Origin of the sequence: Bacillus sp. RIT 809 (genome assembly GCF_016892495.1) — a bacterium.
Taxonomy (GTDB): Bacteria; Bacillota; Bacilli; order Bacillales; family Bacillaceae_G; genus Bacillus_A; species Bacillus_A cereus_U.
In genome coordinates this window covers 57,672-105,265 of the sequence record NZ_JAFEMR010000018.1, presented here as the reverse complement: position 1 = coordinate 105,265, position 47,594 = coordinate 57,672, and the positions used below count along the sequence as shown (strand labels likewise).

Here is a 47,594-nt window from a genome sequence, read left to right as displayed (position 1 = left end):
AAGTAAACTCGTAAGAGATACTAAGTGGTGGGTAGTTCACACCGTAATATGACTAATAAGGAGGAGATATACGTGGAGCAGAAGGAATTACGCTTACGGAAAGTACAATATCTTATTTGTGACATTATGGATGAAATGAATATGGAGAGTGAAAAGAAGAAATTAGAAACATTGCAAAAGGTAATTGATCACCTTTCAGGGGCGATTGGGGATTTAGTTGATCCATCAAGTTCGTATTCTATCGATTATTTAGAGAGAAAGGTTCATACGGCTCATTATTTACTTTTTAAAAATGAACGGAAAGCATACTTATGTAGGAAATAAAAAAGATTGGCTTTTATTTTTCTGTTAAATTGATAATCATTATCAATATGATAGTTATGATGGATAAATGAATATAAAAGGAAATGTCATATTGATAATGATTAAAAAAGATTTATTCATATATTTGTTGTTGATGGTGAAAGGGAATAGTTAGGGATATTTGTATAAGCCCCCGAAGCGATAAAGTGAAATTCCAAGTTGACACATATGAATTACGGAATTAAAATGAAAAGAAATCAAACAGAATACAATAGAAGCTCATCAGAGAAACTGAAGGCGCACAACGTTCACTTTTGTGAATAGATTGTGTGCCTTTTTCTATTGTACAAACTAAGGGGGCTTTATATATGAAACAGTGGGGTAAGACAGCGCTTATGAAAAGTACAGGTGTCTTATTGTCAGCATTTGTTCTTTTGTCAGGGTGTGGCTCGGCAACATCTACTAGTAATTCTGAAGGAGGCGGGGATAAGAAGACAGTTGAACTTTTAAATGTTTCATATGACCCGACGCGTGAGTTGTATCAAGATTTCAATAAAGACTTTGCGAAGTATTGGAAAGAGAAGCATGGTCAAACAGTAAATGTAAAGCAATCACACGGGGGATCTGGAAGTCAGGCGCGCTCCGTTATTGACGGTTTAGAAGCAGACGTTGTAACACTAGCGCTCGCTTATGATATTGACGCGATTAGTAAGAAGAAACAACTAGCAGAAGATTGGCAGAAGCGACTTGCGGATAATTCTACTCCGTATACATCAACGATTGTATTTCTTGTGAGAAAAGGAAACCCGAAAGGAATTAAAGACTGGGATGATTTAACGAAAAAAGGTGTGTCTGTCATTACACCGAATCCAAAAACATCTGGAGGAGCACGGTGGAACTATTTAGGGGCGTGGGGATACGCACTGAAGAAATATAACAATAGTGAAGATAAAGCGAAAGAGTTTGTCGGCCAAATTTATAAAAACGTAGAAGTGCTTGATTCTGGTGCACGCGGGGCAACGACGACTTTCGTTGAAAAAGGAATTGGTGACGTGTTAATTGCTTGGGAAAATGAAGCATTATTATCACAAAAAGAACTTGGAAAAGATAAATTTGAAATTGTAACGCCTTCGATTAGTATACTTGCAGAACCGCCAGTAGCTGTTGTAGATAAAGTAGTTGATAAAAAAGGAACGAAAAAAGTAGCAGAAGGATATCTTGAGTATTTGTATTCAGAAAAAGGGCAAGAAATTGCGGCGAAAAACTTTTATCGCCCTCGTAATGAAAAAGTAGCAGAAAAGTACGCGTCACAATTTCCGAAAGTTCAATTATTTACAGTAGATGAGTTATTTGGCGGCTGGAAAAAAGCGCAAGAAAAGCATTTTAATGATGGCGGCGTATTTGATCAAATGTATAAAAAATAAGGGGGGATGAGGTGACGTTATATGAGGAAGAAGCGTGTCTTACCAGGGTTTGGATTATCTCTTGGATTTACAATGCTGTATATGAGTTTATTCGTACTTATACCACTTTCTATCGTATTTATTCAAACTTCGCAGCTAGGCTGGAAGAAGTTCGCACAAGTTATAACGAGTGAGCGCGTGTTGCATTCCTATCAAGTAAGTTTCACAACTTCACTTGTAGCGGCAATCGTAAATGCCATTTTCGGTTTATTAATTGCCTGGGTACTCGTTCGCTACACATTTCCAGGAAAACGGTTATTAGACGGATTAATCGATTTACCATTCGCTCTTCCGACTGCAGTAGCTGGTATTACACTTACGACGCTTTATGCGGAAAATGGCTGGGTTGGAAAAATATTTAGTGTGTTTCATATAAAAGTAGCTTTTACCCAGCTAGGAATTATTATTGCACTGACGTTTATTGGCTTACCATTTGTCGTCCGAATGGTGCAACCAGTGCTGCAAAGTATTGATAAAGAAGTAGAAGAAGCAGCTTCTAGCTTAGGGGCGTCGCGCTTCCAAATATTTGTGAAAATCATTTTGCCCGAAATATTTCCGGCTCTACTTGCTGGTTTTTCACTCGCCTTTGCGCGGGCATTAGGGGAATATGGATCTGTCGTGTTCATTGCTGGTAATATGCCAATGAAAACAGAAATCGCACCGCTTATGATTATGACGAAACTAGAACAATATGATTACGCAGGCGCAACAGCGGTAGCGGCTGTGATGCTTATCATTTCTCTTCTTTTCCTACTTCTTATTAATATGATTCAAACTTGGAGCAGAAGGCATGAACTGAAAAGCGAATAGGAGGGGAGAAAATGGAACCAACATTACTAGAGAAAAAAATAGTAAAAAGCGTATCAGCTAAAAAAGAATCTAAATGGGTACCAATTCTATTCATTACGATAACAGTTTTATTTTTATCTCTCTTTCTATTACTGCCGCTCGTGACAATTTTTATGAAAGCATTTGAACGCGGGCTTGATGTATATATTGCCGCCGTAACAGATCAAGAAGCATTTTCAGCGATTCGATTAACGCTTCTCGTTGCATTCATCGTTGTACCGCTTAATACGATATTCGGAATAGCGGCAGCTTGGCTTATTACGAAGTTTCAGTTTAAAGGAAAGCAAATATTATTATCTCTTATTGAACTGCCGTTTGCTGTATCACCAGTCATTGCAGGATTAGTATTCGTTTTACTTTTCACACCTCGTGCGAATCTTGGCGGATGGTTATTGGAACACGGGATAAAGCTCATCTTCTCTGTCCCTGGCATTATCATTGCGACGATATTTGTTACGTTTCCGTTCGTTGCCCGTGAATTAATCCCGGTAATGCAGGCGCAAGGGAAAAGTGAAGAAGAAGCAGCTCTATCACTTGGCGCAAGCGGCTGGAAAATGTTTTGGCGCGTCACATTACCAAATATAAAATGGGGTCTATTATACGGCATGATTTTATGTAATGCCCGCGCCATTGGTGAGTTCGGCGCCGTTTCCGTTGTGTCTGGTCACGTGCGCGGCATGACAAATACAATGCCGCTTCATATTGAAATTTTGTACAATGAATATCAATTTTCAGCAGCGTTCGCTGTGGCGACTTTAATGTCACTCATCGCAGTTTTTACGCTCGTTATAAAAAATTGGATTGAATGGAGAATGGAAAAACGACAATAAGGGGTGAGTGCGGTGAGTATTCAAATTCAAAATGTATCAAAACAATATGGTACATTTCAAGCGCTGACAGACATTCATTTGGATATTCCAAAAGGTGAACTGGTCGCTTTATTAGGCCCATCAGGTTCTGGAAAAACGACGTTATTACGAATTATTGCAGGCCTAGAAGAAGCGGATGGAGGTTCGATTTCTTTTGATGGGGAAGATTTAACAAATATTCATGTGAAAAACCGGCAAGTCGGTTTCGTCTTCCAGCACTATGCACTTTTTAAACATATGAATGTATTTGAAAATGTCGCTTTCGGTTTAAAAGTAAGAAAGAAAAATGTAAGACCGTCAGCTGAAGTAATAGAAGAAAAAGTAATAGAACTATTGAAACTAGTAAAAATGGATGGTTTTGCAAAACGGTATCCAGCGCAATTATCTGGCGGACAACGACAGCGTATCGCACTAGCCCGGGCACTTGCAGTCGAGCCGAAAATTTTATTGCTAGACGAACCATTTGGTGCACTTGATGCGAAAGTGCGGAAAGAATTACGAAGATGGCTCCGGAAACTACATGACGAATTTCAAATTACGAGCGTATTCGTAACGCATGACCAAGAAGAAGCGTTAGATGTTGCGGACCGCATCGTTGTAATGAATGAAGGACGCATTGAACAAATGGGAACGCCGGAAGAAGTGTATGAAAAACCGGCAAGTCCGTTCGTATACGACTTTTTAGGAAATGTGAATTTATTTCACGGCCGCGTTCATAAAGGTAAGCTAAATGTAGGGTCGGTGGAACTAGAAGCACCAGAGCATAAGCACGTTTCAAACGTAGACGGAGTGGGATACGTAAGACCACATCATCTATCAATCGATCGTACGAAACAAAGTATAGATGCCATCCCGGCGAAAGTAACATACTCACATGCAGTTGGCCCTGTCGTATATGTAGAATTGAGACGCGAAGGAACAGATGAGTATTTAGAAGCGGAAATTAGTAAAGAACAGTTTAGACAGCTAGGCATTCAAACGGGTGAGTTTGTATACGTACATCCGAGAGAAGTGAAGGTGTTTATTCCGGAGGATTTTGTGATTTAATAGTGGAATGCCGTACCTATACGAGTATTTGTAGGTGCGGCTTTTCTTTGTTTGCGTGAATGTTATATTTTTATATATTCCACCTCATCAACTCCCCAACCTGCGTCGCAACATACGCAATATCACTATCAATTTCTTCTAACACGTAAGATTCCAAAATCCCCATTACAGCGGTCCCTAAAAATTTTAAAACGATGTGTTTATCAATGTTTTTATTGTGAATATTGGAATGCTTAATATTTACGTTAAACGTGCATAACAAGATATAATAGAAGAAATTAATAAGGAGGCTAGCAGTGAAAAATTTTCGTTATCTCAATATATTCACTATTTTAATTGTATACACACTACTTATGTTTTACATTGGCTGGAACGGCTGGGTTTGGCTTAGTACGGTATTTGGCTGGGAATCTTGGGGATATTACGCTTTCATAGTCGGATTTATTTCATATGCGTATATTCTCGTGCAAGTGTTTAAATTCCTTCCTTTCCTGCGAACTGTCGGTTCAATTTGGTTTGCGGTTATACAATATGCGCTCATGTTATTGCCATTAGCCGATATTGCAGTCTTCTTTTTACAGTTTTCTATAGAGAAAGACACGGCAATTATTTGGACAGGGGCAGTCACTTTACTCGTATTTTACTGTATCTTCGCATACGGGGTATTTAATGCGTATAGCCCGGTTGTAAGAAAGTATGATGTACATATACCGAAAAAAGTAGAAGGACGTAAAAGTTTACGTATTGCGATGGCTTCGGATATGCATTTCGGTAAATTGTCTGGTGTTGCTCATTTAAAGAGACTTGTCCATCATGTAAATGAAATGGAGCCCGATATTATTTTACTGCCTGGTGATATTATCGACGATCATCCAGGTGTGTTCATTCAGAAAAATATGGGACCAATCATGAAACAGATGAAAGCTCCATTAGGCGTATATGGTGTGTTAGGAAACCATGAATATTACGGCCGGGCTGTTCCAGAGTTTTTACAAGAGATGGATAAGATTGATATTCGTATTCTTTTAGATGAAGTCATTACAATTGAAGATGATTTTTATCTCGTTGGAAGAAGAGATAAAACAGAGCGTGATCGTCAAAGTTTTGAAAATCTAATGAGTACGGTAGATAAATCGCTTCCTGTTATCGCAATGGATCACCAACCATTTGAATTAAAACAAGCAGCGGATGCCGGCGTCGATTTACTATTATCCGGTCACACGCACCGCGGACAAATGGCGCCGAATCATATTGTGACGAGAAGAATGTACGAACTAGACTGGGGATACGTACAAAAAGGTGCATTCCACGCCATTGTTTCTTCTGGATTCGGATTTTGGGGACCACCGCTTAGACTTGGAAGTAGATCTGAGATTGTGCAGGTAGAAGTTACGTTTGAATAGGTATGTGAAATAGAGAGCTAAGTGCTCTCTATTTTTTAATTTAAAGGTACAAAATATTCGAGTGAAGTTCTTTATTTACTCTCTCTGTAAAAAGAGATACGATTAGAAGAATCTGCTTGAAAAGGGGGATTCTAAGTGGTTATATCAGATGTACTATACGGAGAATTTGAAGTAGATAAAGTGTTAGAAGAATTAATTTTAAGTAAACATGTGCAAAGGCTGAAAGGGGTTCATCAGGCCGGAGCAAGTTATTTAATGAATGAGAAATGGAATGTAACGCGCTTTGCTCATTCAGTTGGTGCTATGTTGTTAATTAAAAAACTTGGTGGTTCAGTAGAAGAACAGATTGCTGGTTTACTGCATGACGTATCGCATACTGCTTTTTCTCATGTGATTGATTACGTTTTTGATAACGAAAATGAAAGTTATCATGAAGAAATATTTAGCTCTGTTGTGAAAAACTCGGAAATCCCGGCGATTCTTTCAAAACATGGTTATAACTATGAAGATATTTTATTAGATGATTCGAAGTGGACGTTACTTGAAAGATCCGCACCAGAATTATGTGCAGACCGAGTGGATTACACATTGAGAGATATGTATACATATGGATATATTTCTTTAGAAGAAGCTCAAAATTTTTTAGATGATTTAATCGAAGTTAATGGGAGAATGGTTCTTCAAAATATTGAAATTGCAGAATGGTTTACGAAGACGTATTACAAAGAAGTAATCGACTTCTTTATGAAACCACTTAATATTTATGGAAATGATATGTTATCCAAAACGTTAAAGTTAGCTCTTCATAAAAAGATAATCCATCCAGATGATTTTCTTCTTGAAGATCATGAGCTTATATCGAAATTGCAGCTATGTAAAGATCAAGAAGTAGATGCTTTATTAAGAAAAGTTCACCCAAGTATAGAAGTAAAAGAAGATAGAAATGAGTATGATCTACATCAGAAAAATAAAGTGCGTCTCATTGACCCGCCATTACTTCGTGAAGGAAAAATCGTTCAGTCGTCTGTCGTATCAGAAAAAATAAGACAGATGAGTGATATCGCTTATGAAAAAGCGGTGAGAGGGATGTATGTGAAAGTGATTTCTAATTAGTTTATTTGTAATAGGAAAAGGTGTCATCAATTATGATGACACCTTTTCGCTTAAAGGGTTGTTCGTATGGAAATGTGTTACATTTTTACGAGACTGTTTTATTTTACTAGAAAAATACCTTTTATGGTAAAAAATATTTTTTTGTAAAGTTTTCCATTAAAAATAATTTGTGAAAAAAGTACTAATTTTTAATGTGACAAAAATAATATATTTTTCAATAATCTCTTTAGAATCGTTCGTTCTTTATATATGGTTTTTTCTATTATTTAAGGTAATTCAAAGGTTTTTGTCGTTTTTTTGTTGTGATTTTCATATTATGATAAACCAAATGTTCGGAATCAGCCATTATAACAGAAAAAAATTTAAAAAACAGAATTGAATCGCATTGCTTATTTTAATATAATTTATTTGTTAATTAATAACATATTTGGGGTATGATTCTTTATCGCGGCGAGAATTCTTTTTAACATAGGGGGATTTACAGAATGTTTAAAACGGCGGAACCTGAAATGATGAATGATTTAAAAGAAACAGTTTACAAATTCTTTCCAAAAAATATTGCGAAAGAAGAAGAATTGTACGAGGAATCTAAAGAGCATAAACGATTTATAGAGCTAAAAGAAACATTTATAGAAAACAAAAGCTTTCAAAAGGAAGTTTTGTCCTTAATCGAGTCAACATTTTGCGATTATCACGTGTCAGACTATACAGATTTAAACCTATACAATTGTTTAGAGTATAACGTGTTATTAAATGGAAAAGAACCGATGTTAAATGATGATATTGATTGGATACGGAAATCAAGAGGCGAGCGCCTTGATCTAGGGGTTTTTGTTAGCTTACTTAATAAATATTATTATTACTACGTATTAAAAACAACATATGATGAAGAGTTAAGAGAATGGACTTTTGAAACAACCGATGTAGAAATGGATACCATTTGTGAATTTGAAAAACTAATGAACACAAAAGGGTTTATAAGAGTAGAACGAGAGGTTGCTAGAACTGCAATTCCTGATATAGAAACGGAATGTTTACGTATGGGGGAAGTTAACGTATTTCATGCTTTATTCACGGATTCTGTTAGTGAAATATAAAATTATTATATTGCTTAGGGCATTATTAAAAGGGATGTACAGGAAATAGTAGTTAGTTTTTTCTAATCTTTTATCATTATTAAGATTTTGAAAATTACTGTTTTCAGTTAGTAGCACATTAAAAAAGAAGTAGCACCTCATTTTTTAATGTGCTACTTCTTTTTTAGTATCAATCAAACCAATTCCAAACCTCAATACCTCCAAGAGTAGCATAACGTATGTGAGGCGAGTTTTGTAATTTTAATAACTCTTTTGACGGGCCAGTAATGACAATGCCGTATACTTTTACGCCGTTATCTTTTACATATTTATAACGTTTATCTAAGTTTAGTTCGCTTTCAGGAAGCATAGCAACTGTACTTACAGTTTTTTTATGTGTAGAAAGAATACGCATCATTTCAATTACTTTGTCTTCTTGCGTTTGCTGTTTTTCTGTTTCATCATCAAGGAATCCTATATGTTCTGGAAATCCTATAAAGTCGCTTCCAGATAGTATGAAATCTTCTTCATTTATTCTTTCTTGTCCTGTGTCTAAAGCGTACCATACAGGAGTTGGAGGGAGTTCTTGTGCTTCAAATACGCTATATAAAAGTGGTTCTAATTCTTTTAAAGTGTAAGCTTTGTCAAAAGAAATTGCTACTTCTGCAACTGTTCCCTCATGTACCTTTGCAAGGGTATCCCAAACCTTTTTAGATGCTTCTTTCAAATAATCACCTTGTTTTATTTTTGGATGAACAAAGTGGATGTTCGGTTGATAGTGCATATTCACCCAAGATTGATTTGTGATATTTAAAGAAGATAAGAAGCTGCTCGTTTCTATTGTACCGAGTGGCATTTCTTTTTTACCAATCGTTTTTACTAAATCAAATTGGCTGTTTGTTCGAAAGAAAGCTTCTACACTTGTTCCGCCGCCCATAACGCGGCTATTTGGGATAGTTGCTTCAAGTGCAAGAGAGGGAACATCTCTTATTTCTTCTAGCCTTTTATCATTATTAGCTTGAAAATAAAAGGCAGACAATACTCCGCCGATCATATATATAACGATACAAATTGCTAGTATAAAACCAAGCGTTTGTAAACGATGTTTCCACTTAATCCTCCAAAAAGGAACTTTAAGATCTTTTGGTGGTAACTTTTTCTTAACGGGTTCTGTTTTTATTAATAATGCATCCAAATGCACTTCACACTCTTCACATGTCTCAATATGACTTTCTAATTTTTCTTGTTCGTCATGTGTGAGTGTTCCGTTTTCATATTTCTCCCACAGTTTTTTAAACTCTGCACAGCCCATCTGCATCACTCCTTTATGATTTTTGCTTCTTTTCGTCCTCGGTGTAATTCAATTTTTACTTTCGCTAACGAGAGACCGGTCATTTCTGCTATTTCCTTATAGGGGAATCCGTAGTAATCTCGTAGTAGCAACACATTTCGTCTTTCGAGCGGAAGTGAGGATATGCTTTGTAACCAACTAGTAATCTCATGTTTTACGAAATAAGAGTGCTCTGTACTTGGCACGTTTGGTAAATGGAATTCTTCAATTTGCGTTGTTTTATACTTCTTTTCTTTTCGGTACCAATCGATAAAGGCGTTGTAGGCAATTGTAAATAACCACGGCCTAATTTCTGCTCCTTTATAATAGTCAATATGGACGAGCATTCGGTAGAAAGTTTCTTGCATGAGATCTTCAGCACAGTGGGGATCTCCGGTCAGGGAGAGAAGATAGCGAAATAAATCATGCATATGCTCTGAGTAAATATCTTCTAATGATTGTTTGCGTTTCACTACATTTCCCTCCCTTCATACATAACAACGAAATACATGTAAAAAAGTTACATTTTTTTATGGAATTATAGTAAAAAACGTCAAGAATTGGATAGGATTCTCTTTTATCATAATACATATAAGGCGGGTGAACAGAGTTGGAAAGCTATGAAACTCAAATTCAAAGGGCAATTGATTATATTGAAGAAGATGTAATGGAAAAGCAAACGCTACGTAATTTAGCTCGCATTGCATGTTTTTCTGAATCGCATTTTCATCGTGTATTTCAGGCGTTAGTAGGCGATACAGTAATGGAGTATGTTCGGAAGAGGAGGTTAGCCCGGGCAGCTTATCAACTTTCTCATACGGATGAAAAAATTATTGATGTCGCATTTGAGCATGGCTTTCAATCTCACGAGACGTTCACGAGAGCCTTTAAAAAATTATTTCAAATGACACCAAGTGAATATCGAAAACAAGAAATTGAAACACCGATGTACTATAGAGTGAATGTAAAACAAAGAAAATTAAATCCATATTTAGGGGGCATACAAATGGAATATCGTATTGTAAATAAACCAGAATTTTTAATGGCGGGTTATGAGCTGAAGACGACAAGTAAAGAGGGGAAAAATCATCAAGATATCCCGGTCTTCTGGCAGGAGTATTTACAAAAGGATCTTGGAACGACAATTCCAAATCGTAAAGATACGAGCCAATGGGTAGAGCTTGGATTATGTACAGATTTTAATTTAGAAACAGGGGACTTCACTTATATTATCGGAATGGAAGTTACAGACTTTGACAATGTACCAAATGCAATTGCAAAGCGTACATTCCCATCCGCAACGTATGCAGTATTTACAACGCCAAAAGTTCCTCATGAAGAAATGGTATCGTCTATTCACCAAACGTGGAATGCGGTGTTCTCAGAATGGTTCCCGCATTCAGGATATGAACATTGCGGAGTTACAGAGTTTGAACTATACGATGAGCGTTGCCATGCAGATAAGAGTGAGTTCGCTCAAGTTGAGCTTTGGATACCGGTGAAGAAAAAGTAATAGATTAAGAGCGAGTCATTGAGAGATGGTTCGCTTTTTTTATAAAAGGGAAATGTATTTGTTAATAGTTTTATTTTTAATTTGTATAGTAGGGGAAGAAGACTGTTATTGTCAGTTTTTGTCGGTAAATCGATATATCTTGAAAATCGCTGATATATTTCGAGTTACGGTCGATATATTTGAAAAATCGCTGATATATTTCGAGTTGCGCCGATATATTTAGAAAATCGTCGATATAATTTCATTTACCAACAAATTAACCGAAAAAGAGAAAAAAAAGACACTCAATATAAGTTTATTCACCTAATAATTACCAAAAACAGAAAAGGCGCCATATAGCACCTTTTCTATGAACTAAACGGAAACACAAGTATAATCGTCGTTCCTTTTCCGAGTTCACTATCAATGGAAATCGTTCCGTTATGGGCATGAACGAGCTGTTTTGTAATGGCGAGGCCAAGGCCAGTTCCGATGTTGCTTTCTTCTGTATTCGTTCCTCTGTAATATCGCTCGAATAGAAGCTCTTTCGTTTTATCGTCCATACCTTTTCCATCATCTGAAATAGATAGTGTAAATGAATTTGTATTTTGCGAAAGTTTTACGATTACGTTTGTTGTTTCATTATTATGTTTTACAGCGTTTGCTAATAAGTTTTCGATAATACGTTGGAACCATTTTTCTTCAATAAAATATTGGATTTTGCTTGAACTTGGCACGAATTCAATGTTTTGATTTTGTAGTGTAGGGTTATTAATAAATTGTAATAATACTTTTTGGACGAACTGATTAATTTCAACATTTACGTGTTGTGCAGGAAGAGTATCATTTTTTAATTGATATGTTAAGCTTAAGTCGTCAATTAATGTAGTCATATATTGAGATTTTTCTTTCATTACATAGCCAAATTGTTGAATGTCTTGATCAGTCCAATTATATTGCTTCGATTCTAGTAATAATGCATAGCCGTATATAGAGCTAAGCGGTGTTTTTAGATCATGCGTCAGGCCGGTAATCCACTCTTCACGTGTTTGTTGCAAAACTTTTCTCATTGCATCGTTCTTTTTCAAAGTAATAGAAAGGTGCTCTAGTGAGTTTGTAACATCTTTAAATATGCGGAACGACCATTTTTCTTTACCGGAGCGCCGGAACCGAACAGGTTTGCCTTTTTTACTAACAGGCTCTTCATATTTTCCACCAGCTATGTTTTTAAGCCAGCGCATGGTGTGTAATAGAGGCTTTCCAAACTTATTTCCATACCAAATTGAAAGAATGACTAAATAAACAAACACAATAAGGAGGATTAAGCTACATCCGATTAGAAGTTTCTTGGTAAATACATCATCTAATACATCATCTGGATAATAATGAGCGTTTGGGGCGGATACAACGACGAGATGACCGCTATTTGAATCGTAAAAACTAGATATAATTTCTTTATAATTCCACGGTTCTTTTTCATTAAGAGCCGTTTTTATAGCCGAAAATGTTTTTTTCTTCCCAGTTGGATAGGAAAAAACTTCTTCGCCATTGTTATTAAATATTTGCAGTGTTGCTTTTTCTTTAGAAAGTAATTGTTTTTCTTGTTCAGTTAATGCAAATTCATTTAATGATAAAGAAGGATGTCCTTGTTGTATCGTTTTTAGTAATGCATTACTTTTTAGTTTGGCACCGTAAATAACGAGCACTGGTTTCTTTTCTAATTTAATTTCCCAATAGTTAAGCTTATAAAGATTTTCGCTACTATTTTGTAAATATGTAAGTAAGGATGTCTTCGTGTAAGAAGTCGGAACATCGTTAGGTGTATTAAAGTTGTAAAGGGCCTTTCCATCTTCATCTACAATCTGAAGCCAATCACTCTTTTCTGTTATTAAATCTTTCACCTTAGAATTTAAAGTAATATTATTTCCTTCGGAAGAAATATATTCGGAGATTGTAAAGGTATCATAATCAGAAATATTAGGTTCATATAAAGTACTATTAAGAAGAAAAATTAAATAAGAAAAAGAAGCAACTACTGCGATAAGTAACGTAACTAAGACAAAAACGTGTTGTAAGATAAACTGGATTATAAGTCGTTTATTAAAATTCATATCGTTAACCTACTTTGTAACGAACTTATAGCCAAGTCCACGAACCGTTTTGATGTACAATGGATTACTTGGATTTTGTTCAATTTTTTCACGTAGTTTTCGAATGTGAACCATAACAGTATTGTCATCGCCATTATAGGCTGGTGCTCCCCAAACTTTTTCGTATATTTCTTCTTTCGAAAATACGTAGTTCGGATTCTCGCAAAAGAAGAGTAGTAGTTGAAACAGTTGAGCGGAACATTCGACAACGTTCCCATCTACTGTTAGTTCCGCAGAATGTTGATCAATTTCAAATCTCCCAAATGAAATGGAGTGTGCGTTTTGTTCGTGTGGTACTGTTTGTTTCATATGTCTTCGAAGTTGTGCTTTCATACGAGCTACGACTTCTAATGGATTAAATGGCTTCGTAATATAATCATCTGCACCGTATGAAAATCCAGATATTTTATCTAAATCAGATGCCTTCGCTGATAGGAAGAAAATCGGACAATCTGTTTGTTGGCGAATAATCGGACAAATATCAAAACCAGATTGTCCAGGAAGCATGACATCTAAAATAATTAAATCGTAATTGTTTTTTTCGGTGAGAGATAAAGCTAATTCAGCTGATGTTGCAGTTGTAATACGAGAAAAACCTTCTTTTTCAAGAATGGTAGTTAGTAGTTGTAAAATTGCTGTTTCATCATCGATGAGTAATATATTTGCTTGATACATAAGAATCCCCCTTAATTTCCTCGAATATCATATCATCTTTTTGTAACATATGGAATTTTTAAGGAAAATTTAAGGTTTTCTTTCACAAAAAATTAAGAATCAAATGATATGATAAAAGTAACATAGGGGAGGAGATGAGTGTGAATCCGTTTCAAATGATGCGAGCTAGATATTTTTTAATTGTATTTGCACTATTAATTTTAGTAGCGAGAAGTAGTGGGGAATTGTTAGAAAGTACATTTCATATACAAAATTCTTCTTTTATAAATATACTTATATTTTATATCCTTCCGATTGCATGGATTTTTTATGAGTATAGAAAGCACCGTGTTTCATTTTCATTATTTGTTAATAAAAATGAAACATTTAACTTGGTGCAAGTTTTGTACATCGCGATTATGCTTTGTATGTTTAGTTACGGCTATCTTATTTTGTACATGTACAGCTTTGCATGGATTACACCAGATTTTATTATGAATGCCTTGCATGAACCGATTATAGATAGTACCGGGGGATATGTATATCAATTTATTATGGTTGTATTTATCGCGCCTATTATCGGAGAATTTGTTTTTCGTGGATTTTTACTTCAGCGCTTTGCTGCGAAATGGGGAACTGGTATAGCGATGGTCGTTGTAGCACTTTTATTTGCTTGCTTACATGTTGATTTCCTTGGCGCAGTTGTGTTTAGCGTCGTACTATCCATTGTATATATTCGTACGAAAAGCTTACTCATGCCAATTGCTATTCATATGTTAAACAATGCGTTTGTACTTACTTCTTCTTTTCTAGTAAGCAGAGAAAAGATAATGAGTTTTGCCGATTTTTCTAACTATACGACATTCTTTCCAGGATTAATTATTTTTATGGCAGGGTTAAACTTAGTACTCATCTTTTTATTTGTGAATCGCAAATATTGGAGTAAAGAAGTGCCTGTTATATATGAGGAGAAGGAAAAGAGCTTTTCGAGTATAGTAGGAGATAAGTAAGGTAGAGAAGACGTTTGAGAAAATATTGAAGGAAATGATAGATTCCACTTCTATTAGACACAAGTGCTTTTCCATCAATAATGATACAGGAAATACTGTTTTTCTTTTTAACGTGTTAGGGACATTAATAATAGTCAGCTTTATTGTAGAAGAAATGATGAAGCGTATCTTCAGACAATATGTAAAATTGAAGAGAATTATGTTAGGGTTCATAAAATGTTTGAGAAAGTAATGGGGACTTTTATTTTGTGAAAATTAAATCATCATTCATTCGAAATTTGAAAGGGATGTATAAAATTATATGAATGAAACAATATCTTCAAATAAGTTTTTTTATTTGATTGTACTGAGTTTAGTATTGATTACGACAGTAAATGTTGTTCTTCGCTGGGAGGAAGCTTACTTTTTTATGTATTTAGCGCTCCATTTATTAGGCATTTTATGCATAACGGGCGGAGTAGTTGCTGAGAAAAAGCATGAAGAAAGTATTAATTATATGTGTGTGATGGGTCTTATTTTACTTTTAACTGTACAAGGTATTATGAAATATAGTTCTTTTTCTTTGCAAGATTTTAGTTTGTTAATAGATGTACTTCCTTAAGGCGGATTTTAAGGGGTATGAATATATAGGATATGTAAAAGGAGTTTGTTTGTAAGTACATTTCTTATACTAGATTATGAGCCGAAGAAAATATTTGAAAATAGGTGAAACTCTTCTTGTAATAGAAGAGTTTTTTTATGTAAATTGAACGAGCTAGAACAATTCTCACGATTAGCTTGTTCTAATTTTGAAAGTACGAACTTACAATAATAATAGACAGGCAGCATAGAGGAGGGAATAGCGTGAGGAAAGTTATTGGGTGGTCGCTTTTTTTGTACGTTGGGTTTGCGTTACTTATATATTGGTATTTATTTGGATGGAATCATGAACTCATTCCAGACATGTATAAAGGAACGAGGGCAGATCCAGAAACTTTTATGAATGCAAGGGAGCTTACGCTAAGCCAAGATTATTCGCGCGTGAAAAATTTACTGTATTTTTTAGCGACGCCTCTTGAATGGATTATTTTATTGTTTGTACTCGTGCTCGGTATTTCAAAAAAGTTTGAGAAATGGTCGAAGGAAACGACTAAAATAAGTGTTTTACAAGTTGCGATTTATTTCTTTTATTTATCATTACTAACAACAGTTCTTGCATTACCGATGCAATGGATTGGGCGTAAAGTGTCCGTTGATTACGGCATTTCAACGCAAAGTACACAAAGCTGGATAAAAGATCATGTCATCGGTTTTTGGGAGAGTTATGCGACTATGTTAATCGTAGTTGCGGTTCTTTTGTGGCTTATCCGTAAATTCCCGAAGAGATGGTGGTTAGCAGGATGGGCGCTCTCTGTACCATTTACAATCTTTTTAACATTCATACAGCCTGTCGTTATTGATCCGCTTTATAACGACTTCTCGACGCTGAAAAATAAAGAATTAGAAACAAAAATCTTAACGATAGCAGACAAAGCGGACATTCCTGCTAAACACGTATATGAAGTAAATATGTCAGAAAAAACGAATGCCTTAAATGCGTACGTAACAGGAATTGGCCCTAACGCCCGTATTGTAATGTGGGATACGACGCTTAAGCAATTAAAAGATAAAGAGATTTTATTTATAATGGCTCATGAAATGGGACATTACGTAATGAAACATATATATTGGGGCGTTGCGAGCTATGTCTTGCTATCGTTTATAGGTATGTATGTAATTAGTCGTATTATAAATATGTGTATTCGAAAATGGGGAGATACACTGCAAATTCCAAAATTAGCATGCTTCTCAATTTTACCTTTATTTTTCTTAATTTCCTCTTTATTATCTTTTGCATCACAACCAGCAACAAACTACGTTTCTCGTATAGAAGAACGAGCGGCGGATCAATACGCTTTAGATATGACGAAAGATGGGGAATCTGGTGTGAAAACTTTTCAATATTTATCAAAAACAAGTTTAAGCCAAGTGAATCCGCCTGCGTTAGTGAAATTTTTCTTATACACACATCCGCCAATTTTTGAAAGAATTCATACGTTTGAACAATATGAAAAACAGAAGAAGCAGTAGTGTACTGCTTCTTTTTATTATGGAGTATTCGAGTATTGGGAAATTATAGTGTATAATATATGGAATGTTCAGTTAAATATTTAGGAGGTTAATATTTTGTTTCATTCAAAATCAATGCCAGCTATAAAAATGATTCTTTCGATGTCTATTTTCGGATCGATTGGATTTTTTTCTGTGCAAACTGGTTTACCGTCTTTTGAATTAGTATTTGTTCGTTGTATTTGTGCGACTTTATTTTTAGCATTATGTTGGTTCGTAACAGGGCAATACAAAAGTGAGAAATGGAACAAAAAAGAAACCATACAAATATTAGCTTGTGGTGTATTTCTCGTTTTTAACTGGGTATTTTTATTTAAAGCGTTTGAAGTCATGTCGATTACAATTGCGATTTCTGTATATCATCTTGCACCAATCATCGTATTAATGATTGGTAGTATTGTATTTAAAGAGAGGCTTACAGTATTTTCAGTTCTATCAATCATTATTTGTTTTATCGGTACGGTTTTAATAGCTGGAGTAGACGGAAATGTATCGCTTGAGAAATTAATGTCATCTGGCATGGTGTGGGCGCTTCTTGCAGCTGTATTTTATGCATTTACAACGTTACTCGGAAAAGGAATTAAACATACGAGTGCATATGCGATGACATTTTTACAAACTTTTTCAGGTATATTTTTATTACTACCATTCGTAGATTTCGGGAAATTTCAAGGATTAACAGAGATGAACTGGATGATGATCACAGCGACAGGTCTTATACATACTGGGTTTGTATATTACTTGTTTTTTGACAGTTTAAGAGATTTATCGACGAGACTTATTTCTGTATTAGTATTTTTAGATCCTGCGGTTGCAATACTATTAGATACAGTTTTTACCGGATTTAGACCGACTAGTATGCAAATAGTAGGGATTGTGCTTATATTCGTAGGGATGGCAATAACTTTTCGCAAGGGAACAGAGAAGGAACTATCGGTGAAGGAAAGTGCTATTTCTTAACAATAGAGAATGAGTGTAGAGGATATCTTTGCTTCATATAGAATTGAAAAAGACGCAAATATATATTATTTGCGTCTTTTTGTGGCAATAAAGTGAAATTTAAAAATGCGAAGGAGTTCACAAAGAGATTGTAGAATATTTTATTATATAACACCTAAGATGTGACAACTTCCTTTTGAAAAAGAAAGAAGGAGGTATAAAGCAGAAAGGTAGTCAAAATGTTTCTTTTAGAAGATGTGCATTTTATCTTACATTCACCAACAAATTAGTACTCCTGAAACAATGAAGTTCAATGCTTCGTATTATCTATTATTTTTCTATTTAACATACAATAGAAATAGGGAGAGAGGACAATGAAGAAAAAAATATTGGGTGTAATGATGATTGCGACAATGGTAGGAGGTATATTTGCAGGAACGAATGTGGCGCCTGTAAAAGCGGAAGAGTATCCGGACATGATTGTATTTGATGATGTTCCATACGGATTTTGGGCATATGATGCTATTTTAGATTTAGCTTATAATAAAATTATAGTTGGGTATGGAAATGGAAAGTATGGTGTTGGAGATCTTACAACACGTGAGCAAGTAGCTGGGGTTATTTACAAAACACTTGAAATGAAAGAAGAAGGGGCAGTAGCAAATCCATACAAAGATATTTCTGAAAGTTCAACTAATTTCCAAAAGGAAATTTTAGCGTTAACAAAACGTGGTGTTTTTAAAGGTGATGAAAACGGGAACTTTAGACCGAAAGCACCAATTTCTCGAGCTGAAATGGCAGTAGTACTTCAAAAAGCATTTACTTTCGAAGCAAAACAAAAGCAGACATTTAAAGATGTACCAAAAGGTCATTGGGCAGAAGAGGCAATTAGTGCACTGCAATCTAATCAGGTTGTTACAGGAACTGGAAAAGGTATGTATGAATTAAATCGCTTCGTGCCTAGAGAACAATATGCTCAGTTTATAAACAATGCGCTTATTAATTATCATTTGAAAGAGGATTGGAAATAGAGTGAAATAGGAAAGCACAAATAGAAATATTTGTGCTTTTTTATTTGCTTGAAAAAGAATAATTATCCGTTAATATGTATATTTATTGTTTTACATAAGCTTGATAATCAACCTCGTAAAAAAGAAATGATGTGTAATATGATTCACAAAAACGTCACAAAATTTGTCGAAAAATATATTGTCACTATACCATTTGTTATGTATATTTTTAAAAAAACATATACATATTAGGGAGATAATTTCATGAGCAAAAAATTATTAAAAACAGCTACAGCATTAACAATTATGGGTGGGGTGTTATTCTCGGCAGAGAGTAATAATGTAAAAGCGGAAAGTGCACCGCTACAAAGTACAAATACAATTGTATTTAAAGATGTACCAAAAGAACATTGGGCAGAAGAGGCGATATACAAATTAGCGGAACAAGAAATTATTTTTGGATATGGAGATGGCATATTTGGTTTTAAGGATGATGTAACACGTGAGCAAGTTGCCGCTTTAATTTATCGTGTGTTTGATATGGAAGAACAAGATGAATATGAAAACCCATATGGAGATATTGATGAAAACTCGACAGACTTTATCGAGGAAATATTGGCTTTAACGGAACTGGAAATTTTCATGGGAGACGAGCATGGAAACTTTAGACCGAAGGCGACGTTAACACGTGAAGAAATGGCGCAAGTTCTTACGAATGCTTTTGACTTACAGGCAAAGGGATCTCATACTTTTAATGATGTTTCAGCAGATTCATGGGCAAAAAACGCAATTAGTGCAATTCAAACAAATGATATTACAGCGGGAATCGGAGAAAATAAATTTGGTCCGTCCATGAAAGTAACAAGAGAACAATACGCACAGTTTTTATATAAAGCAATGTTGAATGATATGACACAGCAATAAAAAAAATACGTAAAGGCCGTTGTTGTATAACAGTGGCCTTTTTTGCGTGAAATAAAGTGCAAAAGAAAGGAGTTGTAAAAAAATCATTAAATTTTCAAAAAAAACTTCCTTTTCTGAAGATTTGTTATATAATATAAAACATAAAATCAAATCTGTTATAAGACAGTTTAAGAAGGGGATGCTAATATGTCGACGCAAACTTCACGGGTTACACTCGTTGGAGAAATGTTACCAGCGTACAACGAAATATTGACACCTGAGGCGCTTAGTTTTTTAAAGGAATTACATGAAAATTTCAATGAACGCCGCACGGAACTTTTACAAAAGCGTGTGGAGAAACAAAAAAGAATTGATGCAGGGGAGTTTCCTAAGTTTTTAGAAGAAACAAAGCATATACGTGAAGGGGATTGGACAATCGCTGAGCTTCCGAAAGATTTAGAGGATCGCCGCGTGGAGATTACTGGGCCAGTGGATAGAAAGATGGTCATTAACGCTTTAAATTCAGGAGCACATCTTTTTATGGCAGACTTTGAAGATTCGAATGCACCAACTTGGAGAAATGCTGTCGAAGGTCAAATTAACTTACGAGATGCGAGTAAGGGAACGATTTCACATAAAAATGAAAACGGAAAAGAATATCGTTTAAATAGTAAAACAGCTGTATTAATTGTGCGTCCGAGAGGGTGGCATTTAGAGGAAAAACATATGCAAGTTGACGGCAAGAACATGTCTGGCAGTTTAGTAGATTTTGGCTTGTACTTTTTCCATAATGCGAAGGTGCTTTTAGCAAAAGGAAGTGGCCCGTACTTTTACTTACCGAAAATGGAAAGTTACTTAGAGGCAAGATTATGGAATGATGTTTTCGTATTTGCTCAAAAGTATATCGGCATTCCGAATGGAACGATTAAAGCGACTGTGTTAATAGAAACGATTCACGCTTCATTTGAAATGGATGAAATTCTGTATGAACTAAGAGATCATTCTGCTGGTTTAAACTGCGGGCGATGGGATTATATATTTAGTTTCTTAAAGAGCTTCCGTAATCATAATACTTTTTTACTTCCGGATAGAGCGCAAGTCACGATGACAGCGCCGTTTATGCGCGCGTATTCTTTGAAAGTTATTCAAACGTGTCATCGTCGTAACGCGCCAGCAATCGGAGGAATGGCAGCGCAAATTCCAATTAAAAATGATCCAGAAGCAAATGAGGCGGCTTTCGAGAAAGTGCGTGCTGATAAGGAGCGCGAAGCTTTAGACGGTCATGACGGGACGTGGGTTGCCCACCCGGGACTTGTACCGGTTGCAATGGAAGTATTTAATCACATAATGAAAACGCCAAATCAAATTTTTAGAAAGCGTGAAGAAATACGTGTAACAGAAAAGGATTTATTAGAAGTACCGATGGGAACGATTACAGAAGGTGGTTTTCGCACAAATATTAATGTCGGTATTCAATATATTGCATCTTGGTTAAGCGGGAGAGGAGCAGCTCCTATTTATAACTTAATGGAAGATGCGGCAACAGCGGAAATATCAAGAGCACAAGTATGGCAGTGGATTCGTCATGAGGGCGGGAAGCTAAGTGATGGCCGTAATATCACTTTTAAATTGATGGAAGAATTGAAAGAAGAAGAACTAGCAAAAATAGAAAGTGAGATTGGTAAGGAAGCGTTTAAGAAAGGGAGATTTGAAGAAGCTACAAAACTGTTTACAAACCTTGTTCGTAATAACGAGTTCATGCCGTTTTTAACATTACCTGGTTATGAAATTTTATAAGAAACAAGAAAAGGGGATGGAACATATGAAAAACGAAAGAATTGATAAATTGCAGGAAAGCTGGGAATTAGATACGCGCTGGAAAGGAATCACACGTCCATATACAGCTGAAGATGTAATTCGTCTGCGTGGATCGATTGATATTGAACATACGTTAGCGCGCTGCGGTGCAGAGAAGCTTTGGAAATCACTTCATACCGAAGATTATATTAATGCACTTGGGGCATTAACAGGAAACCAAGCGATGCAACAAGTGAAGGCTGGATTAAAAGCAATTTATTTAAGCGGTTGGCAAGTAGCGGCAGATGCGAATCTTTCTGGACATATGTATCCTGATCAAAGCTTATACCCAGCGAACAGTGTGCCGGCTGTTGTAAAACGAATTAACCAAACACTTCAACGTGCTGATCAAATTCAGCATATGGAAGGAAGCGGTGATACAGATTATTTCGTACCGATTGTGGCAGATGCTGAAGCTGGTTTTGGTGGACAGTTAAACGTATTTGAACTAATGAAAGGGATGATTGAAGCGGGTGCATCTGGCGTGCACTTTGAAGACCAATTATCTTCAGAGAAAAAATGCGGGCATTTAGGCGGAAAAGTATTATTACCGACACAAACAGCGGTGCGTAATTTAATTTCGGCACGTCTTGCTGCTGATGTAATGGGTGTACCAACAATTATCGTCGCAAGAACAGATGCAGATGCGGCAGATTTAATTACGAGCGATATCGATCCAGTTGATCAAGAGTTTATTACAGGTGAAAGAACGCCAGAAGGGTTTTATCGTACGAAAGCAGGTCTTGATCAAGCAATTGCACGTGGTTTAGCGTATGCGCCGTATGCAGATCTCGTTTGGTGTGAAACGTCGGAGCCAAATTTAGAAGATGCAAAACGCTTTGCGGACGCAATTCATAAGAAATATCCAGGGAAGCTACTCGCTTACAACTGTTCCCCTTCATTTAACTGGAAACAAAAGTTAGATGAAAAAACGATTGCAAGCTTCCAAAAAGAAATTGCATCATACGGTTATAAATTCCAGTTCGTAACGCTTGCTGGATTCCATTCATTAAATTACGGCATGTTTGAATTAGCGCGTGGTTATAAAGAGCGCGGCATGGCAGCGTACTCTGAATTACAACAAGCAGAGTTCGCAGCAGAAAAAGATGGTTACTCTGCAACACGCCATCAACGCGAAGTAGGAACAGGATACTTTGATGAAGTAGCACAAGTAATTACAGGCGGTACTTCATCAACGACTGCTCTAAAAGGATCCACAGAAGAAAAACAGTTTACGAAATAAAGATAGAAGTAGGTGACCTAAAAAATATTTTTGGGCACCTTTCTTATTTATTATTACGTCGCTGACATTGTTAAACTTTGTCGGAAAGTTGATGTAATTTTATTTGTCGTCGTATTATGGGACGTTCACTTCTATTTAAAATATCCAATCCAATATAGTGAATATACCAATAATAGCAGTAAAAAGAAGGAATGCGAATAATGCTAGACAGCCCCATTTGACACTCCCACCCCTAAAGGGGCAAGCTGACTAACGTCAGTGGGATTCTTGCTACCAAAGGCGAAGTCCATTTCTGGTATCGCTGACGTGCAAGATTGCGGTGTGCCATCACCACTCCCACAACAGACCATATAGGTTCGTGGGCTACGGTACTGTGACCATACCGTACAGATTGTTGGTTCTCAAATGTTTTTACGTCTTTTGCATGACGACTTAATACATTTTACGGAGTAGAAGAATTTGCTACTCCAACCTCATATGTATTCTGTTTTCAGAGAACAGTCGTTTTAGAGTCTTTTGCATGACTATAAATAAAGTATACCATGTTTTGCTATGCAAAAACGATGCGTTCATCCCACGTCTAAAGACGGACTAAAGTCCTGCGTGGGCTTTCCCGCATCATAAATTCTGTAAATAGTTTGTCTTTCCATGTTTCTTCATAATCATCAATTAGTTCTTCTACCACTTTTTTCTGCAATGGCTGTAAAGGATGTTCGGTGTATAGTCCTGTAATAATGTTATGATCTCCTTTGAATTTTAAAGCACGTACAATATGATAAGAGTCGTTTCCCATCGATTGTTCAAATTGTAGACATGCCGCGTGCATAACATCTGTTTTCTCTTTTTCAAGATACCAATACCGTCCAGCCATTTCTGGGTATTGTAATGTAAAGTAAATATCACCGAGCTTTTTTCTAAGTGCTAATTCATTCGGATAAGTAGCGATTAATCCGTGTAATCTATCTCTTGCTTTTCCAAGATTGTTATTTTCAATATCTTTTTCAATTCTCTTTAATGTTTTTTCATGGATTATTTCTGTCATATACGCCTCCTTATTAGAATAGGTGTGGTTATCTTGTATAAGAAATACTAAAATTTAGAAATTTTATTTTTAAAAAGGATTGTACATTCTATTTTAAGTATGCTATGATAATACCAGTTGAATAATTAAATTAAGCAATCCATATATTATCAAATGCCGAAAACAAACGGGGAAAAGTATGTGAGAACTAGTTTATGTTTCGAATTTGATAATGTGTGGATTCTTTTTTTATACATGAAGACTAAATAAAATGTATTTTCGTAGGAGGAAATAATTATGACAGTTACAGGACAAGTAAAATGGTTTAACAACGAAAAAGGCTTCGGTTTCATCGAAGTTCCAGGCGAAAACGATGTATTCGTACATTTCTCTGCAATCGAAACTGAAGGTTTCAAATCTTTAGAAGAAGGCCAAAAAGTTAGCTTCGAAATCGAAGAAGGCAACCGTGGACCTCAAGCTAAAAACGTAATCAAACTATAATTTTATAGTTTATTATAGAAAAAAGGATGGCTTATGCCATCCTTTTTTTTGTTGTTGAGATATACGAGCCATTCATAAAAAGTGTGAACAAAAAAGAAAAACGAACATGCGGTAAAGATAGGTTGAAAATGCATACTACATCATTTCGTATCATAATATTTAACTGAGTAAGCGTGTATAATTTTGAAAAAAGGGGTGAGGATTTGACGGATATTGTACTTTCGATTCTAATTCCTTCTGTTCCAGAACGCATGACGCATTTAAAGCGAATGATTGATGCACTATATGAACAAGCTCAAAATAAACCTGTAGAAATACTTGTAATGCTCGAAAATAAAAAAAGATCTACTGGAGAAAAGCGGAATATTCTTGTTGAACAAGCGAAAGGTGAATACGTTGCTTTTGTAGATGATGATGATCGGGTAGATCCAAATTATGTTGATACACTATGTGCTACTATTGCTTCAAATTCTACAGCTGATTGTATCGTGTTTGATGTTTCAGTAAATTACAATAATCTTTTCACTAAAATCACCAAATTTGGAAAAGAATTAGAACATAAAGAAGATGAAAATTTCTATTACAGAAAACCGAATCATGTAATGTGCTATGCAAAGCGAATTGCCGTACAGCACAAATTTTTAAATATAAGTTATGGGGAAGATGATGAATGGGGTGCTCGGGTATCACAAGATATTGTGAATCAAGTCAGAATTCCCGCTACATTATATCATTATGATTATGTACCAAAGCCAGCAAGTTGGTATACGTGAATTCAATCTATATAAGCCCTCTTTAGAAATTTATCATACGTAAATTTATTTGAATGCAAGGCATAGTGATTTATTAAATATTTATAAAATAGTGATGTGGAAAATACAAGTAGGCTTATATAGATGAGAGTGATTAAAGGAGTGATATGATGTTTGTAAAGCCCATTCAAGTTACAAAGAAAGATGTGCACTTCAATGTAATTTCTAATCCGCACACTCCTATCTTGATATAGGAGCTTGGATCGGCCCAACTGTATTATATGGAGCGCATAGAGCAAAACATGTTTATGGAATCGAACCAGATCCTGTTGCTTTTAAAGAACTTCTAACAAATCTTTCATTAAATCATTCTATCATTTCAAAAATTACTCCTCTTAATGTAGCTATAGCTGAAGAGTCTGGTGATATTAACTTATACATGAGACATTCATTTGGAGACTCTACTTCTAGTCTGGTTCCAACTATTTCAAATCAATCTTGCAAAGTGCAAGCTCTTACAATATACGATTTAATAACTGAGAATAACATACAAGATATAAACTTTATTAAAATGGATATTGAGGGCGGGGAGTATTCGCTCATTCCTCAATTGCAGGAATTTTTAACATTGAACAAACCAACTTTATATTTATCATTACACCCAAAATTTTTACATGAACATCTTCATTTTGTATCAACTGAAGATAGCGACTCTCCTCCTCATCAAACTGAAAAATTACTTGATAGTCTACAGAATTACAAATATATATATGATATTTTTGGTAATCGTGTCGATTGTGATCATATCCATACTATTACCAATACTGGAGAATTTGTATTTACGGATGAAAGTTGGTAAGTATAAATGATAAACTCATGGTGCTAGTTGAAATAAGCAAATTTATCCTTCTTCATTTTCAGTCCAGCTTTTACCTTCATAACAAACTCTTTCATCGATTTTAATCCGATTGTTAATTCTTGCTCCTTATTAAATACTGTAGCACCGGTTGTATAGCTAACGACTTTATTACACTGTCTTACAAATGATAAAATTTTTCGCATGTAGAATCCTCTTTTTATATAAGTTAATTCTTTATTATGTTTATATATGTATTAATTGATTTATAATGTGTTTAATAATTTATAAACATTTGTAAAGAATCGTAGAATGTAAACCATTTCCTTTTTACAGGTGCTACAATTATTTATGCAGCTGCTACTATAAATAGAAAATGAAGAAGGAGATAGACTATGGAAAGTAAAGTAGAACGTTATGTCGAAAACTATGTTATAAGCAAAAATACAATGGCCTTACTTCCTGTTGTTCTAGGGGAAAAGAAAGTTGTTACGCGAATTATTGAAATGGAAGATTCTTTTTTCGTATTTCAAAAGCCTCTTGATATTATAGAGAGAAGTTGCCGGAAACATGGTTCTAGTTTCTTTGGAAGAAAAGAAGGAACGAAGGAGTTAACTCGTATTACACATAAAGCTCCTATCGCAATTAGCCCGACAGATCAACTTTATTTTTTCCCTACGTATTCTTATTCTCGAAAAGAGTGTGCGTGGTTGTCTCATTTTCATATTGAAGGTAATAAAGAATTAAAAGATGGAAATCTTATTATTAGATTTATAAATGGTTTCGCTGTGAAACTAGAAATGTCAAAAAGTAGCTTTGAAAATCAGCAAAATCGTACAGCGAAATTGCGGACAGAATATGAAGACCGTAAGAAAAAACAAGGGAATCCTTGCTTTAAAGAGATTGATAAAAATGAAGAATCTAAATTAACACCAGCATATGAGAAAGTGTATTTTGTGAAGGAAAGCGAAGTGTGAGAGGGAAAGGATGGGGAGACTCATCCTTTTTTGATTTCATTATATATACCGTTACGCTGTAAGATTCATAAATAAAACGAGAAAAATTTGCGGATTTTTTGTTCTTTAATAGCTTAAGAAAGTGTAAAATTACAATATAAGGGTAATTTTACCGCATATATTTATCGCAATGTTAATATACATCATTTAACATTTGCGGCATACAGGATATTTCTTACCTTATTGTATAAAAAGGAGATGATATGTTGAAAAGGACTATGTTATTTTGGGGGCAATATATTCTTGTTTTGCCTATATTATTTCTTGCCTTTATGTTTACTGGTTTCGTTGGTAGTCAGTTAATGATAGGTGCTGATAAACAACATTTTATTTTTACGCCTCAAAATGCAACAGAATATAGTCAAATTAGTGAAATTGATAAATTGCTATTTTCTTTTTCAATTCAACCGTTTGTCACTATAGTTTTTCTACTGTTGATAGTATACTTATTGACACTTATTGTCTTTCAAATTATTGAATGTAAGAAGCAAAGAAAGGTATTACATAGCGTTCAATATATGATTCTTATACCAATTTTTATTTACTTGTGGTTAGGAATAATGCAATTTTCCGCAGTTAGTTTAACTTGGATAGATAATTGGAAAGATTACCTTATATTCACTCCTAGTACGATAACTGATGAGCAAGATATATATACGATGGATAAGTTTTTATACAAATTTCGAATGTTACCTATTCCAAGTACAGTATTAATACTATCTTTCTTATATTTATTAATACTTATCGTGATTGATAGTATACGCTTACTAAAAAAGTTCCTTGTAAGAACTAGCCATTAAAAAAGGAGAATTGTTTGAAGGTATCATAATTATTTGTCACTACTCATTTCCATACAGGTAGAAATAGCCTTACGCGTAGTAAGGTTATTTTGGGAGGAAATATGTATTGACACTTCTATAGTTTCTTCTTTTCATAATATGTAACCGTTAAGTAATAATTTAGGTATAGTATCTAAATCAACTTCAAATCCTGTCGAATATTGATAGATTATCATAGCATAATAATGAAGGAATTCTAACGAAAGATATGGAAACTTTAATAAATGCATCTCCATATGTCATATCTACCATTTCCTCTTTCATTTAAGCAATGATACAGTAGAGGTAGTAATTAGAGTAAAGGGGTAAAGTGTAGAATGGATTTTCAAACAATCAAAGAATATTTTTCACCAGAAAATATGGATCATATTGTTGAAAGTTATCGTGCGTTCGGACCGCTTCTCGGTATTGGCTTACCGATGATAGAGGCGCTTATTCCGGCATTGCCACTCATTGTTTTTGTGTTGGCGAATGCTGTTGCATTTGGCTTTTGGTTCGGTTTTCTTTATTCATGGCTTGGGTCAGTAATTGGTGCAATGCTTGTATTTTTCATTATTCGCAGCTTTGGACGAAGTCGTTTCTTTTCTTTTGTAAATAAGCATGAGAGAGTACGAAAAGCGATGGGATGGATTGAAAGAAAAGGATTCGCGCCAATCTTTGTTATATTTTGTTTTCCGTTTACACCATCTGCGCTTATAAACGTTGTAGCTGGTTTGTCTCGCGTTAGCGTAAAACAGTTTGGACTAGCATTAGCATTCGGAAAGCTTGTGATGATCTTTATTTTAACTTATATCGGTCATGATTTAGTGTCATTTATTCATAAGCCGGTGAAATCGGTTATTGTTGGCGTTGTTATTTTTATTTTATGGTATGTCGGTAAAAAAATTGAAGTAAAGTTAGAACTACATTAGGAAAAGTCTTCTTTGTAAAGAAAAGCTTCATTATTAAAGGGCGAGGGGAGAAGCGAATGAAGAAAACTTTGAAAAAAGAAGGGCTAGAGTGGATAAGAACAATTTTAATTGGTGTACTATTAGCTGTATTTTTTCGAACGTTTTTCTTTTCAACGTACGTTGTAGAGGGGAAGTCAATGATGCCGACATTGCAAGATGGAAATATGCTCGTTGTGAATAAGGTGAGTTATCAAGTAGGGGACTTGAATCGATTTGATGTCGTCGTTTTTCATGCGAATAAAAAAGAGGACTATGTAAAGCGAATTGTCGGTTTACCTGGGGATCATATCGAATATAAGCAGGATAAACTATATATAAACGGACAATTCGTGGAGGAACCTTATTTAGAGACGTATAAGAAAGAGACAAATGGACGGCAATTAACAGGTGATTTTAAACTAGAAGAGTTAACGAAAGAAAAGTTTGTACCACCTGGTTCTATTTTTGTAGTTGGTGACAACCGCCTTGGTAGCTGGGATAGTAGGCACTTCGGTTTTGTAAAAGCTGATACAGTTGTCGGTAAAGTTGATTTGCGATATTGGCCGATTCGAGAGGTGCAAACGAATTTTTCAAAAGGCTGATATAATCATTTGAAGTATGAAAAAGACAAACAATTATGTTTGTCTTTTTTATTTTACAGTTTTTTAATCTATTGGCAATGAGAATGTTTAGCTTGTATCACGACCAGTTATAAAAACAACTTTTATATGGTTAGATATAAATATGTAATGGGCAATAATAACTTCTAAATTTTTTTATACTTAATTTTTACTTCTTTGACCGTGTCTACTAGTTGTTATTGATTAATCCTTTTACTATATTGTAGGTTTACTTTGAAAGAATTTGCAATGGAATCGTAATTTGTAACTAACGGGCAAGATGTTTTTATGAATTCATGATTACTAGATTCAGTTATTTTTTATTGCATTATACTTCTTAGGGACTATATATTAAGCTAGGGAGTGGGGATGTTTGAATATTGAGCCTCTTATGTTATCGAGCAAAGAAGTATATGTATTAACTGGTATATTTGATTATGAAACAATGATTGGAATTGAGAATCCATTTGAAAATTGGTTAGACGAAGAAATAGGTAAAGAATTAGATATAATGTATGACCACTGGAGGGAAAAAGAGTTACTCATAATAAAAGAAGATGAAATATTTTGTGATCAACAACTTGTAGAATATTTTAGTATTTGTCTAACTACAGGTTTTGTTATTGAAGTACAGATAAACAAAAACAACACCACAGAAAAGAACGTCTTTTATTTTACTGATAAAAAAGTTATACATAACACAATAACAGATGTTAATGGTGAAAAACAATGTAGATTTAGAGAGTGTGGAATACCTGAGGTAGCATGGCAATTTATATATCAAGCATTGCAGTCCAAAAATACTTTTTCACGTTCGAATTATACATTTAAACTTCCTTGTTCCGTCTATGAAAAAGATCTTTTAAATCAACCAAAAAATAATTTATCGGAATTATTGGGATATTATCTGGATGATGATGATGCTAAAGAATTAGCGAATATTATATGTGACCGTGAATAATTAAATACAGTTAAGGCTCATTATTATATAAAGGATTCATGGTATACGGACAGTATTCAGTTTGTGTATAGTCAAAATCAATATTGGCTTATCCAAAAAATACTAGACAGTGGACAAAAGCAAACGGATATTATTTGTCTAGATATCTTTGCAATTATTGAAGAAATAAAAAAATGGTTCTGTACCTTAAATCAATAGGTGGTGAATCAAAATGAGTACCGAAATTAAAGTTACTCCTGCTCTTTTAAGAGATTTGGCTTCCAATATAGATCGTACAGCTCATGAATTATTTGAAAAGCATAAACGTTTGAGTCAACAATTAATGGATCTACCCTTTCAAGTATCTGGAAGAGATGCTGTATTGAATCAGGCTTTATATGCAGGCTCAATGTTAGAGGTCACAACGAATGATTTAAAAGATCATAGTAAATCATTAAGAAATATTGCTGATCGTTTTGAGAAAACTGATCAGCAAGAAGTTTCATTAGGAGATTGGAAAATAGATAGTGTTGACTTATTAAGTCCTTTTGGGGGAGGTGTTGATGAATGGAAAGAAAATCCTATGGGAGCCGGGTTAACAGCATTTGGGACCTTTAAAGATGGTCAAGAGGCATACAAAATTGCTCAAAGGCACAACCAGGGTTTTCGGGCTTCCCCATATACAAATAATCAGGGGAAACCTATGGTACGATTTGAAAACCGTACACTTATTAAAGACAAAGATGGTAATAATGTTATTAGAAGAACAAAGCTTCCATTAGGTGAAGCTAAAAAAATTGACGAAGTACAACGTTATCTGTTAAAACCAGGTGCATTGTTAAAAGAATCATTATCGTTAAAAAATAATGCATTAGGATATATAAGTACCGGTTTAGATATTTTTAAAGATACAAAAGAAAATTTGGAAAGTAATGCAAGTAGTAGCAAAATTGCAGGAGACATTGTTGGTGATATAGCGGTTGGAGTAGGTTCTACTGCTGCTAGTACTTGGGCTGGTGCTGCAGTCGGTACAGCAATTGGAGGACCAATTGGAACTGTGATTGGGGCTGGTGTTGGTTTTACTGCTTCTGTAGTATCTAGTATAATAACGGATGGAATTAAGTTCGATAAAGGGGATTGGAATAATGATGGTGAAAAAGATTCTATAAAAGACCGAATTAAATCTGGAATAGGCTCTGCTTTAGATAAAATTTTTTAATTTTCTATGAGGTGCATAATGGATAAATATAACTTTAAAAACATAGATGATGGCATACGAATATTACTACCATTTGATATAAGAAATATTGTCGGAGCCTTTGTATGGTTTATTATGAATTTTTTGTTATTAATTGTAATTTTTATATTTCCACCAATATACAATGTGTATTTTTACTTGGCGCTTCCATTTTTTGTGGTATGTAATTTGTGGGGGATTTGGATTTTTATTAACAAACCTAGGCAGCCTCAATTGCAACATTTACTATATTCTGGATTTGTTGGAACTAGTATTTCATTTTGTAGTTTTATAGGTGTTCAAAAAATAGCTTACGAGTTAGTAGGATTAGAATCACCTTTATTTTTCATTTTATCATTTATAGTATACTGTCTAGTTGTTTATAAATCCGTACAATTGTGGATTAAATATTTTACAGCTCGCTTAATGGGTATAAATGATCAGAAGGTGAAATTTTCAAAAATCGGTGTTTTTTCAGGTGTAGGCTACATTGTTGGTCAAATCAGTATAGGAATTTTAAGTCAAGATTCTCTAGCGATTTTGCTAATTATCTTACTGTCATTTTTCTCGGTTATTTTCTTGTTTGCGAGTGTCCATGTTTACTTTTATTTTGATTTTAAAAAACACTTTATTATTACAGGACATTCAAAAATGACACAGGCTCAACAAAAATCGAATCTTACAAGAAAGGAAAGAAGAAGGAAATGAATTCACATCTTCTACCTATAGGCTCTATTGTAATCTTAAAAGAAGGAACAAAAAACTCATGATTTATGGACGTAAACAGCAAGTAGAAACAGATAAGGTGAAAAAATTTGACTATATGGGATGTTTTTACCCAGAGGGCTATATTAGCCCTGATTTTACTTATTTATTTAACCATGACGATATTCAAGAAGTTGTATCAGGTGGATATAAAGATGAGGAAGAAAGAGCTTTTCAACAAAATATATTGTCTAAAGTGGAGTAAGAAATATTACATAGAAAAAGCTGCTTATGTGAGCAGCTTTTTCTATGCAATTAAGTATGTTAGTGGTTGTATTTTTATGTTTAGATGTGACTAAAATAAAAACTTGAAATATTCGGCTTTGATGTAGGATACCGTCATTATACAAGTTTGTCTTTTTAATCGTCCTATAATACAATTATAGTAGCAAACTAACGTTCGTTATGTAAGTGAAAGGTGGGGTTACATGTCACTTCGATTTGTGATTGGTAGAGCTGGAAGTGGAAAAAGTACACTTTGTTTACACGAAGTGCAAGAAGAGTTAAAGCAGCGCCCAAGAGGGAAAACAATATTATATCTTGTGCCAGAACAGATGACATTCCAAACGCAGCAGGCGTTAATTGGGAGCGAAGATGTAAGAGGTTCTATTCGGGCACAAGTTTTTAGTTTTTCACGATTAGCGTGGAAGGTGCTGCAAGAAGTTGGTGGAGCGAGTCGTCTTCATATTGATGAAGCTGGTGTACATATGTTGCTTCGTAAAATTGTAGAATCTCGTAAAGATGGACTATCTGTGTTTCAAAAAGCAGCGGAGCAAAATGGCTTCTTTGAACATCTTGGTAGTATGATTGCGGAGTTTAAACGTTACAATGTGACGCCGTCTAACGTATATGAAATGTGGCAACAATTAGATACGCATAGCAGTAGTGCAGAGCAAAAGCTACTAGCGAATAAAGTGTATGATTTACAGTTATTATATGATGATTTTGAACGTGCTTTAATCGGAAAGTATTTAGATTCAGAAGACTACTTACAATTATTAATTGAGAAGCTTTCAGACTCTGAGTATGTAAAAGGCGCGGAAATTTATATAGATGGATTCCATTCATTTTCTCCTCAAGAGCTAGAAATTGTTAGAGGGCTAATGAGATTAGGGACTAGAGTAACAATAACATTAACGATAGATGAAAAAACGTTAGCGCAGCCAGTGAATGAACTGGATTTATTTTATGAAACGACGTTAACGTATGAAAGAATAAAACAAGTAGCGCGTGAAGAGAAAATAGAGGTTGAAAAAACAATTCCACTTATGAAACAGCCGCGTTTTCATTCGCAAGCATTGGCACATTTAGAAATGCATTACGAAGCGCGTCCAAATGAAAAGTTTCACGGTGAAGCGAGTGTGACAATTAGTACAGCAGCTAATTTACGAGCTGAAGTAGAAGGTGTTGCTCGTGAAATTCGAAGACTTGTGGCGAATGAAGAATATCGTTACCGAGATATCGCAGTCCTTCTTCGTAACGGAGAAAGTTATTACGATGTAATGCGAACGTTATTTACGGATTATAATATCCCGCATTTCATCGATGAAAAACGCCCGATGTCACATCATCCGCTAGTAGAATGTATTCGTTCGGCTTTAGAGATTATTAGCGGAAATTGGCGTTATGATGCAGTGTTCCGCTGTGTGAAAACAGAACTTTTATATCCACTAGACGTAAGAAAAGAAGCGATGCGCGAAGAGATGGATGAGTTCGAAAACTACTGTTTAGCGTACGGTGTACAAGGGAAGAGATGGACTTCTGAAGATCCGTGGATGTATCGTCGTTATCGTTCTCTTGATGATGCGAGCGAAATGATAACAGACAGTGAGCGTGAAATGGAAGCGAGAATAAATCGACTTCGCGACGTTGTAAGAACGCCAGTTATTCGTATGCAGAAAAGACTGAAGCGTGCTGGAACAGTTATGCAAATGTGCGAAGCGGTATATTTATTTTTAGAGGAGCTTGACGTTCCGAAAAAACTAGAAGCATTACGTATTCGTGCAGAAGAAAGCGGAGATTTCTTATTTGCGACAGACCATGAGCAAGTATGGGAAGAAGTGATGAGCCTTCTTGATACGTTCGTTGAGATGCTTGGCGAAGAGAAGATGTCCCTGTCTATGTTTACTGATGTAATGACGACAGGTCTTGAGGCACTTCAATTTGCGAACATTCCGCCGTCACTAGATCAAGTGTTAGTTGCTAATATTGATCATTCTAGATTATCAGATATTAAAGCGACGTTCATTATTGGCGTAAATGAAGGCGTGATTCCAGCAGCACCTATGGATGAAGGTATGCTTTCTGATGAGGAAAGAAATGTTCTCACCGCTGCAGGTATCGAATTAGCACCAACGACGAGACAAACTTTATTAGAAGAACAGTTCGTTATGTATCAAATGGTGACGAGAGCATCTGAGAAGTTATACATTTCCTGTCCGCTTGCGGATGAAGAAGGAAAGACGTTACTTGCTTCTAGTTTTATTAAGAAAATAAAAAGAATGTTCCCTGATGTGAAAGAATCGTTTATTACGAATGATGTAAATGACTTATCGCGTTCGGAACAAATCTCATATGTAGCAACGCCAGAAGTAACTTTGTCTTACGTCATGCAGCAACTGCAAACGTGGAAGCGTTACGGATTTGAAGGCAATTTAGACTTTTGGTGGGACGTATATAACTTCTACGTTACTTCAGATGAATGGAAGCAAAAAAGTAGCCGCGTGTTATCGAGTTTATTCTACCGAAATCGTGCACAGAAACTAAGCACAGATGTAAGTAGGGATTTATATGGAGATACAATTAAGGGAAGCGTTTCTCGTATGGAACTATTTAATCGCTGTGCGTACGCTCATTTTGCTCAGCACGGTTTATCGCTAAGAGAGCGTGATATTTTCAAACTTGATGCGCCAGATATCGGTGAACTATTCCATGCGGCGCTGAAGAGAATTGCAGACAAGCTATTACGTGAAAATCGTACTTGGGCAGATTTATCAATAAAAGAGTGTGAGCACCTTTCTGCTTTAGTAATAGAAGAAATTGCACCATTATTACAAAGACAAATTTTATTAAGTTCAAACCGTCATTTCTATTTAAAACAAAAACTACAACAAATCATTTTCCGTACATCACTTATTCTTCGTGAACATGCGAAGTCGAGTGGCTTTGTACCAGTTGATTTAGAAGTACCGTTCGGTATGGGTGGTACTGGATCACTTCCGCCAATGGAATTTGCGTTGCCAAATGGTGTGAAGATGGAAGTAGTTGGCCGTATTGACCGTGTTGATAAGGCGGAAGATGAGAGTGGTACGTTCCTTCGTATTATTGATTATAAATCGAGTTCGAAAGCGTTAGATTTAACAGAAGTGTATTACGGACTCGCACTTCAAATGTTAACGTATTTAGATGTTGTTACTTCAAATGCACATACGTGGATGAAAAAGGGCAGTACTGCATCACCGGCGGGTGTATTGTATTTCCATATTCATAACCCGATTGTTGAGATGAAAGGCGATGCATCTGAAGAAGAAATTGAGAAAGAAATTTTAAAGAAATTTAAAATGAAAGGGCTCGTACTAGGAGATGCTGACGTTGTGCGTTTGATGGATAATAAACTTTCAACAGGAAGCTCTGATATTATTTCTGCTGGTTTGAAAAAAGATGGTAGTTTTAGTGCGCGTTCTAGCATTGCAAGTGAACAAGAGTTTAACGTACTTCAAAAATATGTGCACCACTCTTTTGAAAATATCGGAAAAGACATTACAGAAGGTGTTATCGATATTGCTCCTTACAAAAAGGGGAATAAAGCGGCATGTACGTTCTGTAACTTCAAATCTGTTTGTCAATTTGATGAATCACTTGAAGATAATCAATTCCGTACGTTAAAAGATATGAAAGATAGCGAAGCGATGGAGAAAATTAGAGAGGAGGTTGGCGGAGAATGATAGAAAATTGGCCTCAGAAACCAGAAGGTAGTCAGTGGACAGATGACCAGTGGAAAGCGGTTGTAGCGAACGGACGTGATATTTTAGTCGCAGCGGCAGCTGGGTCAGGGAAAACAGCGGTATTAGTTGAACGTATTATTAAAAAGATTATAAGTGAGGAAAATCCAGTCGATGTCGACCGCCTGCTCGTTGTAACATTTACGAATGCAGCGGCGCAAGAAATGAAAAATCGAATTGGGGAAGCGTTAGAAAAAGTATTAATTGATGGGCCAGGTTCACAGCATATAAGAAAGCAGCTTAGCTTATTAAATAAAGCTTCCATTTCTACCATTCATTCATTTTGTTTACAAGTTATTAGAGGATATTATTACATGCTTGATGTCGATCCTCGTTTTCGTATTGGGAACCAAACAGAAAATGAGTTATTAAAAGAAGAAGTGCTAGATGACATATTAGAAGAAGAATATGGAATCGAAGATAATAGTATTTTCTTTGAATTAGTTGATCGTTATACGAGTGACCGTAGTGACGATGACTTACAACGAATGATTTTAGCGCTTCATACAGAATCAAGAGCGCATCCAAATCCGGAGAAGTGGCTTGATAAATTAGTAGAAGCATACGACGTTGAAGGAAAGACGATTGAAGATTTAGTGTACGCTTCTTACTTATTAGAAGATGTGAAGTTTCAGCTTGAAACAGCGGAAGAGCATATTCGTAAAGCGACTGAACTCGCAATGCTTCCTGATGGTCCAGCGCCTCGCGCCGAAACTTTACAAGCGGATTTAGCTTTACTTGGAACGTTATCAGCAGCAGCTCGCGGGTCGTGGACAAGCGTTTATGAAGCGATGCAAAATGTATCGTGGCAAACGCTAAAGCGTATTAAGAAAAGTGATTACAACGAAGATGTTGTAAAACAAGTGGATTCTCTTCGTAATAAAGCGAAAGATGAAGTAAAGAAATTACAAGAAGAGCTATTTAGCCGCAGACCTGAAAGTTTCTTACGAGATTTTCAAGATATGCATCCTGTATTAGAAAAACTCGTGAAGCTTGTAAAAGTATTTACAGAGCGTTTCCAAGCGATTAAGCGAGATAAAGGAATGGTCGATTTCACAGATTTAGAGCATTTCTGTTTGCAAATTTTAAGTGAGCAAAGTGAAGACGGTGAAATGAAGCCGTCAGCAGTAGCACTTCAATATCGTAATAAATTTGCTGAAGTACTAGTCGATGAATATCAAGATACGAACTTCGTACAGGAATCAATTATTAAATTCGTAACGAAAGATTCCGAGAGTGAAGGAAACTTGTTCATGGTTGGTGACGTAAAACAGTCAATCTATCGTTTCCGACTAGCAGAGCCTGGTTTATTCTTAGGAAAATATAAACGTTTCACACAAGAAGGATTGGGCGGCGGAATGAAGATTGACTTAGCGAAAAACTTCCGTAGCCGTCATGAAGTGCTAGCTGGTACGAACTTTATCTTCAAACAAATTATGGGCGAAGAAGTCGGAGAAATCGATTATGATGCTGACGCTGAATTAAAGCTAGGTGCTAGCTATCCAGAAGGTGAAGATGTAGCGGCAGAACTACTATGCATTCAGCAAACTGAGGAAGAAGTGCAAGACGGTGAAGAAGGTGCAGAAGTAGAAAAAGCGCAGCTTGAAGCTCGTCTTATGGCGCAGCGTATTAAAGCGATGGTTGATTCAGATTATGAAGTGTATGATCGTAAAACTGATAGTATGCGCCCTGTACAATACCGTGATTTCGTTATTTTACTTCGCTCCATGCCATGGGCACCGCAAATTATGGAAGAGTTAAAATTACAAGGAATTCCGGTATATGCTGACCTTGCGACTGGTTACTTTGAAGCGACAGAAGTAAATATTATGATGAACGTATTCCGCGTTATTGATAATCCGATGCAAGATATTCCGCTTGCAGCTGTACTTCGTTCACCGATCGTTGGACTAAATGACGAAGAACTTGCGACGCTTCGTGCTCACGGAAAGAAAGGCTCGTTTTATGAAGTAATGAGCTCATTCTTAAAAGGAGCGCCGCTTGAAGAAGAACAAGAACTGCATGATAAATTAGAGTGGTTTTATAAATTACTGCAAGGATGGCGTGAATTTGCGCGTCAACAATCTCTTTCCGATTTAATTTGGAAAGTGTACGGTGAGACAGGCTATTACGACTTTGTCGGCGGTTTACCAGCCGGAAAGCAAAGGCAGGCAAACTTACGCGTATTATATGACCGCGCGAGACAATATGAAGCAACATCGTTTAGAGGATTATTCCGCTTCTTACGCTTTATTGAGCGTATTTTAGAACGCGGAGATGACATGGGAACGGCGAGAGCTCTTGGTGAACAAGAAGACGTTGTTCGCATTATGACGATTCATAAAAGTAAAGGGCTAGAGTTCCCAGTCGTATTTGTAGCTGGACTTGGTCGCCGTTTTAATACACAAGATTTAATGAAGCGTTTCTTACTTCATAAAGATTTCGGTTTTGGTTCACAATTTATCGATCCTCGTAAACGAATTAAATATACGACATTATCGCAACTAGCGATTAAGCGTAAAATGAAGATGGAATTAATTGCGGAAGAAATGCGCGTATTATACGTAGCGTTAACGCGTGCAAAAGAGAAGTTAATTTTAATTGGAACAGTTAAGGATGCCAATAAAGAAATGGAAAAATGGCTCGATGCAAGAGAGCATAGTGAATGGTTATTACCAGATCATATACGTGCCGGAGCGTCATGTTATTTAGATTGGATTGCACCTTCCTTATATAGACACCGTGATAGTGAAATGCTTCTTGAATTAGGACAAGGAAATATTCCAGTCGAAATTTATGAATATAGTGCTAGCTGGAAAGTAGAAGTTGTTGAAGGAAAAGATCTACTTGCACCAGAACCAGTTCAAGAAGAGAAACAAGAGTTATTAGAAGCGCTTCGCGATAAAAAAGCTGTTCCGTTAGAAAGTGAACGGAAAGAAGAAGTGTACGACAGATTAATGTGGAAATACGGGTATGAGGACGCAACATCTCACCGTGCGAAACAGTCTGTTACAGAAATAAAGAGAAATTATCAATCTGAAGAAGGTAGCGATAACGCCTTTATTAAGAAACTCCGTGCACCAATTAAAACACGTCCGCGCTTTATGGAGAAAAAAGGGCTAACATACGCAGAGCGAGGGACAGCAGTCCATGCCGTTATGCAGCATGTAGATTTGAAGAAACCAATTACGATTGAAGTTCTTCAAGAGCAAATTGCAAGAATGGTAAATAAAGAACTATTAACATTTGAACAAGCTGAAGAAATAGCGATTGAAAAAATAATTTCATTCTTTGACAGTGACTTAGGTAAAAGGGTATTAGCAGCAAAAAGTGTTGAACGTGAAGTACCATTTACGATGATGCTTTCAGCAGAAGAAGCATATCAAGATTGGCAAGGGAAGAAAGGCGAATCGATACTTGTCCAAGGGGTTATCGACTGCATGATTGAAGAGGAAGACGGAATTACTTTAATCGACTTTAAGACAGATACGATTGAAGGGAAGTTCCCAGGCGGATTTGATCAAGCGAAACCAACTTTAGAAGACCGATACAAAGTGCAGCTTTCACTATATGCAAAAGCACTCGAGAAAAGCTTAAAACATCCTGTGAAAGAGAAATGTTTATACTTCTTTGATGGGAATCATGTTGTAAATATTGAGGAATAGAGCTTAGAGAGGGGTTATGGAGTATGGCGACGTTAAGAACTTGTGATCAAGGACACGAGTACTACAAAAGTAGCGATTGTCCAACTTGCCCAACCTGTGAGAAAGAGAGAAAGCCAAAAGAAGGCTTTCTTTCTCTTCTTTCAGCACCAGCAAGACGAGCGTTAGAGCACCATGGAATTCATACTTTAGAAGAACTTTCAAAGTATAGTGAAAAAGAAATTTTAAAACTGCACGGTATAGGGCCAGCATCTTTACCTAAATTGAGAACGGCTTTAGAGAATAAGGGATTATCATTTAAATAAAGAAAAACTAATCATTAGTGGGGAGTTGCACCTTCACTAATGATTAGTTTATATAATCGGTATTAATAAGCTCGATAAACGCGTATAACGAAATCCCATTTTGAAAATCGTAAATCGATGGACAAAACGCTTTAAAAGATGAATTTATGAAGTGTAGAGAACTTGATAAAGAAGATAAGCGAATTGATTGTTAATATTAAGGAAGGAAGTGCAACACGATGGATTTTGAAACAGTAATGCAAGAGCTTGAAACTCTCGGTAAGGAACGAACTAAAAAAATATACATATCTAATGGTGCAAAGGATCCACTTTTTGGCGTAGCTACAGGTGCTATGAAACCAATCGCAAAGAAAATAAAAATAAATCAAAGTTTAGCTGAAGAGCTGTATGCCACAGGTAACTACGATGCAATGTACTTTGCAGGCATTATTGCAGACCCAAAAACTATGAATGAATCGGATTTTGATCGTTGGATGGATGGGGCGTACTTTTATATGCTGTCCGATTATGTGGTGGCAGTAACTTTATCAGAATCAGATTTTGCACAAGACGTTGCTGATAAATGGATTGCAAGTGGTGACGAACTAAGAATGTCAGCGGGCTGGAGTTGCTACTGCTGGCTTTTAGGGAATCGAAAAGACAATGAATTTTCCGAAGGTAAGATTGCCAATATGCTAGAAGTTGTGAAAAATACAATTCACGATGCGCCAGAACGAACGAAATCCGCTATGAATAATTTTCTAAATACTGTGGGGATTTCATATGTGCCACTACATGAAAAGGCAGTTGAAACCGCAAAGGAAGTAGGCATAGTAGAACTAAAACGGGGCAACAAGAAAAGCAGTTTTCTAAATGCTTACGAAAGTATTCATAAAGAACTTGATAGAGGAAGACTGGGATTCAAACGTAAATATGTAAGATGTTAAAAAACAGAAGGAAAAGCATTAGCTCTATACAAGAAGAGCTAATGCTTTTTTTACGCTGTTCCAATTTGATCTTGGTCTGCAACATCCGAATCGAATGTATTTGTTGCACTAACGCCGCTAAAAGTGTTAACGACAAATCCGACATTGGAAGCCCCAGACCCGTTATAAGCTTTCGTATTTTCTTTCGGAGACACGTTATAAAAATCTCCTAAGTTGAAAGAGCCGTTACTGTTTTGAACGACAAGATTTCCTACAACCGAAGGCATACCATCCACCTACTTTGCTAAGCTTTTTAATTACTATATGAATTATTTAGAGGAAGGTTCATCAGTAATAAATTGGCGGATTTGTAGCGTACGAGAATTATTAAAAACATAGTCAACATTGCCGATTTGGAAGCACGCGGAATTTAAAATTGTTCGCAAGTGAACATCATTTACTTCAATAAAAGGGCACTCATTTACAATATTCATTTTTACATCTGTTGTTCGCTTTGGAATTGTAATGTATTCATCTGTAAAGATTTCAAACGCATCAAAACGACCTTCACCTTTTATATAACAAGGGATTTCTCGGTGAACGATAAGTGCTCTATTTTTTAATTCTATTTGATTAGCATCCCCGACCTGGAAGACGGCTGCAACACCCATAGAAACGATAGAAACATTTTGTACAATTGAAGTATGACGGAGCATAATTTTTCCTCTCCTCAACCTGGAGTCGGAGGGACATCTGTTACTAATGGTACAAATGGCCCCTCTGTAACGGATTCGAATGGCGTATCAAGAATAGAAGAAAGGATGAGAAGGTTAGCATCTCCAATTAAAAATAATGCGGAAGAAGAAACCCCGTTCATTTTAATCTGTCCTACTTTTAACTCACGGTTCACAACATTTAAATTCATACATACTTACTCCTTTCGGAAATTGCCCGGTATGTGTTGAATAAAGGAAAGGAAGGCTTTGTCAATATCTTGTTTCATCGCTTGAATAATGACGTCTCGTAAATAATCGGGATCTGTGGAAATACCCTCATACGATTGAACTTGTGACAAATAATACGGAAGTCTATGTTCCATCTGTTTTTTTATGTCATCCACCATCATTTGTCGATACATCTCATCAAGCGGCGTTCTCTCTTCTTGTTCAAAATGGAGAATTCGACTATATGCTTCTTCATCTAAATAGCGATGCATTTCTTGAAGGATACCTTGATAAAAGTCTGGATTTATTTCTGTTTCAGGATTTACTTTTAGTGTTTCTGTATCTACTTGAAAATCTTCAATTTGTTGCTCTTTTGTTGAAAATGGATTCAAGCCAATATTTAAAGTGCCGTTTAAATTTTCTACTTTTAATTGATCGAATTTATATTCCACTTTTCCTATAGAAGAGGAGGGACGACTTTTTAATTCATTAAGCTCTTCTTGTAGTAGGCGAACTTGCTCTTCAAGGTTTAGAATAGTTTGCTGCTGTATTTGGAGAGCTTGCTGAAGTTGGTGTAGGTAAGTGTATATATCTTGATTCATTTTGTGAAACCTCCTTTTCAATAGGGAGGGTATATTAATGCTATATATTTATGATAAGGATGGTCTAAGAAGAACTAGTTGAAGGTTTAATAGAAATAATTTGTCCTTTCGCACTTAAAGGGCGAAGAGGTTCTGTAAATCCGCCAGAATTTGAGAATTTAGAAAGAGCCTTAATACTACCTGCAGTTCCAATTTGAAAAACGGAAGAGGTCGTAATGCTATCGATTCTAATGCTGTTAATGATGATACTTTGGTTCACATAAAAATTCAATGCAATCGCCTCCTTTAGCTCGAACCGATTATTGCTTGATCAATTACATCTGAATCATTGACAGTCGTTGAGCTTTGATAATTGTAGACAGAGACGTTATCCCCAACGTTAAATGAACCGGCTCCGGCAAAAGCGCGTGAATAACTAATAGGCCTAATCGCAAATACATCTCCAATATGAAAAATACCACTTGATCCAATATTAACGATACGAATATGTCCGACCATAGCTGGCATACAAAACACCTTTCATTTTTAAAATTTTCTTTTCTACTATTGTATGGGCGTTTTCAATAAAATGTGTCCTTTTTTGAAATAAAAGAAACACATACGTTATTGCGTATGTGTTTCGAACATTTGAGTGTGTGTGCAATCTGTATGTATAGGCCAAACAACATTTAAGAGCCTGTCCAGTTCTTGGCTACAATCTACTGTTTTTTGAGAAGTCATTCCGTAGCGTTCAGCAAAATAGATCATTTTTTCGCGTTTTTTTTCGATAGCTTGCTCAAACATTGAAATCGGCTCCATCTCTCAATAAATTTTATGTATATATGTAGTACATATTATACAAAAATCCCATAAAAAAGAAACACCTTCGCCAAAAAAAGTATAATTTCTACATTTTATGTCAAATGAAGGGTGAGGAACGAATGTAAGAAGGGAGGAATATTGTAAAAATTAGCGTGCGTGAGAAGGTTTTTTTCTTAAGGATGCGAATACAATTAAAGGGTATGAGTTTTAGGATGGAGAGTGGAAATGTTGCGTTTTGTAACGGCGAAGAAAGAAGAAAAGGTATTTGTAGGTATTGTGGATGAAGAGGAAGAAAAAGTATTACATTTAAGAGAAGCGCAAAGACAAAAAGGGGAAAAGGTTACGATCCCAATTACCATGTTAGAGTGTATTGAAAGAGGAAGCGAATGTCTTGAGAAGGTGTGCGACATTGTAAATTGGGCGAAGGAAAATGCGGGATCGGCGTATTATCCGTTAGCAGAGGTGAAAATATTAGCACCGATTCCAAGGCCGAGAAAAAATATTCTTTGCGTTGGAAAGAACTATCGTGAGCATGCGGTAGAAATGGGCGGAGTAGAGTCTATCCCTGAAAATATAATGATTTTTACAAAGGCGCCAACAACAGTGATCGGAATTGATGAGCAAATTAATGGTCACCCTCACGCAACGAATGAACTTGATTACGAAGGTGAACTAGCAATCGTTATCGGTAAGCGAGGGAAACAAATAAAAATAGAAAAAGCTCTTGATCATGTTTTTGGATATACAGTTATAAATGATGTAACTGCTCGGGATATTCAAAGAAAACATAAACAATTTTTCCTAGGGAAAAGTTTCGATACATTTTGTCCAATGGGACCGTATTTAATTCATAAATCGATGGTTAGAACGCCGAATGCATTACACATTGAAACAGTGGTAAATGGAGAAGTAAGGCAAACTTCAAATACGAGAGAAATGATTTTTTCAGTAGAAGAAATTATTTCAACTATAAGTAAAGGTATGACATTAGAACCAGGAGATATCATTGCAACAGGGACACCAGCTGGTGTTGGTAAAGGTTTTACACCACCGAAGTTTTTGCATGCTGGTGATGAAGTTGTTGTTACAGTAGAGGGAATTGGTACGCTAAGAAATATAGTGAAATGAAAAAAAGAGCTATCTTGTGAAAAGATAGCTCTTTTCTATGGGCGTGGATTAACGGAGTAATCTATAATGGCGAAAATATACAATCCGATTAATGCTAAAGTGCAAATTCCAATTAGCATAACTGCAAGTGCGCTTCTCTCACGGCCAAAACCGATAACTGTAAGGAAAACAGCAGCCCAAAATGATGCTTTAAGTAGTGTGAATGTATTAGGAGTTGAATAATGACTGAGTAGAGTTGTAGATAATATGAAGCCGATGAATGTCATAGAAATAAAAATTGTAGCTAAATGGTTAATGTGTTTACCGTATTTCAAAAGCATACAGTTACCCCCTTTTTAACTAAAAACAGAATATTCAATTTTATTTTACGGTAAATTACTAAAAAAAGAAAGAGGTTGTCCTATATTTAGGACAACCTCACTATGATTAAGATAGTACAGCTTTAATTTTTTGGAATGCCCACTCTAAGTCTTCTTCAGAGATTACTAGAGGTGGTGCAATACGAATTACGTTTTCGTGTGTTTCTTTACATAATAGCCCAGCTGCTTTTAGTTGTTCACAGTAAGGACGAGCTGCCTCGTTTAATTCGATACCGATGAATAAACCTTTACCGCGAATATCAGTAATCATTGGGTTATCAATTTCTTTTAATTGCCCAACTAGTTTTTCTCCTAATTGAAGAGAACGCTCTGTTAATTTTTCTTCTTCTAATACTTCAAGAGCTGCGATAGAAACAGCACATGCAAGTGGGTTACCACCGAATGTAGAACCGTGAGAACCTGGCTCGAATACGCCTAAAATGTCGCTGTTTGCTGCAACACAAGAGATTGGGAATACGCCGCCGCCAAGTGCTTTACCAAGTATGTACATGTCAGGAGTTACATTGTCCCAGTCGCAAGCAAATACTTTACCAGTACGACCTAAGCCTGTTTGGATTTCATCTGCTACGAATAAAACGTTTTCTTTTTTACATACTTCAAAAGCTTCTTGTAAGAAACCAGCTGGTGGAATGTTAATTCCTGCTTCACCTTGAATTGGCTCTAAAATGAATGCAGCTGTATTTGGTGTAATCGCAGCTTTTAACGCTTCTAAATCACCGTAAGGAATTACAATAATGCCAGGAAGCATTGGACCGAAGCCGCGCTTGTACTCTTCGTTTGATGACATAGAAACAGCACCCATTGTACGTCCGTGGAAGTTATCTTCACAAACGATGATTTCTGCACGGTTTGCCTCTACCTTTTTCACATCGTAAGCCCAGCGACGAGCTGTTTTAATTGCAGTTTCAACAGCCTCTGCGCCTGTATTCATAGGAAGTACCATATTTTTATTTGTTAGTTTCGCAACTTTTTCGTACCAAGGACCTAATTGATCGCTATGGAAAGCACGAGAAGTTAACGTAACTCGATTAGCTTGGTCAATTAAAGCGTTAATGATTTTTGGATGACGATGACCTTGGTTTACTGCAGAATATGCACTTAATAAGTCCATATAGCGGTTTCCTTCAGGATCTTCTACCCAAACGCCTTCTGCTTTAGAAATAACGATTGGAAGTGGATGGTAGTTATTTGCCCCGTATGTGTCTGTAAGTTCGATAATATCTTTAGTTTGAATCATGATTGTTCCCCCTTTTGTTATTACAAGAAGTTTGTAAATACTCTAAATATTATATCATTTAAATATAAAAAAGCGAAACATTTCCTGAAAATAAATGAACATGTTATCATATAGAGTGAAAAAGTGTGAAAAGAGGAGGCAGGGATACGATGGTACATATGCATATTACAGCATGGGCGTTAGGATTAATTTTATTCTTCGTTGCGTATTCACTTTATTCAGCAGGAAGAAAAGGTAAAGGTGTACATATGGGGCTTCGCCTTATGTACATTATCATTATTGTGACAGGTTTCATGTTGTACATGAGTATTGTGAAGACGGCAACAGGTAGCATGCACATGTGGTACGGCATGAAAATGTTAGCTGGTATTTTAGTAATCGCTGGAATGGAAATGGTTCTTGTGAAAATGAGCAAGAACAAAGCAACAGGGGCATTTTGGGGATTATTTGTTATCGCACTTGTAGCGGTATTTTATCTTGGTTTAAAATTACCGATTGGCTGGCAAGTATTTTAATTGAAAATAAAACCACCTTATGCTCTCAAATATTTGGGAGATAAGGTGGTTTTTTTATTTTATGTCGCATCGAGATGCAACTCTTCTCCGTTTACTTTCGTAAATCGCAAAATATTTTTATTAGAGGAAGAGTGGCGTACGAAATGATGTTGCAATGTACAAATCATTTCATCGTTATCGAACAAAAGAATATTTACTCCTTCGCATGCTTCATCTTTCGGTAAGAATGATAAATAATTATGACAATACATGCAATCATATAAAGAGTAATTAAGCGATTGCAATGATTCGGTTAATAATGTAAAGACAGAGTCAGGTAACTCTTCAAGCCATTCATGATAGCTAAGAAGTAATTTTTTTCGAATTCGTATCATTTCCCCGTTTTGCAAATGGTGCTGTTCGTTGGCGATTTGTAATACATCTTGTTCATAGAAACGGGCTGGTAGCCAATTGTTGTTATACAAAAGTTCAAATCCATCTTGGATAATATCTTCTAATATAAAGGCTTCATCATTTTCATCATCAAAGAATACCCATTCATTGTTTATATATTCGACATTACCGACTGTATGAGCGCGCGGTTGGTTATACAAAATATGTTTGCGTTGTACCATAGTTCATTTCTCCTTTTATAGAAATAGTTATTCTTGTTATGGACAGTTCGTACGTTCTTTATAACTAGACACACCTAAAGAGAGGTGGGCATACAATAAAACACGCTTTACACTGTGAAACTGCTATTCCATATATGGATAGTTAGTTATCGTCAAGTTTGTTGT

The 47,594-nt window shown here is 35.8% G+C and carries 48 protein-coding genes and 4 pseudogenes; 35 read left to right on the top strand and 17 right to left on the bottom strand.

The window, feature by feature from the left end:
• The first annotated feature begins 72 nt into the window (after window positions 1-72).
• The 5 genes from JTF23_RS19480 (at window position 73) to JTF23_RS19460 (ending at window position 4,531) form a co-directional block, all read left to right on the top strand.
• Window positions 73-324, top strand: a complete 252-nt coding sequence (locus JTF23_RS19480) for a hypothetical protein (protein WP_204209421.1) — start codon at window positions 73-75, stop codon at window positions 322-324.
• 347 nt (window positions 325-671) lie between these two features.
• Entirely contained in the window at window positions 672-1,727 is a 1,056-nt protein-coding gene (locus tag JTF23_RS19475) for a sulfate ABC transporter substrate-binding protein (protein ID WP_002158956.1), read from the top strand.
• A 21-nt stretch (window positions 1,728-1,748) separates the two neighbouring features.
• On the top strand, window positions 1,749-2,576 hold the full coding sequence (gene cysT / locus JTF23_RS19470; RefSeq protein ID WP_204209420.1) for a sulfate ABC transporter permease subunit CysT: 828 nt from the start codon (window positions 1,749-1,751) through the stop codon (window positions 2,574-2,576).
• An 11-nt stretch (window positions 2,577-2,587) separates the two neighbouring features.
• Entirely contained in the window at window positions 2,588-3,445 is an 858-nt protein-coding gene (gene cysW / locus JTF23_RS19465; RefSeq protein ID WP_204209419.1) for a sulfate ABC transporter permease subunit CysW, read from the top strand.
• A gap of 12 nt (window positions 3,446-3,457) precedes the next feature.
• Window positions 3,458-4,531, top strand: a complete 1,074-nt coding sequence (locus JTF23_RS19460) for a sulfate/molybdate ABC transporter ATP-binding protein (RefSeq protein ID WP_204209418.1) — start codon at window positions 3,458-3,460, stop codon at window positions 4,529-4,531.
• Between the two features lie 70 nt (window positions 4,532-4,601).
• Here the strand turns inward: JTF23_RS19460 and JTF23_RS19455 are convergent, their stop codons facing one another.
• Entirely contained in the window at window positions 4,602-4,793 is a 192-nt protein-coding gene (locus JTF23_RS19455; RefSeq protein WP_204209417.1) for a TetR family transcriptional regulator, read from the bottom strand.
• 34 nt (window positions 4,794-4,827) lie between these two features.
• Here JTF23_RS19455 and JTF23_RS19450 point away from each other — a divergent pair, with 34 nt between their 5' ends.
• The 3 genes from JTF23_RS19450 (at window position 4,828) to JTF23_RS19440 (ending at window position 8,144) form a co-directional block, all read left to right on the top strand.
• A complete protein-coding gene (locus JTF23_RS19450; protein ID WP_204209416.1) occupies window positions 4,828-5,934 on the top strand; it encodes a metallophosphoesterase in 1,107 nt (368 codons plus the stop codon).
• A gap of 135 nt (window positions 5,935-6,069) precedes the next feature.
• A complete protein-coding gene (locus JTF23_RS19445; protein ID WP_204209415.1) occupies window positions 6,070-7,047 on the top strand; it encodes an HD domain-containing protein in 978 nt (325 codons plus the stop codon).
• A gap of 485 nt (window positions 7,048-7,532) precedes the next feature.
• On the top strand, window positions 7,533-8,144 hold the full coding sequence (locus JTF23_RS19440; protein ID WP_002202834.1) for a hypothetical protein: 612 nt from the start codon (window positions 7,533-7,535) through the stop codon (window positions 8,142-8,144).
• Between the two features lie 169 nt (window positions 8,145-8,313).
• Here the strand turns inward: JTF23_RS19440 and JTF23_RS19435 are convergent, their stop codons facing one another.
• Window positions 8,314-9,435 carry an anti-sigma factor gene (locus JTF23_RS19435; protein WP_204209414.1) on the bottom strand — a complete coding sequence of 374 codons (1,122 nt, stop codon included), beginning with the start codon at window positions 9,433-9,435 and terminating at the stop codon, window positions 8,314-8,316.
• 5 nt (window positions 9,436-9,440) lie between these two features.
• The gene (locus tag JTF23_RS19430) at window positions 9,441-9,926 is read right to left on the bottom strand and encodes an RNA polymerase sigma factor (protein WP_204209413.1); all 486 of its coding nucleotides are present in this window, start codon (window positions 9,924-9,926) and stop codon (window positions 9,441-9,443) included.
• 137 nt (window positions 9,927-10,063) lie between these two features.
• Between JTF23_RS19430 and JTF23_RS19425 the strand changes: the two genes are divergently transcribed.
• Window positions 10,064-10,966 (top strand): AraC family transcriptional regulator, encoded by a 903-nt coding sequence (locus tag JTF23_RS19425; protein ID WP_002158937.1) that lies wholly within the window; start codon window positions 10,064-10,066, stop codon window positions 10,964-10,966.
• Window positions 10,967-11,313: 347 nt separating this feature from the next.
• Here JTF23_RS19425 and JTF23_RS19420 read toward each other — a convergent pair whose 3' ends face one another.
• Together JTF23_RS19420 and JTF23_RS19415 are read right to left on the bottom strand one after the other, a co-directional pair.
• Window positions 11,314-13,056, bottom strand: coding sequence for a sensor histidine kinase (locus JTF23_RS19420; protein ID WP_204209412.1), 1,743 nt, complete (start codon window positions 13,054-13,056; stop codon window positions 11,314-11,316).
• A gap of 9 nt (window positions 13,057-13,065) precedes the next feature.
• A complete protein-coding gene (locus JTF23_RS19415; protein ID WP_204209411.1) occupies window positions 13,066-13,770 on the bottom strand; it encodes a response regulator transcription factor in 705 nt (234 codons plus the stop codon).
• A 140-nt stretch (window positions 13,771-13,910) separates the two neighbouring features.
• Here JTF23_RS19415 and JTF23_RS19410 point away from each other — a divergent pair, with 140 nt between their 5' ends.
• The 9 genes and pseudogenes from JTF23_RS19410 (at window position 13,911) to aceA (ending at window position 22,859) form a co-directional block, all read left to right on the top strand.
• On the top strand, window positions 13,911-14,759 hold the full coding sequence (locus JTF23_RS19410) for a CPBP family intramembrane glutamic endopeptidase (protein WP_204209410.1): 849 nt from the start codon (window positions 13,911-13,913) through the stop codon (window positions 14,757-14,759).
• A 34-nt stretch (window positions 14,760-14,793) separates the two neighbouring features.
• A pseudogene (locus tag JTF23_RS28250) lies at window positions 14,794-15,011 on the top strand (malate synthase).
• A gap of 49 nt (window positions 15,012-15,060) precedes the next feature.
• Window positions 15,061-15,360, top strand: coding sequence for a hypothetical protein (locus JTF23_RS19405; protein ID WP_001006056.1), 300 nt, complete (start codon window positions 15,061-15,063; stop codon window positions 15,358-15,360).
• 242 nt (window positions 15,361-15,602) lie between these two features.
• Window positions 15,603-16,868 (top strand): M48 family metallopeptidase, encoded by a 1,266-nt coding sequence (locus JTF23_RS19400; protein WP_204209409.1) that lies wholly within the window; start codon window positions 15,603-15,605, stop codon window positions 16,866-16,868.
• A gap of 96 nt (window positions 16,869-16,964) precedes the next feature.
• A complete protein-coding gene (locus JTF23_RS19395; RefSeq protein ID WP_204209408.1) occupies window positions 16,965-17,867 on the top strand; it encodes a DMT family transporter in 903 nt (300 codons plus the stop codon).
• Between the two features lie 353 nt (window positions 17,868-18,220).
• A complete protein-coding gene (locus tag JTF23_RS19390) occupies window positions 18,221-18,877 on the top strand; it encodes an S-layer homology domain-containing protein (protein WP_204209407.1) in 657 nt (218 codons plus the stop codon).
• Window positions 18,878-19,120: 243 nt separating this feature from the next.
• Window positions 19,121-19,780: an S-layer homology domain-containing protein gene (locus tag JTF23_RS19385; protein ID WP_204209406.1), complete on the top strand. Its 660-nt coding sequence runs from the start codon at window positions 19,121-19,123 to the stop codon at window positions 19,778-19,780.
• A 186-nt stretch (window positions 19,781-19,966) separates the two neighbouring features.
• Window positions 19,967-21,556 carry a malate synthase A gene (gene aceB, locus JTF23_RS19380; RefSeq protein WP_204209405.1) on the top strand — a complete coding sequence of 530 codons (1,590 nt, stop codon included), beginning with the start codon at window positions 19,967-19,969 and terminating at the stop codon, window positions 21,554-21,556.
• A gap of 25 nt (window positions 21,557-21,581) precedes the next feature.
• Complete coding sequence (aceA, locus tag JTF23_RS19375) at window positions 21,582-22,859, top strand: isocitrate lyase (RefSeq protein ID WP_002202823.1); 1,278 nt, start codon at window positions 21,582-21,584, stop codon at window positions 22,857-22,859.
• 628 nt (window positions 22,860-23,487) lie between these two features.
• Here aceA and JTF23_RS19365 read toward each other — a convergent pair.
• Window positions 23,488-23,901 (bottom strand): annotated as a pseudogene (locus tag JTF23_RS19365) (DUF6584 family protein); the annotation flags it as partial.
• A 276-nt stretch (window positions 23,902-24,177) separates the two neighbouring features.
• Between JTF23_RS19365 and cspA the strand changes: the two are divergent.
• The 3 genes from cspA (at window position 24,178) to JTF23_RS19350 (ending at window position 25,992) form a co-directional block, all read left to right on the top strand.
• Window positions 24,178-24,381 carry an RNA chaperone/antiterminator CspA gene (gene cspA, locus JTF23_RS19360; RefSeq protein ID WP_000218989.1) on the top strand — a complete coding sequence of 68 codons (204 nt, stop codon included), beginning with the start codon at window positions 24,178-24,180 and terminating at the stop codon, window positions 24,379-24,381.
• A 203-nt stretch (window positions 24,382-24,584) separates the two neighbouring features.
• Window positions 24,585-25,154, top strand: coding sequence for a glycosyltransferase family A protein (locus tag JTF23_RS19355; protein WP_204209403.1), 570 nt, complete (start codon window positions 24,585-24,587; stop codon window positions 25,152-25,154).
• A 229-nt stretch (window positions 25,155-25,383) separates the two neighbouring features.
• On the top strand, window positions 25,384-25,992 hold the full coding sequence (locus JTF23_RS19350; protein ID WP_307839224.1) for an FkbM family methyltransferase: 609 nt from the start codon (window positions 25,384-25,386) through the stop codon (window positions 25,990-25,992).
• 23 nt (window positions 25,993-26,015) lie between these two features.
• Here JTF23_RS19350 and JTF23_RS19345 read toward each other — a convergent pair.
• Window positions 26,016-26,177 (bottom strand): annotated as a pseudogene (locus JTF23_RS19345) (helix-turn-helix domain-containing protein); the annotation flags it as partial.
• A gap of 207 nt (window positions 26,178-26,384) precedes the next feature.
• Here JTF23_RS19345 and JTF23_RS19340 point away from each other — a divergent pair.
• From JTF23_RS19340 to JTF23_RS19285, 12 genes and pseudogenes are all read left to right on the top strand, one after another.
• Window positions 26,385-26,966 carry a competence protein ComK gene (locus tag JTF23_RS19340; protein WP_204209402.1) on the top strand — a complete coding sequence of 194 codons (582 nt, stop codon included), beginning with the start codon at window positions 26,385-26,387 and terminating at the stop codon, window positions 26,964-26,966.
• A gap of 242 nt (window positions 26,967-27,208) precedes the next feature.
• Window positions 27,209-27,805 (top strand): DUF4306 domain-containing protein, encoded by a 597-nt coding sequence (locus JTF23_RS19335; RefSeq protein WP_204209401.1) that lies wholly within the window; start codon window positions 27,209-27,211, stop codon window positions 27,803-27,805.
• A 356-nt stretch (window positions 27,806-28,161) separates the two neighbouring features.
• Window positions 28,162-28,755, top strand: a complete 594-nt coding sequence (locus JTF23_RS19330; protein WP_002158925.1) for a TVP38/TMEM64 family protein — start codon at window positions 28,162-28,164, stop codon at window positions 28,753-28,755.
• 56 nt (window positions 28,756-28,811) lie between these two features.
• Window positions 28,812-29,375: a signal peptidase I gene (gene lepB, locus JTF23_RS19325; RefSeq protein WP_016104147.1), complete on the top strand. Its 564-nt coding sequence runs from the start codon at window positions 28,812-28,814 to the stop codon at window positions 29,373-29,375.
• A 391-nt stretch (window positions 29,376-29,766) separates the two neighbouring features.
• The gene (locus JTF23_RS19320; protein WP_234813916.1) at window positions 29,767-30,354 is read left to right on the top strand and encodes a hypothetical protein; all 588 of its coding nucleotides are present in this window, start codon (window positions 29,767-29,769) and stop codon (window positions 30,352-30,354) included.
• Window positions 30,355-30,565: 211 nt separating this feature from the next.
• On the top strand, window positions 30,566-31,552 hold the full coding sequence (locus JTF23_RS19315) for a WXG100 family type VII secretion target (RefSeq protein ID WP_088077966.1): 987 nt from the start codon (window positions 30,566-30,568) through the stop codon (window positions 31,550-31,552).
• Between the two features lie 18 nt (window positions 31,553-31,570).
• Window positions 31,571-32,278 carry a hypothetical protein gene (locus JTF23_RS19310; RefSeq protein WP_002158921.1) on the top strand — a complete coding sequence of 236 codons (708 nt, stop codon included), beginning with the start codon at window positions 31,571-31,573 and terminating at the stop codon, window positions 32,276-32,278.
• Window positions 32,275-32,540 (top strand): annotated as a pseudogene (locus tag JTF23_RS19305) (DUF4176 domain-containing protein). Before JTF23_RS19310 ends, JTF23_RS19305 begins: the two are co-directional and overlap by 4 nt.
• Before the next feature lie 223 nt (window positions 32,541-32,763).
• Window positions 32,764-36,279, top strand: coding sequence for a helicase-exonuclease AddAB subunit AddB (gene addB / locus JTF23_RS19300; RefSeq protein ID WP_204209400.1), 3,516 nt, complete (start codon window positions 32,764-32,766; stop codon window positions 36,277-36,279).
• Window positions 36,276-40,001 carry a helicase-exonuclease AddAB subunit AddA gene (gene addA / locus JTF23_RS19295; RefSeq protein ID WP_204209399.1) on the top strand — a complete coding sequence of 1,242 codons (3,726 nt, stop codon included), beginning with the start codon at window positions 36,276-36,278 and terminating at the stop codon, window positions 39,999-40,001. Before addB ends, addA begins: the two co-directional genes overlap by 4 nt.
• Window positions 40,002-40,024: 23 nt before the next feature.
• A complete protein-coding gene (locus JTF23_RS19290; RefSeq protein ID WP_002158917.1) occupies window positions 40,025-40,303 on the top strand; it encodes an RNA polymerase alpha subunit C-terminal domain-containing protein in 279 nt (92 codons plus the stop codon).
• Between the two features lie 218 nt (window positions 40,304-40,521).
• Window positions 40,522-41,229, top strand: a complete 708-nt coding sequence (locus JTF23_RS19285; RefSeq protein WP_070128092.1) for a DNA alkylation repair protein — start codon at window positions 40,522-40,524, stop codon at window positions 41,227-41,229.
• Window positions 41,230-41,279: 50 nt separating this feature from the next.
• Here the strand turns inward: JTF23_RS19285 and gerPF are convergent, their stop codons facing one another.
• The 7 genes from gerPF to JTF23_RS19250 form a co-directional block, all read right to left on the bottom strand.
• Complete coding sequence (gene gerPF / locus JTF23_RS19280; protein ID WP_001141570.1) at window positions 41,280-41,495, bottom strand: spore germination protein GerPF; 216 nt, start codon at window positions 41,493-41,495, stop codon at window positions 41,280-41,282.
• Window positions 41,496-41,537: 42 nt separating this feature from the next.
• Window positions 41,538-41,924, bottom strand: coding sequence for a spore germination protein GerPE (locus JTF23_RS19275; protein WP_002140807.1), 387 nt, complete (start codon window positions 41,922-41,924; stop codon window positions 41,538-41,540).
• A gap of 14 nt (window positions 41,925-41,938) precedes the next feature.
• Entirely contained in the window at window positions 41,939-42,133 is a 195-nt protein-coding gene (gene gerPD / locus JTF23_RS19270; protein ID WP_001052805.1) for a spore germination protein GerPD, read from the bottom strand.
• Window positions 42,134-42,139: 6 nt separating this feature from the next.
• On the bottom strand, window positions 42,140-42,754 hold the full coding sequence (gerPC, locus tag JTF23_RS19265) for a spore germination protein GerPC (RefSeq protein WP_002158914.1): 615 nt from the start codon (window positions 42,752-42,754) through the stop codon (window positions 42,140-42,142).
• Between the two features lie 64 nt (window positions 42,755-42,818).
• Complete coding sequence (gene gerPB / locus JTF23_RS19260) at window positions 42,819-43,025, bottom strand: spore germination protein GerPB (protein ID WP_002201409.1); 207 nt, start codon at window positions 43,023-43,025, stop codon at window positions 42,819-42,821.
• Window positions 43,026-43,039: 14 nt separating this feature from the next.
• On the bottom strand, window positions 43,040-43,261 hold the full coding sequence (gene gerPA / locus JTF23_RS19255; protein WP_002158912.1) for a spore germination protein GerPA: 222 nt from the start codon (window positions 43,259-43,261) through the stop codon (window positions 43,040-43,042).
• Between the two features lie 96 nt (window positions 43,262-43,357).
• A complete protein-coding gene (locus tag JTF23_RS19250; RefSeq protein WP_002087032.1) occupies window positions 43,358-43,537 on the bottom strand; it encodes an aspartyl-phosphate phosphatase Spo0E family protein in 180 nt (59 codons plus the stop codon).
• Between the two features lie 243 nt (window positions 43,538-43,780).
• On the opposite strand from JTF23_RS19250, the gene JTF23_RS19245 reads away from it, so the two are divergent.
• The gene (locus JTF23_RS19245) at window positions 43,781-44,683 is read left to right on the top strand and encodes a fumarylacetoacetate hydrolase family protein (RefSeq protein ID WP_002158910.1); all 903 of its coding nucleotides are present in this window, start codon (window positions 43,781-43,783) and stop codon (window positions 44,681-44,683) included.
• Window positions 44,684-44,718: 35 nt separating this feature from the next.
• Here the strand turns inward: JTF23_RS19245 and JTF23_RS19240 are convergent, their stop codons facing one another.
• Entirely contained in the window at window positions 44,719-45,003 is a 285-nt protein-coding gene (locus JTF23_RS19240; RefSeq protein ID WP_204209398.1) for a hypothetical protein, read from the bottom strand.
• Window positions 45,004-45,109: 106 nt separating this feature from the next.
• On the bottom strand, window positions 45,110-46,300 hold the full coding sequence (gene rocD / locus JTF23_RS19235) for an ornithine aminotransferase (RefSeq protein WP_002149886.1): 1,191 nt from the start codon (window positions 46,298-46,300) through the stop codon (window positions 45,110-45,112).
• 149 nt (window positions 46,301-46,449) lie between these two features.
• On the opposite strand from rocD, the gene JTF23_RS19230 reads away from it, so the two are divergent.
• Window positions 46,450-46,815, top strand: a complete 366-nt coding sequence (locus tag JTF23_RS19230) for a YisL family protein (protein ID WP_002202805.1) — start codon at window positions 46,450-46,452, stop codon at window positions 46,813-46,815.
• 59 nt (window positions 46,816-46,874) lie between these two features.
• Here JTF23_RS19230 and JTF23_RS19225 read toward each other — a convergent pair whose 3' ends face one another.
• Complete coding sequence (locus JTF23_RS19225) at window positions 46,875-47,429, bottom strand: DUF2777 domain-containing protein (protein ID WP_204209397.1); 555 nt, start codon at window positions 47,427-47,429, stop codon at window positions 46,875-46,877.
• Window positions 47,430-47,594: the final 165 nt, after the last annotated feature.

What these genes read in the sequence shown, in the direction of transcription:
- JTF23_RS19475 (WP_002158956.1), top strand. Translation starts at nt 672, where the DNA reads ATGAAACAGTGGGGTAAGACAGCGCTTATGAAAAGTACAGGTGTCTTA.
- cysT (WP_204209420.1), top strand. Translation starts at nt 1,749, where the DNA reads ATGAGGAAGAAGCGTGTCTTACCAGGGTTTGGATTATCTCTTGGATTT.
- cysW (WP_204209419.1), top strand. Translation starts at nt 2,588, where the DNA reads ATGGAACCAACATTACTAGAGAAAAAAATAGTAAAAAGCGTATCAGCT.
- JTF23_RS19440 (WP_002202834.1), top strand. Translation starts at nt 7,533, where the DNA reads ATGTTTAAAACGGCGGAACCTGAAATGATGAATGATTTAAAAGAAACA.
- JTF23_RS19435 (WP_204209414.1), bottom strand. Translation starts at nt 9,435, where the DNA reads ATGGGCTGTGCAGAGTTTAAAAAACTGTGGGAGAAATATGAAAACGGA.
- JTF23_RS19420 (WP_204209412.1), bottom strand. Translation starts at nt 13,056, where the DNA reads ATGAATTTTAATAAACGACTTATAATCCAGTTTATCTTACAACACGTT.
- JTF23_RS19415 (WP_204209411.1), bottom strand. Translation starts at nt 13,770, where the DNA reads ATGTATCAAGCAAATATATTACTCATCGATGATGAAACAGCAATTTTA.
- JTF23_RS19405 (WP_001006056.1), top strand. Translation starts at nt 15,061, where the DNA reads ATGAATGAAACAATATCTTCAAATAAGTTTTTTTATTTGATTGTACTG.
- JTF23_RS19390 (WP_204209407.1), top strand. Translation starts at nt 18,221, where the DNA reads ATGAAGAAAAAAATATTGGGTGTAATGATGATTGCGACAATGGTAGGA.
- JTF23_RS19385 (WP_204209406.1), top strand. Translation starts at nt 19,121, where the DNA reads ATGAGCAAAAAATTATTAAAAACAGCTACAGCATTAACAATTATGGGT.
- aceB (WP_204209405.1), top strand. Translation starts at nt 19,967, where the DNA reads ATGTCGACGCAAACTTCACGGGTTACACTCGTTGGAGAAATGTTACCA.
- aceA (WP_002202823.1), top strand. Translation starts at nt 21,582, where the DNA reads ATGAAAAACGAAAGAATTGATAAATTGCAGGAAAGCTGGGAATTAGAT.
- cspA (WP_000218989.1), top strand. Translation starts at nt 24,178, where the DNA reads ATGACAGTTACAGGACAAGTAAAATGGTTTAACAACGAAAAAGGCTTC.
- JTF23_RS19340 (WP_204209402.1), top strand. Translation starts at nt 26,385, where the DNA reads ATGGAAAGTAAAGTAGAACGTTATGTCGAAAACTATGTTATAAGCAAA.
- JTF23_RS19335 (WP_204209401.1), top strand. Translation starts at nt 27,209, where the DNA reads ATGTTGAAAAGGACTATGTTATTTTGGGGGCAATATATTCTTGTTTTG.
- JTF23_RS19330 (WP_002158925.1), top strand. Translation starts at nt 28,162, where the DNA reads ATGGATTTTCAAACAATCAAAGAATATTTTTCACCAGAAAATATGGAT.
- lepB (WP_016104147.1), top strand. Translation starts at nt 28,812, where the DNA reads ATGAAGAAAACTTTGAAAAAAGAAGGGCTAGAGTGGATAAGAACAATT.
- JTF23_RS19315 (WP_088077966.1), top strand. Translation starts at nt 30,566, where the DNA reads ATGAGTACCGAAATTAAAGTTACTCCTGCTCTTTTAAGAGATTTGGCT.
- JTF23_RS19310 (WP_002158921.1), top strand. Translation starts at nt 31,571, where the DNA reads ATGGATAAATATAACTTTAAAAACATAGATGATGGCATACGAATATTA.
- addB (WP_204209400.1), top strand. Translation starts at nt 32,764, where the DNA reads ATGTCACTTCGATTTGTGATTGGTAGAGCTGGAAGTGGAAAAAGTACA.
- addA (WP_204209399.1), top strand. Translation starts at nt 36,276, where the DNA reads ATGATAGAAAATTGGCCTCAGAAACCAGAAGGTAGTCAGTGGACAGAT.
- JTF23_RS19290 (WP_002158917.1), top strand. Translation starts at nt 40,025, where the DNA reads ATGGCGACGTTAAGAACTTGTGATCAAGGACACGAGTACTACAAAAGT.
- JTF23_RS19285 (WP_070128092.1), top strand. Translation starts at nt 40,522, where the DNA reads ATGGATTTTGAAACAGTAATGCAAGAGCTTGAAACTCTCGGTAAGGAA.
- gerPF (WP_001141570.1), bottom strand. Translation starts at nt 41,495, where the DNA reads ATGCCTTCGGTTGTAGGAAATCTTGTCGTTCAAAACAGTAACGGCTCT.
- JTF23_RS19275 (WP_002140807.1), bottom strand. Translation starts at nt 41,924, where the DNA reads ATGCTCCGTCATACTTCAATTGTACAAAATGTTTCTATCGTTTCTATG.
- gerPD (WP_001052805.1), bottom strand. Translation starts at nt 42,133, where the DNA reads ATGAATTTAAATGTTGTGAACCGTGAGTTAAAAGTAGGACAGATTAAA.
- gerPC (WP_002158914.1), bottom strand. Translation starts at nt 42,754, where the DNA reads ATGAATCAAGATATATACACTTACCTACACCAACTTCAGCAAGCTCTC.
- gerPA (WP_002158912.1), bottom strand. Translation starts at nt 43,261, where the DNA reads ATGCCAGCTATGGTCGGACATATTCGTATCGTTAATATTGGATCAAGT.
- JTF23_RS19250 (WP_002087032.1), bottom strand. Translation starts at nt 43,537, where the DNA reads ATGTTTGAGCAAGCTATCGAAAAAAAACGCGAAAAAATGATCTATTTT.
- JTF23_RS19245 (WP_002158910.1), top strand. Translation starts at nt 43,781, where the DNA reads ATGTTGCGTTTTGTAACGGCGAAGAAAGAAGAAAAGGTATTTGTAGGT.
- JTF23_RS19240 (WP_204209398.1), bottom strand. Translation starts at nt 45,003, where the DNA reads ATGCTTTTGAAATACGGTAAACACATTAACCATTTAGCTACAATTTTT.
- rocD (WP_002149886.1), bottom strand. Translation starts at nt 46,300, where the DNA reads ATGATTCAAACTAAAGATATTATCGAACTTACAGACACATACGGGGCA.
- JTF23_RS19230 (WP_002202805.1), top strand. Translation starts at nt 46,450, where the DNA reads ATGGTACATATGCATATTACAGCATGGGCGTTAGGATTAATTTTATTC.
- JTF23_RS19225 (WP_204209397.1), bottom strand. Translation starts at nt 47,429, where the DNA reads ATGGTACAACGCAAACATATTTTGTATAACCAACCGCGCGCTCATACA.